The 57,671-nt window shown below is 37.0% G+C and carries 43 protein-coding genes and 1 pseudogene (1 of these 44 running past the window's edge); 37 read left to right on the forward strand and 7 right to left on the reverse strand.

Going from position 1 to position 57,671, the window contains the following annotated elements:
- Positions 1-561: 561 nt before the first annotated feature.
- Both ACI6MV_RS15540 and ACI6MV_RS15545 read left to right on the forward strand, forming a co-directional pair.
- On the forward strand, positions 562-2,109 hold the full coding sequence (locus ACI6MV_RS15540; RefSeq protein WP_407271236.1) for a response regulator: 1,548 nt from the start codon (positions 562-564) through the stop codon (positions 2,107-2,109).
- Between the two features lie 1,117 nt (positions 2,110-3,226).
- Positions 3,227-8,974 (forward strand): DUF6359 domain-containing protein, encoded by a 5,748-nt coding sequence (locus tag ACI6MV_RS15545; protein ID WP_407271237.1) that lies wholly within the window; start codon positions 3,227-3,229, stop codon positions 8,972-8,974.
- Positions 8,975-9,924: 950 nt separating this feature from the next.
- Here the strand turns inward: ACI6MV_RS15545 and ACI6MV_RS15550 are convergent.
- The 3 genes from ACI6MV_RS15550 to ACI6MV_RS15560 all read right to left on the reverse strand — a co-directional run bounded on the left by ACI6MV_RS15550 (position 9,925) and on the right by ACI6MV_RS15560 (position 13,168).
- Positions 9,925-11,436, reverse strand: coding sequence for a glycine betaine uptake BCCT transporter (locus tag ACI6MV_RS15550; RefSeq protein WP_407271238.1), 1,512 nt, complete (start codon positions 11,434-11,436; stop codon positions 9,925-9,927).
- Positions 11,437-11,678: 242 nt separating this feature from the next.
- Complete coding sequence (locus tag ACI6MV_RS15555) at positions 11,679-12,788, reverse strand: DUF1648 domain-containing protein (protein WP_407271239.1); 1,110 nt, start codon at positions 12,786-12,788, stop codon at positions 11,679-11,681.
- A 2-nt stretch (positions 12,789-12,790) separates the two neighbouring features.
- Positions 12,791-13,168, reverse strand: coding sequence for a GntR family transcriptional regulator (locus tag ACI6MV_RS15560; protein WP_407271240.1), 378 nt, complete (start codon positions 13,166-13,168; stop codon positions 12,791-12,793).
- A 270-nt stretch (positions 13,169-13,438) separates the two neighbouring features.
- Between ACI6MV_RS15560 and ACI6MV_RS15565 the strand changes: the two genes are divergently transcribed.
- The 20 genes and pseudogenes from ACI6MV_RS15565 (at position 13,439) to ACI6MV_RS15660 (ending at position 33,114) form a co-directional block, all read left to right on the forward strand.
- The gene (locus tag ACI6MV_RS15565; RefSeq protein ID WP_407271241.1) at positions 13,439-14,671 is read left to right on the forward strand and encodes an MFS transporter; all 1,233 of its coding nucleotides are present in this window, start codon (positions 13,439-13,441) and stop codon (positions 14,669-14,671) included.
- Between the two features lie 269 nt (positions 14,672-14,940).
- Positions 14,941-16,119 (forward strand): S1C family serine protease, encoded by a 1,179-nt coding sequence (locus ACI6MV_RS15570; protein WP_407271242.1) that lies wholly within the window; start codon positions 14,941-14,943, stop codon positions 16,117-16,119.
- A gap of 149 nt (positions 16,120-16,268) precedes the next feature.
- Positions 16,269-17,147 carry a peptidylprolyl isomerase gene (locus ACI6MV_RS15575; protein ID WP_407271243.1) on the forward strand — a complete coding sequence of 293 codons (879 nt, stop codon included), beginning with the start codon at positions 16,269-16,271 and terminating at the stop codon, positions 17,145-17,147.
- A gap of 474 nt (positions 17,148-17,621) precedes the next feature.
- Entirely contained in the window at positions 17,622-18,224 is a 603-nt protein-coding gene (locus ACI6MV_RS15580) for a TerD family protein (RefSeq protein WP_407271244.1), read from the forward strand.
- A gap of 105 nt (positions 18,225-18,329) precedes the next feature.
- Positions 18,330-18,911, forward strand: a complete 582-nt coding sequence (locus ACI6MV_RS15585; RefSeq protein WP_407271245.1) for a TerD family protein — start codon at positions 18,330-18,332, stop codon at positions 18,909-18,911.
- A gap of 77 nt (positions 18,912-18,988) precedes the next feature.
- Complete coding sequence (locus ACI6MV_RS15590; protein WP_407271246.1) at positions 18,989-19,570, forward strand: TerD family protein; 582 nt, start codon at positions 18,989-18,991, stop codon at positions 19,568-19,570.
- Between the two features lie 78 nt (positions 19,571-19,648).
- Positions 19,649-20,374 carry a TerC family protein gene (locus ACI6MV_RS15595; RefSeq protein WP_407271284.1) on the forward strand — a complete coding sequence of 242 codons (726 nt, stop codon included), beginning with the start codon at positions 19,649-19,651 and terminating at the stop codon, positions 20,372-20,374.
- A gap of 61 nt (positions 20,375-20,435) precedes the next feature.
- Positions 20,436-21,629 carry an HpcH/HpaI aldolase/citrate lyase family protein gene (locus tag ACI6MV_RS15600; RefSeq protein WP_407271247.1) on the forward strand — a complete coding sequence of 398 codons (1,194 nt, stop codon included), beginning with the start codon at positions 20,436-20,438 and terminating at the stop codon, positions 21,627-21,629.
- Positions 21,574-22,938 carry a phosphoribosyltransferase family protein gene (locus ACI6MV_RS15605; RefSeq protein ID WP_407271248.1) on the forward strand — a complete coding sequence of 455 codons (1,365 nt, stop codon included), beginning with the start codon at positions 21,574-21,576 and terminating at the stop codon, positions 22,936-22,938. The genes ACI6MV_RS15600 and ACI6MV_RS15605 overlap by 56 nt, the downstream gene beginning before the upstream one ends.
- Positions 22,931-24,034, forward strand: coding sequence for a cysteine protease StiP family protein (locus ACI6MV_RS15610; RefSeq protein ID WP_407271249.1), 1,104 nt, complete (start codon positions 22,931-22,933; stop codon positions 24,032-24,034). Before ACI6MV_RS15605 ends, ACI6MV_RS15610 begins: the two co-directional genes overlap by 8 nt.
- Positions 24,035-24,038: 4 nt before the next feature.
- Complete coding sequence (locus ACI6MV_RS15615; RefSeq protein WP_407271250.1) at positions 24,039-24,839, forward strand: HAD family hydrolase; 801 nt, start codon at positions 24,039-24,041, stop codon at positions 24,837-24,839.
- 254 nt (positions 24,840-25,093) lie between these two features.
- A complete protein-coding gene (locus ACI6MV_RS15620; RefSeq protein ID WP_407271251.1) occupies positions 25,094-25,222 on the forward strand; it encodes a hypothetical protein in 129 nt (42 codons plus the stop codon).
- A gap of 17 nt (positions 25,223-25,239) precedes the next feature.
- Positions 25,240-25,449, forward strand: a pseudogene (locus ACI6MV_RS15625) (helix-turn-helix domain-containing protein); the annotation flags it as partial.
- Positions 25,442-27,058 carry a YceG family protein gene (locus tag ACI6MV_RS15630; protein ID WP_407271252.1) on the forward strand — a complete coding sequence of 539 codons (1,617 nt, stop codon included), beginning with the start codon at positions 25,442-25,444 and terminating at the stop codon, positions 27,056-27,058. The pseudogene ACI6MV_RS15625 and the gene ACI6MV_RS15630, both read left to right, overlap by 8 nt.
- Before the next feature lie 51 nt (positions 27,059-27,109).
- Positions 27,110-28,171 carry a toxic anion resistance protein gene (locus ACI6MV_RS15635; RefSeq protein ID WP_407271285.1) on the forward strand — a complete coding sequence of 354 codons (1,062 nt, stop codon included), beginning with the start codon at positions 27,110-27,112 and terminating at the stop codon, positions 28,169-28,171.
- A 505-nt stretch (positions 28,172-28,676) separates the two neighbouring features.
- Positions 28,677-29,900, forward strand: a complete 1,224-nt coding sequence (locus ACI6MV_RS15640) for an O-antigen ligase family protein (protein WP_407271253.1) — start codon at positions 28,677-28,679, stop codon at positions 29,898-29,900.
- 21 nt (positions 29,901-29,921) lie between these two features.
- Positions 29,922-30,908: an ATP-binding cassette domain-containing protein gene (locus ACI6MV_RS15645; protein ID WP_407271254.1), complete on the forward strand. Its 987-nt coding sequence runs from the start codon at positions 29,922-29,924 to the stop codon at positions 30,906-30,908.
- Entirely contained in the window at positions 30,895-31,713 is an 819-nt protein-coding gene (locus ACI6MV_RS15650) for an ABC transporter permease (RefSeq protein WP_407271255.1), read from the forward strand. Before ACI6MV_RS15645 ends, ACI6MV_RS15650 begins: the two co-directional genes overlap by 14 nt.
- 194 nt (positions 31,714-31,907) lie before the next feature.
- Positions 31,908-32,945, forward strand: coding sequence for a hypothetical protein (locus ACI6MV_RS15655; protein WP_407271256.1), 1,038 nt, complete (start codon positions 31,908-31,910; stop codon positions 32,943-32,945).
- Positions 32,946-32,973: 28 nt separating this feature from the next.
- A complete protein-coding gene (locus ACI6MV_RS15660) occupies positions 32,974-33,114 on the forward strand; it encodes a hypothetical protein (RefSeq protein ID WP_407271257.1) in 141 nt (46 codons plus the stop codon).
- Positions 33,115-33,116: 2 nt separating this feature from the next.
- Here ACI6MV_RS15660 and ACI6MV_RS15665 read toward each other — a convergent pair whose 3' ends face one another.
- From ACI6MV_RS15665 to ACI6MV_RS15680, 4 genes are all read right to left on the reverse strand, one after another.
- Positions 33,117-33,260 (reverse strand): hypothetical protein, encoded by a 144-nt coding sequence (locus ACI6MV_RS15665; RefSeq protein WP_407271258.1) that lies wholly within the window; start codon positions 33,258-33,260, stop codon positions 33,117-33,119.
- A gap of 321 nt (positions 33,261-33,581) precedes the next feature.
- On the reverse strand, positions 33,582-34,001 hold the full coding sequence (locus tag ACI6MV_RS15670; protein WP_407271259.1) for an NUDIX hydrolase: 420 nt from the start codon (positions 33,999-34,001) through the stop codon (positions 33,582-33,584).
- A gap of 368 nt (positions 34,002-34,369) precedes the next feature.
- Positions 34,370-35,815 carry a polysaccharide deacetylase family protein gene (locus ACI6MV_RS15675; protein WP_407271260.1) on the reverse strand — a complete coding sequence of 482 codons (1,446 nt, stop codon included), beginning with the start codon at positions 35,813-35,815 and terminating at the stop codon, positions 34,370-34,372.
- Between the two features lie 196 nt (positions 35,816-36,011).
- Positions 36,012-37,559, reverse strand: coding sequence for a glycosyltransferase family 2 protein (locus tag ACI6MV_RS15680; RefSeq protein ID WP_407271261.1), 1,548 nt, complete (start codon positions 37,557-37,559; stop codon positions 36,012-36,014).
- 500 nt (positions 37,560-38,059) lie between these two features.
- On the opposite strand from ACI6MV_RS15680, the gene ACI6MV_RS15685 reads away from it, so the two are divergent.
- The 15 genes from ACI6MV_RS15685 to mnmH all read left to right on the forward strand — a co-directional run.
- Positions 38,060-39,802, forward strand: a complete 1,743-nt coding sequence (locus tag ACI6MV_RS15685) for a sigma-54-dependent Fis family transcriptional regulator (protein WP_407271262.1) — start codon at positions 38,060-38,062, stop codon at positions 39,800-39,802.
- 390 nt (positions 39,803-40,192) lie between these two features.
- Complete coding sequence (locus ACI6MV_RS15690; protein ID WP_407271263.1) at positions 40,193-41,176, forward strand: 2-keto-3-deoxygluconate permease; 984 nt, start codon at positions 40,193-40,195, stop codon at positions 41,174-41,176.
- A 30-nt stretch (positions 41,177-41,206) separates the two neighbouring features.
- Positions 41,207-42,505 carry a four-carbon acid sugar kinase family protein gene (locus ACI6MV_RS15695; RefSeq protein ID WP_407271264.1) on the forward strand — a complete coding sequence of 433 codons (1,299 nt, stop codon included), beginning with the start codon at positions 41,207-41,209 and terminating at the stop codon, positions 42,503-42,505.
- Entirely contained in the window at positions 42,498-43,493 is a 996-nt protein-coding gene (gene pdxA / locus ACI6MV_RS15700) for a 4-hydroxythreonine-4-phosphate dehydrogenase PdxA (protein WP_407271265.1), read from the forward strand. Before ACI6MV_RS15695 ends, pdxA begins: the two co-directional genes overlap by 8 nt.
- Positions 43,494-44,239: 746 nt before the next feature.
- Positions 44,240-48,553: a glycosyl hydrolase gene (locus ACI6MV_RS15705; RefSeq protein ID WP_407271266.1), complete on the forward strand. Its 4,314-nt coding sequence runs from the start codon at positions 44,240-44,242 to the stop codon at positions 48,551-48,553.
- Positions 48,554-48,744: 191 nt separating this feature from the next.
- Positions 48,745-49,302 carry a glycerol-3-phosphate responsive antiterminator gene (locus ACI6MV_RS15710; protein WP_407271267.1) on the forward strand — a complete coding sequence of 186 codons (558 nt, stop codon included), beginning with the start codon at positions 48,745-48,747 and terminating at the stop codon, positions 49,300-49,302.
- Between the two features lie 246 nt (positions 49,303-49,548).
- A complete protein-coding gene (locus tag ACI6MV_RS15715; RefSeq protein WP_407271268.1) occupies positions 49,549-50,310 on the forward strand; it encodes an MgtC/SapB family protein in 762 nt (253 codons plus the stop codon).
- 15 nt (positions 50,311-50,325) lie between these two features.
- Positions 50,326-51,129: an endonuclease/exonuclease/phosphatase family protein gene (locus tag ACI6MV_RS15720; RefSeq protein ID WP_407271269.1), complete on the forward strand. Its 804-nt coding sequence runs from the start codon at positions 50,326-50,328 to the stop codon at positions 51,127-51,129.
- Positions 51,130-51,148: 19 nt separating this feature from the next.
- Positions 51,149-51,922 (forward strand): HAD-IIA family hydrolase, encoded by a 774-nt coding sequence (locus tag ACI6MV_RS15725; protein ID WP_407271270.1) that lies wholly within the window; start codon positions 51,149-51,151, stop codon positions 51,920-51,922.
- Positions 51,923-51,937: 15 nt separating this feature from the next.
- Entirely contained in the window at positions 51,938-53,251 is a 1,314-nt protein-coding gene (locus tag ACI6MV_RS15730; protein WP_407271271.1) for an ABC transporter substrate-binding protein, read from the forward strand.
- Between the two features lie 124 nt (positions 53,252-53,375).
- Entirely contained in the window at positions 53,376-54,236 is an 861-nt protein-coding gene (locus tag ACI6MV_RS15735) for a carbohydrate ABC transporter permease (RefSeq protein ID WP_407271272.1), read from the forward strand.
- Entirely contained in the window at positions 54,233-55,057 is an 825-nt protein-coding gene (locus tag ACI6MV_RS15740; RefSeq protein ID WP_407271286.1) for a carbohydrate ABC transporter permease, read from the forward strand. Before ACI6MV_RS15735 ends, ACI6MV_RS15740 begins: the two co-directional genes overlap by 4 nt.
- A gap of 91 nt (positions 55,058-55,148) precedes the next feature.
- Complete coding sequence (locus tag ACI6MV_RS15745) at positions 55,149-55,601, forward strand: hypothetical protein (protein WP_407271273.1); 453 nt, start codon at positions 55,149-55,151, stop codon at positions 55,599-55,601.
- Positions 55,602-56,498: 897 nt separating this feature from the next.
- Entirely contained in the window at positions 56,499-57,542 is a 1,044-nt protein-coding gene (selD, locus tag ACI6MV_RS15750; RefSeq protein ID WP_407271274.1) for a selenide, water dikinase SelD, read from the forward strand.
- A 12-nt stretch (positions 57,543-57,554) separates the two neighbouring features.
- Positions 57,555-57,671 carry the 5' end (the start) of a tRNA 2-selenouridine(34) synthase MnmH gene (gene mnmH, locus ACI6MV_RS15755; RefSeq protein WP_407271275.1) on the forward strand. 924 nt of this gene lie beyond the right edge of the window, so 117 of the gene's 1,041 nt are visible here — the first part of the coding sequence; the start codon lies at positions 57,555-57,557; its stop codon lies off the right edge, out of view.

Raw genomic sequence — 57,671 nt, forward strand, 5'->3', positions numbered from 1 at the left:
AGTGTAATAAGTATTGACTGTAGCTTCGTAATGATTTAAAATTTACTAAAAGTAAATGTGCGTGTGTTGGAAAAATGGGGACCTTCACGAAAATCTACTTTGTCTTAAAAGTACGTTTTTAGTGAGGTTTTTTTGTATCTGACAATGAAAACGCTTGTTTTTGGAACACATGGTTGACTTGATATCGAAAAGTACAGTGAGCACTCGACTTGATTTTACAAGTTAATAGCTAGGATGGAGAATGGAGAAATCACAAATGCACTTAAGTTATATAACTTGGGGCTATTTGTGATTTTTTTTATAATAATCCATGACGATTTTATAACTAACTTTACACAGCTATTTGCCGAATATAGTTGACTAATGTATGAAAGAATATAAATGATATCTAAGATGACGTTTCACCTCCAATAGTGGGAGTTGTCACTTTACTTTATGACTGAATACAGGTGTAAGTACTGACAGGATCATAAGGAGGATAAATCCTTTGCAAAATATAGAACAGTCATCTGCGAGAATGTAACAATTATTGGCTTTCATGTATGAGTGAGGAGGAGCGATATGAGTGAACCTTGGAAAGTACTAATCGTTGATGATGAGATGCTCATCAGGCAGGGAGTTATTAACTATATCAACTGGGACGATGAAGGCTTTCAAATTATCGGAGAAGCTGGGAACGGAAATGAAGCACTTCAGTTAATGGAACAGAATCTGCCTCACATAATCCTTACTGATGTCGTAATGCCGGGGATGGATGGTATAGAATTGGTGAAGCGGGTTAAGGAAAAATATCCTGCAATTGAAATCGTGGTGTTGAGTAGTTTCGAAAATTTTGAATATGTTCGTTCGACTTTTCAGAGTGGTGTGGCTGATTATATACTAAAGCCTAAACTTAATGGAGAAGAACTATTAAAAACGTTGCACAGAATCGTACCCTCCGAGCTAGAGGACAGTGGAACAAAACAGAACCCAGATTCCATAGAAGAAATTTTACAAAAGGGAATAAAAGGCTATACGTCAATGAACAATAGCGCACTTGTTGAAGCTTTTCCATTCAGCCAATATAGTATAGTAGCTGTTTGGCGAGAGGACAAAGATAATCAGTTAAGCGATAAAGAAATAATCAATTATTTTCAAGAACATATTGAGAACCTTGAAATCTTTTGGATTCCAATTTATGAAAGTGGTGCCGCGTATATTCTCAATTTTGAGCCCGCTCTATTAAAAACTATTAAACAAGTGGTTGCTACATTGGCAGAGCAATACAATAATGCAGACATGAATACGAGATGGATGATGATCAGACCTTTTCCGTCTATTTCGAAGTTGAAAGAAGTATATGAGGAAGATTTGCTTGTGATGGCAAACTACTACTTTTACTTAAGTGATAGAAAATTACTTTTGTACGATGAATTGCCAAAAATAGAGGATGATCATAAACATTTTGAGTTAAGCCAGTTTATTGATTTTTTTAAACATAAACAATTTACTGTTGCCATTCATTACCTAACAGAGCATGTACAAGCTTTAGGCAGTAACTACACGAAGGATACCTATGAATTTAAATCATGGTTGGAAAATATTGTTTTTAATATTATTGTTTTATTAGGAAATATGAAATATGACTCGGCGGAACTAGAGTCAAAAAAATATGATTATTTTACGGAGATTAATGAAGCAAAAAATGCGAGTTCTGCTCTTTTCTATTTCTTAGATTTTGTATCAGAAGTTAAAAAAATCGTGCTTTCAGATGAAGAGACACTGCCAACGAACATGCAGTTATTATTACAATATATCGAAGAACATTATGCAGAGCCACTTTCTTTAAAAACGTTATCGAACCATTTTCATTTTAATGCATCATATTTATCCAGTTATTTTAGTAGTCATTATCCAGAAGGCTTCAGTGAGTATTTGAATCACGTGAGAATTAATAAAGCAAAGACCATTTTGAAATCAAGCACCGCACAAATAGCGACAGTTAGTGAACAGGTTGGCTACTCCGACCAAAGCTATTTTTCAAAAGTGTTTAAAAGACTGGAAGGAAAATCACCTGGAAATTATCGGAAAGAGGTGCAAATGCCTGTTACTTGCCGAAGTTTGTCATGAGACAAAGGGACGGGGTTCTTTCGTCCCATTTTTGTTAAGATAAGAAACTATTATAGCATCCAGGAACAGCTAGTTGCATTAATATGCTAACCTTGTAAAAAAATATGTAAGCAAATCTTACAAAATTCACACAATCTTTAAAATTATTGCTAAACTAATACATATCGAGACTAAGGGACGGATCTTCCGTCCCACTTTACACTTTGGAAAATGCTTATTAATCAAAAAGTTGCCTCCTATCAATGAATTAAATTTTATGCCAAATGGCTATTCCAAGGAAAGGATGAACGTGTCGTCTTGAGAATCCATAACTTTCAATAACATGTTATTGTTCCATGCATCTTGATAGAATTATGGATCAAGTATTCAGTGAAATTGGAATTTCCTGTGCAGTTGTTAAATGTGAATTTTAATTGTAAAAGGGTGGGAAACTAATTAGGAGCATCTAAAGCATGAAGAAGTGGTATCTAGGTTTATCTGGATCCGCTTTTTTTAGTTGGATAGTAGCCTTGAATAAGGCCATTAGCTATACTGCCTTATCTTATTGTGCCACGGGGATAGAATTGTTATCGTGCTTAGACCATTAGAGTGATTACAATTATGGGAACTTAAAAGCACATCCGTTATTTATGATGAAGGGGCATTAGTACAAAGTGTGATATTACTCGAATGTTTGGTGACTAGATGAAAAAATGTACCGAAATGACGTTAACGTTTTTTTATCCTATGAAAATGCATAATGGAAAACCTTTGTTCTAACTGCTATAACTAGCAAACTTTTGAAGGGGAGTGAGAAGGGCGGCTCTACCGCTTTTTTGTCCACAAAGGTATCTTTAGAACCTTTGGAGTATATTATTGGCGAACTTGAAAAGCAACCAGAATAAACATAATTAGAAGAAAATTCTAACCAAATATTATCTCTAGTCACAGAATTCATAGAAATTTAATCAGAGGTAAAGATAGTGGTACGAGAGAATCGTCCCTTTGTTTCCAAACAAAAAACTTTGTAAATTTTTCTTTTTAAATCTTTAACCTTAATTAACACTAACTAAATATTTAATCTTTATCATTAGGAAGTGGACAGGCTATGTTCAAATTTTTTTGGGGGAGGAAAAGCATGAAACTTAATAAAATTTTAACATCTAGGGTTTTGAACGTATTTTTGATTTTTACGTTGATTTTTACGAACTTTTCAGGGGTTTTATCGGTTCCTGTAAGTGCTAGTACTACTTCAGATGGTTTAATTATTTCCGAATACATTGAGGGTAGTAGTTTCAACAAAGCACTAGAAATTTACAACGGAACAGGAGCAGATGTTGATTTATCTGCATATACACTAGAGGTTTATTTTAATGGAAAAACTACGACAACCCCGATTTCCTTAGAAGGTGTTATTGCCAATAACGACGTATATGTTGTCGCACATACAAGTGCAAATGATGATATTAAGGCAATTGCTGATGAATTAACGGGTTCACTTAGCTTCAACGGAGACGATGCGATCGTTCTTAAACACAACGATACAATCATTGACTCGTTCGGACAAGTTGGGGTTGACCCAGGATCATCTTGGGATGGACTAACTGCTGACAATACGTTAGTTCGTAATGCATCAATTCTATCAGGTGACACCAATTCAACAGATGCATTTGACCCAAACATAGAATGGGACGTTTATGATAAGGACACGGTCACAAATCTAGGTTCTCATACTATAGAAGAATCAGATTATATTTCGGTTGCAGATGCAATTGCAAATAACGCAGGTGAAGCAACTGTTCGAGGTTATATTGTCGGAACTGTAACTTCTAGTTCAAACTTTGACCTAGAAGCTCCTTTTGATAGAGCTACAAATCTTGGGTTAGCAGATTCACCGACTGAAACAGATGTTAGTAAGATGATACCAGTTCAGTTACCATCTGGTAGCGTTCGAAGTGCATTAAATCTAGTAGATAATCCAGGGAATCATGGGGCATTAGTAGAAATTACTGGAGATTTAGAGACTTATTTCTCTATTCCTGGATTAAAAAGTCCTTCAGCATATGAAATTATTGAGGGTGGAACAACTCCAGAGCCGGATCCTACGCCAGAACCTGGCGAAGTAGTAACAATTGAAGAAGCACGTGCTCTAAATAACGGCACTCAAGTAACGGTAGAAGGTGTTGTTACAGCAGATAACACAGCAATCAGTGGAGGGGGCCTTTCCACTTATATTCAAGACGACACAGCAGGTATTAACCTTTATGGTTCTAGTCCAGAAGATTTACAAGAAGGCGACAAGGTAAAAGTTACTGGTAGTCTGGCAGAATATAACGGCTTAAAAGAAATTGAACCTACTAATATTGAAGAGCTTAGTACAAATGAAGCTCTTCCACAACCGAAAGAAATTACGCTAGCTGATTTACAAGACGCTACAATTGCTGAACCATTAGAAGGACAGCTTATAAAAGTAAACGGCTACGTACAAGATGTTCCAAGTTCACCAGCAGGTGGTGGCTATAATGTTTCTTTCGTGGATGCGGAGTACAATAGTACGACGCTTCGTGTAATGGAAGGTACAAATGCGATTAGTGCTTTAGAAGAAGGAAAATGGTTTGAAGTAACGGCTATTTTAAGCCAATATGATACTTATCAAATCTTACCTCGTAAAGCAGCTGATATTACATTAGCATCAGAACAACCAGAAGCTCCAACTTCTGCAGGTGAATATTCTACAGTTGTAGAAAGTGTTACAGATGGAGATACGATTCATATTAAAACACCAGTATTAGGGGCGACGAAGGTAAGATTCCTTAATATGGATACACCGGAAACCTATCACATTGGTGATTATGATATGGATAAGGTGAATTCAGATCCAGATCATGCACAAAAGTACTTTGGTGAGTTAGCAAAAGAACATATCAAAACACTAATTCAACCAGGGGATGAAATTACATTAAAGATTGGTCAAGAACCGACGGATGCATACGGTCGTTTACTTGCGCAAGTTGTACGTAAATCTGATAATGTAAATGTGAATTTACAAATGGTGAAAGATGGATATGCATCTACTTATTTTATCTGGCCAGTTGGAGATGAAGCAACATATAATGAATTTCAAACTGCAGTTGAAAATGCTAAAGACAATAAATTAGGTATTTGGTCAGACACGAATACAGACGCTTTAGAACTACCTTTTGTTTTCCGTGCACGAGAACAAGGTAAAGGGTTGTTGCGTTATGTCGGAAACTCTGACACAAAAGAATATGTAGAACCTCAAGATTGGGAAACAGTTGATGTGGACAAGCGCATTTTCTTTGTCAGTGCTGATGAAGCAGAAGCACAAGGATACGTTCCTGAAGGTGAAACACAACAACCACCTAGTGAAGGAACTGTTGATGTGCAATTGTTAGGATTTAACGATTTACATGGTAAAATCGACCAAGAATACGGATTCGATGAAAATGATGACGAAGTGATTGATTATTACAAAGGTAGAATTGATTATATTGCTTCTTATGTAAAACAAAAAGAAGCAGAAAATCCAAACACACTAGTTGTTCATGCTGGGGATATGATTGGTGGAAGCTCACCGGTATCAGCATTACTTCAGGATGAGCCAACGGTTAATCTTATGGAAAGTATCGGATTTGACGTAGGCGCTGTTGGTAACCACGAATTTGATGAAGGTACTGTTGAACTACTTCGTATGGTAAACGGTGGCGAATATGATCCAGTTGCTACTCCAGGGTATGATGGGATGGATTTCCCGCTATTGTGTGCGAACTGTATTGATGAAAGCACAAATGAATCGATTCTTCCATCTTACACAATTCTTGAAACGGCTGGACAAAAAATTGGATTTGTTGGTCTAACAACATCTAATACAGGTAACATGGTTATCCCAGAAGGTATTAATGGGCTTAAGTTTACCGATGGTGTAACAGAGGCTAACGCAGCAATTGAAGAATTAAAAGCAGAAGGCGTTGAAACAATTGTAGTACTTGCACACATGGCTGTTGAAGAAAATGGCTCTGGTGAAGCTGCAAGTCTAGCTAATGCCATTGATGACGAAGTAGACGTGATTTTTGCTGGTCATAATCACCAAGTGGTTAACACAGAAGTGGACGGCAAATTAATTGTTGAAGCAGGAGAATACGGACAAGAATTTTCTGAAGTAGACTTAGTCATTGATACAACTACAGGTGATGTAGTTTCTAAATTAGGAAATATCGTAGATGTAGATCACCGTAATGCAGAACCGCATCAACCGACAAAAGAACAGCTTGAACACTATCTTGATTTAGTAGGTCCTACACTAAATGAAGTAATGGGACATTCTACTACAGAGATAGTAGGTGGCTATTCTAATACTGGTGATAATGCATTAGGAAACTTACTTGCGGACGGTATGAAATGGGCGATGGACAGTGATTTTGCACTGATGAACGGTGGCGGTATTCGTGATTCACTACCTAAAGGTGCAATTACGTATAGCGACTTATTTAACGTCCAACCATTTAATAACGTATTAGTGAAATTAGAAATTTCTGGTTCAGACTTAAGGGAAATAATGAACGCACAAATTACTTCAGGCTATGGTCCAGATTACAGTATTGCTGGGTTTAAATACACTTGGAACCCTGCAGTAAATAAAGTTGTTGATTTAATGTTACCAGATGGTACACCAATTGATCCAGAAGGTGAATACACAGTAACAACAAATAACTTTATGGCTACAGCAACAGGTTCTAAGTATTTACCAATCGGTGAACTTGGAGAAAACATGATCACTGGACCGGAAGATTTAGAAGCAACAGTTGATTATGTAAAAACTTTACCAAATCCATTTACGTATGAAATAGAAGGTCGTATTACTGGAACAGATGAAATGCCTCCTGCTGAGGAAATCGATACAGTAACAATCGCTGAAGCTCGAGCTGCTTCAATCGGTTCAGAAGTAGTAGTAGAAGGTGTGGTCACTTCTACACCAGGTTCTTACGGCGGTAAAAACTTCTATGTTCAAGATATGACTGGTGGGCTGTATGTTTATACAACTTTAGATGAAGGCCTGAAAATTGGAGATGAAGTTCGTTTATCAGGTACAACAGATGAATACAATGGATTGTTCGAATTGAAACCTACGATTATGGAAAAGACTGGTGCAGGTCCAGTTGTTCCAGCAAAACAACTTACACCAGCACAACTAGGTGAAGCTGTTGAAGGACAATTAGCAGTTGTTAAAGGTGCAACAATCTCTGATTTAGAAGAGAAAAGCTACGGTAGTATCGAATTCACAGCAACAAAAGACGGAGAAACAGTATCCGTTTATGTAGATAACCGTACAGGCTTGAAATTCTTAGATTTTGCATTCGAGAATGGTGATGTAGTTGATATTACAGGTATTATTACTGACTATAAAGGTACCTATGAATTAAATCCCCGTATGGCTGAAGATATAGAAGCAGCTGAAACTGTAAATATGAAAACAGTTGTAGAAGCTCGCGCCGCAGCGGCAGGTGAAGAAGTAACGGTACAAGGTGTGGTAACAGTAAAAGCTGGAGACACAACTTTCATCCAAGATGAAACTGCTGGTATAGCGATCTATGGTTCTGAGATTGCTGCAAGTGTAGGTGACAAAGTTCAAATTACTGGTACTACGAAAGACTATAACGGTCTGCGTGAATTAGTTGACTTTGGAGTAACACTTGTTGAAGCAAGTGTTGGTACACCAGCACCTAAATCGGTAAACTCTACTGAACTTGGTGAAGATCTAGAAGGTCAACTTGTAACTATTGCAGATATTACAGTTGATAGTGATGCAGGTTACGGTGAGTTTAATGCATCAGACGCAACAGGTACTTTTGTAATTGATAACAGTGCGTTTTCTATCGAAAGTGGAACAAGCTATGAATCTATTACAGGTGTACTAACTTATGACTTTGGTAGTTTTAAAGTAATTCCGGTAGCTGCACCAGTTGAAAAATCAACTCCAGATCCGGAGCCGAAGCAAGAAAAAGTAGTAAAACCGGCAACCGAAGTAGACAACAGCAAAAAAGAAATGAAAGCAACCGTAACAACTGCTGATGTTGAAAATATGCAAGATAACGAAGTACTTGTTCTTGAACCAGAAAATGCATTAGAACAATTAGAATTGTCCATTGCATTAAACGCAGATGTAATTCAAGCATTAGTAAACAAAAATGCAGATTTGAAAATTAATAAAGGTGATACGCAAGTTCAAATTCCAACAGCCATCCTAGAACAAATTGCAGCAGCTGGTGGTGACGTTGTAATCACCCTTGAGCAACAAGAAGTAGAAGGTGCTATTGGTCCTGTATACAACTTTACAATCACTGCAGGATCTTCTGAGATTAGCGATTTCAATGGTGAAGCAGTAACATTAACATTCCAAGTAGACGCTGATTCACTTGCTGAAATGGATCCAAATAATATTAAAGCATTCTACTATAATGAAACAACTGGAGAATGGGAAGTTATCGCGGACAGTGTTTATGATCCAAACACTGGTGTTATAACTGCGACAACAACACACTTCAGTACGTTTGGTATTTTCGAAAACAACGGAGATGCAAAAGATGCTCCAGTTGATGCCGAAGTTCCTGACGAAGATACGCAAAACCCTGATACAGGTGACGGTTCTGACAATGGCTCTAATCCTGACGATGGTTCTGATACAGATGACGGTTCTAATGATGGAGATACCGATAATGGTGACTCTGACAAAGGATCTGATGATGAATCTGGTGAAGAACTTCCTGACACAGCAACAAGTACGTTTAACCTATTAGCAATTGGTCTATTCATACTAGTTGGTGGTCTTGGGTTACTATTCGTAATGAATAGAAGAAAACAAGTTTAAATAATATGAGAAGGCCGTCCCATTATGGGGCGGCCTTTCTTGTGGTCTAGGAAATTATAAAAATAGACAGTTGTGGATATCTTGCTGAGTTATTTAGCCACGGCCAGCTTCGAGCGCCAGCGACTAGCGAGACTTCCCTCACCTCATGACACGATAAGTCAACATCGATTCAGGTTTTATAGAAGGTCGACTAAATGCGGACTTGTCGTCCAACGTCGACATACCCCTTATGCAGGGGCATGTTTCCTTTATCTCCTGCGGTTCAGTCCAAATGTTTTCGGTGAGGCGAGTAATCGCACTAAGGAAAGCTACAATGAATATACACCGCAGAAACAAGTGATTTTATTGTTTCGAGTCCCAGTCCGTACGTCGCTAACCGGCGATCTGCGCTTTTGTTCTTGCTATCATTTCCAGAAGAATGGTTGTATTACCTTCATAGACAACAGTCTATTAATTTGTACAATCCCTCTTTTAAAATAGTAGAAGATTACTTCTTCAACATTTGATTCAATCTTCGTCGACCTTCAGCTGTTAAATAAACTTTTTTGTCACCCAACAATTTCTTCGCCATATCCCTAGTCATTTGCTTATTTTCTTTAGAAGTCATAATATACTCTCCTTTCGGTAATTATTATAATTTATTCAAAAATAATAGGATTGCCTGTACTAGTATACTGAGTAGTTTGTGGATTTTGGCGCACTGATACCAGTCATATGGAGATGTTCGTCATCATGTCTCAACTGGTTCCGTGTAGAAATGGGGATACTATCTTAGTATGTGAAAAGTAGAGAAGGGGATAAACGTGTTCCAAATTATGTTAAGCCGCACCCCCTCTTTAAGGGCTGCGGCTTTTTCTGCACTGATTCCACTTGGGCTAAATATCCACCCTTGTAAGATATTTGGTTAGGCTAATATACAAACTGTAATAGCTACATTGTCGCAACCTACATCATGTCTTTCTCTTTTTAATCCGACCTATTCCAAGTACTTTTGCTTCTTGACGTAAAGCCTTCATTAGACTAATTGTCATTAAAGCGATAATAATCGAAAATGGTAAAGCTGCTATAATCATCATATTTTGTAATGCTTGAAGCCCACCTGAGTAGAGAAGTACTAACGCTATTGTAGAGAGCAAAATACCCCATGTAAATTTAACTTTATTACCAGGTGTATGGGATCCATTTGTTGTCATCATACCTAATACATATGTTCCTGAATCAGCAGATGTAATGAAAAATGACCCAATCAGCACGATTGCAGTTATTGACGTTACTAACGGCATTGGATAATTTGAAAATACCCCGAATAAAGATTCTTCTGCAGATAATTTTGATATTTCAGCAATACCATTATGCTCCAGCATAATTGCTGAACCTCCGAAAGCTGAGAACCATAAAAAAACAACAAGCGAAGGTATTAGTAATACAAAAAATATAAATTCCCTAATACTACGACCTTTAGAAACTCGGGCAATAAAAATACCGACAAATGGTGCCCATGCAATCCACCATGCCCAATAAAAAATCGTCCACCCATTAATCCATCCACGAATGTCATCGTTGAACGGTGCAATTCTAAAACTCATTTGTGGTAACGTTTGAATATATGCCCCAACCGTATCCGTAAATAAATTTAAAATAACTAATGTTGGACCGAATATAAACATCAGTAAAAATAGAGCGCCGGCTAAAATCATATTAGCGTTGCTTAATATTTTTATTCCTTTACCTAGTCCAGACCATGCTGATATTAAAAATAAAACTGTTACAACCGCGATAATAACAAATTGTATCCAAATATTTTTGGGTATTTCAAAAAGATATGCCAAACCACCATTGATTTGAACTGCTCCAAATCCGAGCGATGTTGCAACACCAAGAACAGTTGCTAATACAGAAAAGATGTCAATAGCTTTTCCGGTTTTGCCTCTTACCTTATCACCAAAAATTGGTTCTAAGGTTGCACTTATTAAGTTCAACTTTTTATGTCTGAAATGAAAATAAGCTATTGCTAGAGCAACGATCGCATAGATACTCCACGCGTGAATTCCCCAATGAAAAAAAGTAAATCTAAGTGCATCCTTGATTGCTTGCTCCGTACCGATTTCTCCAGTAGGTGAGCTAATCGCATAATGGCTAATTGGTTCTGAAGTACCATAAAAAACAAGCCCGATCCCCATTCCAGCACTAAATAACATTGCAATCCATGTGGGTGTAGAGAATTCCGGTTTTTCATCTTGATTTCCGAGCCTAATTCGACCAATAGGTGAAAAAAGTAAATATAAACAAATAACAAGCACAATCGTGACAATGATGAGATAATACCATCCAAATGCATCAGAGAAGAAAGCTTGAATATTTGCAGTAAAGTCCTCAAATGTATTAGGAATAATAATTCCTGTAATAACGAGCAAAGAAAGGATACCTAATGATATGTAAAATACGATATAACGTTGTTTCATTGTACTACCTCCTACATTAGTTAACGATAAGATATAGTCTTCTCTTTTTTAGTCAAATAATGTAATGAAGAGGTAATATTTTTCTATGGATAGTCACTTCCCGGTTTTATCTTCATTTGCCAGTTAATGTGAAGAAGTATCTTTAAGGATGGACTGACCCAATCGATTGCTTTGCTGCTGAAATTATCATTGGCAATATAAAAGCGGTTAAGCAAATGCTCAACCGCAAGATTAATTATTTTTTAAGATGCCATAAATGACAAGATTAATATTAGAACGACAGGTCCAATTAAGACAAAATAACCAATCGGATTAGCAAAGTTTAATGTCCAGCCAATGCCAAACCGTTTTTCTACAAAAATAGACGGATCATTCGAATTAAAATAAATTAATCCACCTTTCCAGTACTGATCTTCATCTATACCTTCAACTGTTGCGTCTTGGTGTACTAAAGCTTTTCCTTCCAGATCTGAGTCAACACTTCCAACCTTAACGGCCAAGCCAACTGCACCGGCCAAAATTAAAACAAGAAATACAAGTGGAAAAAGCATTATTAACGATTCACTCAAGAGGTTTTCGTACAACAATTGAAGCTGTATAAGTGAAAACAAAATCGTGATTAAAATATTCGTGACAAATAAAAACCAACTTGTATATTTACGCAAGCGCAATTGGCGCAATGTGGAGGATGTTATATTACCAGCATTTATTTTAATTCCTGACCGTTTCGTAAATACGTTTATGCCAAAAAACATTAGTTGCATGACAAGCAAGAGGATTGGAAGGTTGATCACAGACATCCAGCTCTTTTCGGTAAATGCATCTGGTTGCCCATCTGGTCCCCAATGCGTTGGAATTTGACTTGGCAATCGGTCAAACGACAGGATGGTTAAAGCCATTAACGCAACTGTCATGATGATTGGTATCAAGTGCACAAATGAAGCGAGCATTTCATCCCTAGAACGAACTTTTAGGTCTGCATAGTGAACTTGATTAATTGTCCCATACCATTGTTGTGAGCGCTTGAGCTTTGTCATTTTATAATGAAAGTAAAAATAAAGTGATAACCCAATGATCAGGATGATAAACGGAATGATGGTGCCTGCTAGTACGAGTGTTACTTCTTTTACATTGGCGGTTTGGCTCCAAAACCAAAAACTAACCGTAACTATTATTGCTACTATTGTAGTTACAATTGCATACACTTTTTTATATTGCATCACTTTTGGATGTTTTGTTTGGTTATAAGGAATCGTTACGCCGAAAACGACCGTGCGTTTTACAATAAATGGGACAGTAATTTGAAAGAAACTAACAAATAGAATCGTTATTAGCAAGATAATAAAAGCCATGATTAAGCCTCCTTAATATTTTTGATTACAGTTGTAATTAATTCATGCAACTGTTCTTCATTCATCCCGTTGGCCATTGCTTCTACAACGACCGGCTTGAATTCGGTAGATAATGCTGACAGGCGATTATTAGTAATTTGTTTGTCTTTATTAACGGTGATCATAGCGCCTTTTTTGGGAACAATCTCAATAATTCCTTTTGACTCTAGTTCGTGATAGCTTTTATTTACGGTGTGCATGTTCACACTAAGATCTCCTGCGAGTGCACGTACAGACGGGAGCGTATCACCTAGGCTCAAATCACCGCGCACGATTGCTTCCATAATTTGCGTCCGAAGCTGGACATATAAAGGGACGTCCGAATTCGGGTCAATGAACATGTTATGTTTCCTCCACTCTTATTTCTTTCTTGTTATATATATAATATAACAGATTTGTTCTATATTGTATAGAACAAATTATGTTGAATATACGAATTAAAGTGCATTTGATCTAACTGAGAGCCGTAATTTCACGGGGGATGTAGTGATAACTGATACCACTATTTGGCTCAAGTGACATATCCCATCTCCCCTTGAGCTATTCACTATACGAAGCACATCTAACCAAGTACAATATTTAATAACGCTATCACTAGGAGATACACACATATGAACAGAAACTCGAAAACAAACTATTATTTATTGCTATTCGTGATTTTCGGAGGGTTTTTAATCTTTGGTGTTTCAGAAAATATTAAGGGTCCCGCAATACCGGAGATGCAGACAGAACTCGCTTTGAGCGATGGTATGCTTGGTTTGCTTTTAGCAATCAACGCATTTGGCTTTTTACTCGCATGCACTTATACGTCCTGGCTAATTGAAAAAATCGGTGCAAAAACGATTAGTATAGTTACTTTTCTCCTAATGGGAGTATCGGGCATTTTTATTTATTTCTCTAGTAGCTTCCCAACATTAATTGGAGCTTATTTTGTGTTGTACCTAGGAAACGGTATGCTTGAGATTGGACTTGCGATTATTGCTGCCCGGCTTTTTACCAAAAATACGGGAACGATGCTCAATCTGTCTCATTTTTTCTATGGACTAGGTTCCACAGTTGCCCCGATCGTTGCTGCTCATATGATGGGGTGGGAGATTTCATCAACAATCTTAGGCTGGCGCGGCATGTATATGATTATGCTATCGTTATCTCTTTTACCGATCATTCCAGTTGTGTTAAGTCGCTTTCCGAAAGAACAGTCAGAGGAAGAAGATCGCACATCGTATAAAAAGTTAGCTAAGGATCCGATTGCCTGGCTTATCGTTTTCGCGTTATTGATGGGGGTAACGACAGAATTAGGAATTGCTGCTTGGCTAGTAAACTATCTTGTAAAAGTTGACCAATGGACAGTAGAGGCTGCTTCCAACCTTCTGGCAATATTCTTTTTCACATTTATGCTATCGCGCTTATTATTAGGACCTGTGACCGATAGGTTTGGTTATGCTATTTCGATTATTGTCTTTTCTGCGTTTGCAGGTATTATTAGTATTATCCCTGTGTTTGCAGGTGAACATGCTGCCATATTATTTGCGATTGCAGGTTTCGGAGTTGGTCCGATTTATCCTACGATGATGGCCTTGCTTGCCAAAAAGTATACAAAAGGGACAGATACAGCGATTACCTTCACCGTTGTCCTGATCGGCATAGGCGGCGTAATTACTAATTTGATAATCGGCTACTTGATTGAAATTGTTACAAACTTACAATTACGGCCAACCTATGAAGCTAGTAATCAATTAGGCATGCAAGCAGGATATTTGTTTATTGCTAGCACCGCACTATTATGTAGTCTTGCTACGGTGTTTATTTATGTACGGCTTAAGAAAGAGGGGCAGTTGTTGTAGGGTGCCGTTCCCTTGCGACCGTAGGTGTTCCAAAGTGGTGTTTTTGTCATAATGACCGATTCAGGATATTGAGATAGACTTTCACTATATCATAAATTTAATAAGCTATTATACCGACGTTTCTCATAACTCCGAGAAGCGTTTTTTTTATGGTATAAGAAATCTTTTAAGGTTCGCTTAAGGTTCGCAATCCATAATAGCGATAAGGTTAAAACAACGCCTAATCGGAAGTTAAAAAACAATGAAAAATTTGGAAAGAGGTGATTCAAATGAGTAAACCATCAAGGCTACGTAATTTTGCAAATACATTGGGAGCGGGGATTCTAGGGTCCGCTTTAACACTCGGGGTTGTAACACAAACTGGATATTTTGAAACAGACACCACGATTCCTACTAGTGAAGAGGACACGCTAGAGATCGCTAACGATTTGAAAGCAACCGAAACAAGTACGGCTGCTGTCAATGTTCAGCAAGTTTCAGCTACCGATAACTCCGTAGCTGAAATAGTTGAACAAACATCGGAGGCAATTGTAGGCATCGTGAATATTACACAGCAAAGTAATCCGTTCACCCGTTCAAGTGAAGAAGCTGAAAGTGGCACCGGATCAGGGGTTGTTTTTGAAGTCAGTGATGATGCAGCCTATATTGTGACAAACAATCATGTTATCGAAGGTGCAGATGAAATCGAAGTTTCCTTATATAACGAGCAAGTTGCAACTGCTGAATTAGTAGGAACTGATTCGTTAACGGACATAGCTGTCTTAAAAATAGCAGGTAGCTTTGACATTACACCGATCGATTTTGGAGATTCTACTACGCTTCGTGCGGGTGACCAAGTTATCGCCATTGGAAATCCATTAGGACTTAAGTTGTCGAGAACAGTGACACAAGGGATAGCCAGTGCAGTGGACCGTACGATTTCGGTATCTACCTCTGCCGGTGCGTGGGAATTAGATGTTATCCAAACAGACGCAGCAATTAACCCAGGAAATAGCGGAGGAGCGCTGATTAATGGCGCTGGTCAATTAATCGGAATCAATAGTTTGAAAATATCTGAAAGTGGTGTGGAAGGACTTGGATTTGCGATTCCAAGTAATGATGTCAGCACAATCATTAATGAACTTATGGAAAATGGTAAAGTATTACGCCCATATCTCGGTGTCAGCCTCGTAGGATTAAATGAAGTAGCGCCATACTATTTGAGAAATATTGCAGATACGATTACAGATGGTGCCATTATTTCATACGTTGATGAGAACTCAGTAGCAGCAACTGTTGGGCTACAAGTGGAAGATATTATTGTTTCTATAAATGGACAGTCCATCCAAAACGATGATGAATTCCGCAAATACTTATATACTGAATTATCGATTGGTGACACCGTAACGATTGAATTCTACCGTGCTAATCAATTACAAACGGTTGAAGTTACGATGCCAGGCAACTGACTCAACATAATCATAGCATAGCTAAGGTATCCGCATGACGGGTTAATCCGACTGTGTGAATGGCTTAAATCAAGATTATCTAATGAACAACTAAAAAACGTTATGCATCAGCGGTTTTTGCAGATTCGCTTAACAAAAGGAGAAATATGATGAAAAGTTTAAATAAAAGTTCAATATTTTGGATACTCGGGATTGTGTTAGCCGTCCTGCTATTAGTAGCAGTTTTCTTTCAAAAAGACGAAACCAGTGCAGTTGCTACAATTAATGGAGAAGAGATTACGGATGTAGAATTAAATGAAGTTCTCGTAAAGCAATATGGTACTGATACGTTAGATGGACTGATCTCACAGAAAGTAGTTAAAATGGAAATTGAAAATGCAGGCATTGAGGTAACAGAAGAGGAAATAGACCTTGAACTTGAAGAATATATAGCCTATTACGGTGGTGAAGAAGCTTTTCATACTGATTTAGATTCGAGTGGTGTGACTGTGGAGGATATAGAGGAAGACATTGAGATTTATATTGCCACAAATAAAATTTTAGCGGACCGTTTTACAATAACAGATGATGAGATGCTAACCTATTTTGAAGAGAACCAAGATTCATTTGCCCAAGCTGAACAAGTGCAAGCGAGCCATATCTTAGTTGAGGATGAGGCAACAGCGAATGAGGTAATTGAAAAACTAAATGCTGGAGAAGATTTTGCAGAATTAGCGCTCGAATATTCAACAGATACAACCACGAGTGAAACAGGTGGGGACCTTGGTCTGTTTGGAGCTGGTGAAATGGTACAAGCATTTGAAGATGCTGTTTTTGCCATGGAAATTGGTGAGATCAGTGAGCCGGTAGAAACAGAATATGGATTTCATGTGATTAAACTTGTTGATAAAGTGGAGGCTACAGAAGCTAATTTTGATGACGTAAAAGCTGAAATAGAAACAACCCTATTTGATACAAAAGCAGATGAGGAATACGCCGTTTGGCTTGATGAAATAATGGCTGAATATGATATTGAATATTTGTTGTAGGGGTGAGTGGGGACAACTAGTTTGTCCCCATAAATCTTTTGGTGTTATCGAAGAGCCTGTGTTCGAACGATTTGCCCCCATCCAGCTTATCTATTTTTACGGTGATGTCTATCATAATAAAAATAGATGCACTGGATCCAAAAATAATGCTAGCAAAACGAACTTAAATGAAAGTGTATTCATACTTGACTCGAATGAAAAACAATTAGTAAAAATTTCTATACGGAATTCATAGTAAAATTTATGGAAGTAATTTATAATGTAAATATACCTATTTTTTACAAAATTCAGCAAAAAGCTACAATAGGTATTACAAATAATAATCTTTTGAAACCTTTTTTTGCTTCGTTCCGTACATAATATTGTAATAAAGTTAAAGGAGCTCGTTCATAAATAATTAGAATTGAGTGTGAAATGATGCAATCTTAAATCACGTTTGCGTGATTTAAATATAATAATGAAGGAGTGAATGGTTTGTCTATTTCTTTGCAAAAAGGACAACGTATCGACTTAACAAAAGGAAATGCTGGTCTTTCGAAGATTATGGTTGGTTTAGGCTGGGATCCAATTGAAACTAAACGTGGTGGAATCTTAGGCGGCTTATTAGGAGCTGGAGCACCTGATATTGATTGTGATGCTTCTGTTCTAATGCTCGAAGATGATAAATTTATGAACAAGAAAAACCTGATTTATTTTGGTAATTTGAATAGTTCATGCCGAAGCATTAAGCATACAGGGGACAATCTAACTGGTGAGGGTGATGGAGATGATGAACAAATTTTAATTGATCTTCAAAGCGTGCCTTCAAATATCAATAAACTAGTTTTTGTTGTTAATATTTATGATTGTGTAAGACGTAAACAAGATTTTGGGATGATAGAAAATGCGTTTATTCGTGTAGTCAATAATTCGAATAACCAAGAAATTGTAAAATTTAATTTAACAGATAATTTTTCTGGAAAAACAACCTTAATAGTTTCAGATATTTATCGCCATGGCAGTGAGTGGAAGTTTGCTGCAATTGGAAATGCTACAAACGATAGTGGATTGGAAGATATCGTTCGTTGCTATACGTAATACTAGATTTAGTCTATTAAATTGAGTCAATTAGTTACCTTAAATCAGAACTATGAAATTGACTAACCTAAATCAGATTTTGAAAATAGAAAGGAAGATTTAATAATGGCAGTTTCATTATCAAAAGGACAAAAGGTAGATTTAACAAAAACAAACCCTGGTTTATCGAAAGTTATCATTGGATTAGGATGGGATGTTAATAAATACGATGGTGGTAGTGATTTTGACCTGGATGCAAGTGTATTTCTTCTAGATGCCAATGGTAAGTGTTCTTCAGACGCGGATTTTATTTTCTATAACCAACTTGAGGGTGGAAATGGTTCTGTGGTACATACTGGAGATAACCTTACGGGTGAAGGTGAAGGGGATGATGAGCAAGTAAAAGTAAATCTATCTTCTGTACCGGCTAGTATTGAAAAGATTTCATTTGTTATTACGATTCACGAAGGTGAAACACGCAACCAAAACTTTGGACAAGTATCTAATTCCTTCGTACGTGTTGTGAGTGAAGATACCAATGAAGAATTAATTCGTTATGATTTAGGAGAAGATTTCTCCATTGAAACAGCAATTAATGTTGGTGAATTGTATCGTCATAATGGTGAATGGAAATTCGCTGCTGTAGGTTCTGGCTACCAAGGTGGATTAGGACGTATTGCAACCGATTTTGGATTGCAAATTGGTTAACACTTATTAGACAAGAAGGATGTCCAATCCTTCTTGTCCTTCTTTTCTAGCTGTAAAATAAATAAGGAGGCCATAAAATGGGAGTTCAGTTATCAAAAGGTCAACGAATTGATTTAACAAAAACAAATCCTGGGTTAACTAGGGCGATCATTGGATTAGGATGGGATATTAACCAATTTCATGGCGGAGTTGACTTTGACTTAGATGCTTCTGCTTTTTTAGTTGATGAAAACAACAAATGTGTTAACGATCAAGATTTTGTATTTTATAACAATCTTGAGCATCCTAGCCAGAGTGTAATACATACTGGAGATAATCGTACTGGAGTGGGAGATGGTGATGATGAGCAAATCGTCGTAGATTTTACAAAGATTCCAAATCATATACAAAAAATAGGAATCGCGGTTACTATACATGATGCAGAAGAACGTAATCAAAATTTTGGACAAGTTTCCAATGCGTTTGTACGTCTAGTAGATGACTCCACTAACCAAGAATTATTGCGCTTTGATTTAGGAGAAGATTTCTCTATTGAGACAGCGGTTGTTGTTTGTGAATTATACCGACACGATCGTAATTGGAAGTTTAATGCCATTGGGAGCGGCTTCTCAGGCGGTCTGGCTTCACTTTGTAGTAATTATGGTTTGCAAGTTAATTAGTGGTTAATTAAGGAGGAATTATTTTTGGATATTATAAACCAAGTTTTGTCGACATATGCCTCATTCTTTGATTGGGAAATGTGGGGAGAAGTTCTAACAGACCCAGTTGCATGGGGATATATAGGAACACTTGTCATCTTAGAAGGGCTTTTATCAGCGGATAATGCCTTAGTACTAGCGGTAATGGTCAAGCACTTACCGGAGAAGAAACGTAAAAAGGCATTAACATATGGATTATTCGGTGCATACTTTTTTAGGTTCCTATTTATTGGTTTAGGTGTATTCTTAATTAAGTTCTGGTGGATAAAAGTATTTGGTGCAGCCTACTTAATGTGGCTTGTCATTAAATATTTCTGGAAAGGTGAAGACGATGAAGATGCTGAAGGTGTGAAGAAAAGTGGATGGTTAGTACGTACTTTTGGTTTATTCTGGGGAACAGTTATTGCAGTAGAATTAATGGACATTGCTTTTTCAGTCGATAGTATTTTAGCTGCATTTGCCGTTTCAGAACAAGTATGGGTTCTATTTATTGGTGGAGCATTAGGAATTATTATGATGAGAACTGTGGCAGGGGTTTTCCTGAAATTAATTGAAAAGATACCAGAGTTAGAGACTACAGCGTTCGTTTTAATCGGTATTATTGCTTTAAAGATGGGTGCAAGTGTAATAGGTATACACATCCATCATTTACTGTTTTTCGGAATTTTAATTATTGCTTTTTTAATCACTTTCATTATCCATTACTACAACAAATCAGAGTCGAGAATTGCAAGAAAAGAGATTGCTTCATCAAAAGAAAAATAATTAACTGTCTTCAATGGAAGGGGAAAAATTTTCGCTCCTTCCTTTTTGAATAAAAAGAGGTGTGAAATTGAGATACTTCAACTATTTGTCTCCATTACAAGAAGAAGGAATATTCTTTAAACAATCGAATGTAATTACAAAATATGCTGAAAAAGAACTCCTTCAATATGCTTTAGGGGGAACATTGTACATGCCTGCAATACGCGAAAATATTGCAGATATGGTAATATCAAAAAAATATCCTGAACTTGGATCTATGGTCATTTGCTTAGAAGATGCAGTAGGCGATAAACAGTTAGAAGATGCAGTGAGCAACTTAGTGAGACACGTGAAAGACATATATGATGCATTTTCTAATGGTCAAATTACGATCGAGGAGCTCCCGCTAATATTTATTCGTGTCAGAAACCCTCATCAGATGATCGCATTGGCTAATCGGTTACATGAATGGTTACATGTACTTACTGGGTTTGTGTTTCCCAAATTAGCCGTTAATAATGCTGAAGAATACTTTCGTACACTAATACAAATAGTTGAATCTCATGACGTTATCTTATATGGAATGCCTATATTAGAAACAGAAGAGTTAATTAATTTAGAAACTAGATATGACACAATACTAGCATTAAAGCAAATCTTTGATAAATATAAGGATAGGATATTAAATATTCGAATTGGAGCAACAGATCTTTGTGGCTTATACGGAATTAGAAGGAACTATCATACTACAGTATATGACATTACTATTATTAGAGATTTAATCTCAAATGTAATGAATTACTTTGGTCGAGAATTTGTTATTTCAGGCCCAGTATGGGAATACTTTGAAAATAATTCTAGAATCTTAAAACCAGAATTAAGACAAACACCGTTTAAAACGGTTTATGGTAAAGAAGGGCTAGAGGTTCGAACCCAATTATTAAATACTTACGAGGATGGTTTAATTAAAGAGACATTGTTAGATTTAGCTAATGGAATCACAGGAAAGACGGTAATTCATCCATCACATTTAAAAATAGTTCAAGGTTTAAATGTCATTACGAAAGAGGAATACTTGGACGCACTTAGCATCATAGATCAATCTAAAATTGATACTGGTGTAGTAAAAAGTTCGTTTTCCAATAAAATGAATGAAATTAAACCACATTTAAACTGGGCAGAGAAGATACTTTATAAGTCAAGAATATATGGGGTGTATCATGAGAACAGCAGCTACGTCGACATACTCGCAAACCAAAACCAGATTAATAATTAGTGAACAGATGGAAGTGGAGTTAATGTTTAAAAATAATCCACTTAAACTTCCTATAGAACATTTGTTTCAAATGGCATCTAGAGTGAATAAAAAAAGAGGTTTTCTTTTTGTCAGTAAAGTTCTTGGTAAGCATATACCCGTACATCCATTAGTTCCTTTAATCATATCCGGTTTATTATCGATCATGTATTTTGAAAAAAAGACTAAATTAACAGTTGAAAATAAGGGGAAAATTGTTGAATTGTTGATGACAAATAAAGCTCAACACTTGAAACAAGCCTATAAATTATTAAGGGAAGAGCTGCTACCACTTGATGATAATCCCATCATAATTGGCTTTGCTGAAACAGCAACTGCTCTAGGGCATGGAGTATATGAATGCTTACACAACTCAGCTTACATTCATACAACTAGAGAAGTGTTAGATGGCAAACAAACTAAGATCACTTTCGAAGAAGAGCATTCACATGCAGTTGACCAGAGATGTTACGATGATAAGGATTTATTACAATCAAAACAGCCAGTGATTTTAGTTGATGATGAAATTACAACAGGTAAAACGGCTTTAAATATAATCAAAGATATCCACTCGAAGTTTCCACGGGAAGAATATGTTATCCTATCTATTCTTGACTGGCGCTTAGAAGAACATGAAGAACAGTTTAGAAAAGTGGAAAAAGAATTAAATATAACGATTTCAACGGTTTCGATATTATCAGGAAATATTACTTTTACAGGTAAAACATTAGATGAATCATTGTATGATTATCAAACACCGGAATATCAGCAAACAGTTATGGTTGAGCATATTGATTTGTCGGACATATTCACAGCTATTGATCCGGATTATTCGTTTGTACATGAGACCGGTAGATTTGGATTAACGTTAAGTGATCGTATACCTGTTCAGGAAGCATGTGAAATTGCTGCTAAACGATTAACAGCTTATAAAACAGAAGAGGATTGTCTCTGTCTTGGTACTGGAGAATTTATGTTTTTACCTATGAAAATTGCTAGTTTTATGGGTGACGGGATTCTTTATCAATCTACGACGAGAAGTCCAATCCATCCAATGGACAAAGATGGGTATGCAGTAAGAAACGGATATCGGTTCAAGAATCCTGAGGACCAATCTGTGAACAACTATATATATAATTTGCCTAAAAATAAATATAAGCAACTCTTTTTATTTCTTGAACAGCCTGTACCACAAGCATACCTACGTCCAATTCTATCAATTTGTGAAAACATAGGTATACCAGAGGTAAAGGTAGTTACCATTTCAAACGGAGTTGAGCGTAATGAATGAAGTCAACACAACAATGGGAAGTTATCATGAAAAAGATGTAACGTTTCTCCTAAAAGATCTTTCAGCAATATCTATGGAAAGAACGACAGAAGCAAGGGAGAAAGCGATACAAAGCGGAGTGCATTATTCAGAAATGCTCCCGATTGAATACAAACCAACGAACGAATATTTACAACTATTTCATGAATCACTAAAGTCTTATAAACAAAAGGTTGCCATTGCAGTTGCTGTAGTTGCAGAACAAATTTTGGAAGCTAGAGGTTTTAATACGGTACTTTGTAGTTTAGCGCGAGCAGGCACCCCAATTGGTGTGCTTATAAAGAGGTATGTTCAATTCAAGTATAATAAGGAGCTTCCACATTATAGTATTTCTATCATTCGTGATAAAGGTATCGATGTGAACGCGATTAATTATATATTAAAGAATCATCCTAAAAAAAACTTGACCTTCGTTGATGGATGGACAGGAAAGGGCGCTATTACAAAACAACTACAAACGTCTATCAACCTTTTTAATGAACAAAATGGAACAAATTTATCGCCTGAAATAGCTGTGTTAGCAGACCCAGGGTACTGTGCAACCTTATATGGAACTAGAGACGATTTTCTAATTCCAAGTGCGTGTCTAAATTCTACAGTGTCAGGATTAGTCAGTAGAACGGTACTTAATGAAAAATGGATTGGTGTTAATGATTTTCATGGTGCCAAATATTATTCAGAATTAATTAGTGAAGATGTATCGAATCATTATATTGATACAATTGCGAATCAATTTCCTAAAATAAGCGAACAAATCAATGTTAATCTAAAAAAAATCAAACAGAATTACCAGGAACCAACTTGGAAAGGACTAGAATCAATTAAGAAAATCCAAGCTGATTTCGGTATTAATAATACACACTTAATTAAACCAGGTGTTGGTGAGACTACTAGAGTTTTGTTACGTAGAATTCCTTGGAAAATATTAATTAAACCAAATAGTCAGCATCTGTTACAACACATTCTATTATTAGCTAAAGATCGCGGTGTTCAAGTCTATGAGTACGACCAAATGTCCTATAACTGTTGTGGGCTTATAAATCCAATGGAGAAGTGATGTTATGAAGGCTTTTGCAAGTGACCTGGACCGAACACTAATTTATTCACAAAGAATGATAAATAGTTTTCCATTTGATAAGGATTTTCATTTAATTGAAACATTAGATGGTAGAGAGATAAGTTTTATATCATCAGATACGAAGGAAAATATTAAACGTATCACTAAAAGCGCTTATTTTATACCAGTGACGACTCGTACAATCGAGCAATATCATCGAATTACACTGTTCCAAGACGAAATTAAACCAGAATATGCTGTAACTCACAATGGGGCACTAATTATAAAAGATGGAAAGCCTTTAGAAGAATGGACGTTACTTGTAAAAGAAAAGCTCCAAAGTTATATGTCAATCGATGATATGCTAAAACAGGTTCAAAAGTTAAATGTCCAAAAACTTGTTAAACGAATTAGAAAAGCTGACCAATTCTTTTTTTACTTTATTCTAAATAAAGATGGTATTAATCAGCTTGACTTTCTAGCATTAAAGGATTGGCTGAAAAACTATGGGTGGCAGACTTCTTTACAAGGTCGAAAGTTGTATTTTATACCTAACCCAATCAATAAATGGAGCGCTATTGACTTTCTTCGTGAAAAATTAAGCTTAAACGAGGTGTATGCGGCTGGTGATTCTTTGTTAGACTGCGATTTAATCGCTAAAGCTAATTACGGTTTATCACCTAAACATGGAGAAGTTTTAGAACACTTTCCAACTATCGAATCAACTACAAGTGTTGGAATGAAAGCATCGGAAGAAATTACAGAAGTTATACTAAAAAAGTTAATAAACCATCCTGTGAACTGAAGTTAATATTATGTATAAATCGATTGTTAGCAGGTGTTGCTGTTGGTGCGGCAAAAGTTAGAATTATTTACATTTCATCACTAAGATCAGCCCTGAAGTAGAGGTTGGTAATGGAAATGTAGAACAACAAATTATTACAGTACTTAGTACTTTTACAGATTTTCCGAACGAGAAAGCCCACTCCTTTAGGTGTGGGATGATAGCCAAGCACTTGGAAGTCAACATCCAGAATGATCGTAAAGCAAGAAGTCTAGGTGGATTCCTTTATAGAATCACTTGACCCAGACGAATCTTTTTATCGATTAGCTATTAATATTGACAATATAACAAATTTAACGAATGTTCTGGCTGAGTTAATCGAGGAAAAACTTATAGGTGTATAATGATGAGTGAAAAATTAATTAACTTGGAAAATCAAGAAATATTAAGTTCAAGTGAAGCATGCCAAGAATGGGGCATTGATTCCTCGACATTACGGAAAAGGATTCCCGACTTTTCAAAGGGTACGATTAGAAAGTTTGGAACTACTTATGTTGTTACAAGAAAGGGAATGACAGAAGTATTTGGTCAACCTAAATGTAAGAGGATCGAAGGGGGAAACCATGAATAATTATCACGGGATAACAATTCATAAATCTCAAATTGAAAGTGATAAATGGAAACATACTCTTTTTAAAAAACTTCCTGATAGAGATTTGTATAAGATAGGCACAAGTTTGGAGATAAGCGGTCTCGCAGGAAGGGTTTTAGGTTCTACTTATGATGAAACAGATTACTTTATCTATTTATATGAACTGTACAAGGCTGAAAATGTACATATACTTAGTGAAGGGTTAGACAAAACAATCGCTTCGGAAAAATTTCAGGCTGTTCAAAGAGTATGGATGATTAACCAAAAAGAAAAAGGATTATCTACGAATCGATTTGTTGCCTTTTTAGATGGAGAAAGGTTAATACCTAAGCATCCGAATCCAGCTATGAACCGACATCTAAGGAAATCGTTGATTACGGTGTTGGACACATTTAAGCAATCACATTCACAAAGTTTAGACCATCCAGATTTCAGAAGAGTAATCGTAGACATAATAAAATGGTCATCGAATCACCTTGATCCGTGGCTACAAGCAACTAATATAGAAGAGGAAATGCCACACGTTATTTGGTATGGAGATGCAACCAAAAGTCAGTTATATTTCTTATATTATTTAATACTAGTCGGATGCGATGTAATTATTCTTCATCCTGGAGGGAATGATCAATTTGCTGAGATTGATCCAAATAACGATATTTCTTTAGTCGAGAAGTACCCAGACACGACTGATATACAACCATTCCCGACAGTAAAGCCTGAACGTCAGTCAACAGTGGCATATCGATCATCAAAAGAAATTGACAACGTATTGCATCATGAAGGTTCACATTTATATAAACCATGGCAATTTAGAAATCATTTTCCACATTCTATAACACTTAAGACAACTTATGATGAATTGTTCTTGATTGCAAAAGAACGAGCATTTATTCGACCCAATTTTAAAGCTACAAAGGATATCGTAGAAATACCTAATATATTTGCTAAAATTATGGGTGTATCTAAGAATACCAAAGAATATTGGGATCGCTTACGCTTGCTAACGGAGTTTAAGGAATCAGAAACAATAAGGAATTTCCCTTTCTCTGAAGAAATTAATTCGAATTATCAATTTCATTTCCAAGATTCATTGAATAGAAATGGTGAAATTGAACCTGAGAAGTTAATGAATATTAATTTATGGCAGTATAATCATCTTCCAAATGGAACGCAAAAAGCAATCGCTCATTCAATATCTAATTTATGTAAGATCCCTAAGCTACTTCCTAAAAATAAGGAAACTGTAGAAGATGTTCGCCTCTATTTATTTGCGCAGGCAACTAACATTGAAACTAGATTTTTGAATTTAATGCAAACATTTGATTTTTCTCAAGTTGTACCCAAGTTAATTCTCTATAACACCGAGAACAATGGTACGTTATCTCGATCAGATGCAGCAACCTTATTACTACTCAATGAGTTTGGATTTGATATAGTAATCTACAATCCGCCGGGGCACAATTGTATTGAAAACTATATAGATGAAAAGCTATTTGATACACATTTTCTAGATGAAATGAGTTTTGGACAAGAGTTTAAAGAACCAACATTTATACGTAAATTCATAAAATCAATAAAATTCAATTAAAAAGGGAGAGGGAAAATGATGAATAACACAAATAATGTGGAAATAACAAAAATGGATCAAAGTGACCAAATTTCAGTAGATAGTGCAGAAGATATACGTTCTAAGCTAAGAAGAGAACCTGAGGTAACCGAACTTTCTAAAAAGATTGATTTTAAAAATCAAGTTCAATTATTAGAATTTGGTAAAGAGCCTGCAATTCATATTTCCCAGTTTTCGGATCGGATTCTTGCTATGATGAGTACAAACAGTGTTACCGATTCAGGAAAAATGCTAGATCAACTTGGAAAGGTCATGGATCGATTTGATAAGAAGGATTTCGATGAACCAAAAGGTATCTTATCTAAAATTTTCAAAAGTAAAAACAACCTAATTGAAAAAATATTTGGTAAATACCAAACACTAGGTGGAGAGATTGAAAAGATTCATGTGGAGATTTCTAAATATAAAGATGAAATGACAAAAACAACGCTTACTTTAGATGAAATGTACGAAAATAATATTAATTATTACATGGAACTTGAAAAATATGTAGTTGCTGGTCAGATGAAAGTTGAAGAATTGACTGCGTTAGTGCCCCAATATGAACAAAGAGCTGCTAATGGCGATCAAATGGCACAAATGGAACTAGATACACTCAAGAACGGAATTCAAGCATTAGAGGAGCGTGTGTATGACTTAGACATGGCTCGGATGGTTGCCTTGCAAACAGCACCACAAATTCGTCTACTACAACGAGGTAATACGAAGTTAGTTGGGAAAATTAACTCTGCATTTATCATTACGATACCAATCTTTAAGAACGGTATTATTCAAGCAGTTACCGCAAAACGTCAAAAACTAGTTGCAGATTCCATGAGTGAACTAGATAGAAGAACGAATGAGATGTTAAAACGCAACTCCGAAAATATAGCCAATCAAAGTGCAGAAATAGCACGGTTGTCTGGTAGACCAAGTATAGACATTGAAACTATCGAAGAATCTTGGAATACAATTGTAACTGGTATGCAGGAAACAAAATCTATTGAAGAAGAAAATAAACGTCTTCGCGAAGACGGTACACGAAGAATTATGGAACTACAAAAAAATATGAAACAAATAGAACAGCAACGATAAAAGTAATTGTGCTAATTGAAGAGATAATATATGGGGAATGTCATAAAACAATTCTACACTACCGTAATATACGTAGAGGTGTAAGTGTAAACTAACAGTCTATTTGGTCTGTTATTGAAGAGGTTCCCAGTCCATATATTTATACTAGTCTAGGAACTTAGAATGAGAAGTCTGAAGATACACTAATACAGATTTTATCCATGGCCTAAACGAACCTATTTTCTATCTGATTTAGATAATCCTCTATGTAGAAAAAGACTGCCACTCCGATGTTTTTCGGGGTGGCTACTTAGATAATCATCGCAGATATAAGGGTCAGTCTTGTCAGCGTCTCTTAGGAATCATCAGAACATTTGAAATTTATTTTTTTATAATTTATCGATCATATTTAACATTTTTGTACAAGAATACCAGCACATAAACATGTATAATATAGAAAAAGCCGCTTCCTGCCAATCGTTCGAAGCGGCTTTTAAATAGAGAAAAATACATAACGGGGGAAATTATGAACTGGATTACTTTTGCATGTTTAAGTGTGGTGTTGATTGTAACGCCTTTTCAAGGGGGGCTTTATTATGAAAGTGATATGCGTATTTGGGAGCTTGTTATCATCCCACTTTTTATCATCCATCTACTCTGGTTTAGCTTCAAGCACGCTACTATTCTAATCAGGAATAAAAATTACTTCTTAGTGTTTCTTCTACCTCTCATGTATGTACTTACGATTCCTTTTGCAATAAATCCATCCGGCAATATGGATACGATTCTACGCTTCATTACATATGCATGCTTTTTCCTAATGATTTTTTGGATCAAAGAATCTACGACGATTAGTAAACTCTTACCCTATGTATTTCATTTACTAGGAATCGAGCTGTTGATTTTTACCTTTGCGGAGTTGTTTGACGTAATGCCGATGCAAGAGTCAATGGTAGGGTGTGGAGGGGAGCGTGCTTGCGGACCGTTCCGCTATCCGAATACGTTTGCCGCTATTATTGGTGCGTATTGGTTTTATACGATGGCCATTGTTGTGCACCGAAAAAGGTTTGATTGGGCGGGAGTGCTGCTGGCCGGTGTGATGATCGGTTACGGTGTTATCTTGCTACATACATACTCTCGTGGCAGCTACCTATTTTTTGGTGTTACATTTGTGTTAGCCTTGCTTTTATTGTGGAAACGATGGAAGCGGTTTGTAATTATTTCGATCGTGTCTATGATGCTATCATTCGGACTGTTCAGTTTGATGAGCATCGAACCGGATCAACCTGCTGAAGTTGTTCCGAATAGCTTTAAAGAACGAGTGACCGATATGAGCCCTAGTACAAACACGGCAGTAGCACGATTTGATTTTTACAAACAAGCACTTGCTATGAGCAAAGACGCTCCGTGGACTGGGTTCGGTGGTGAAAGTTGGTATATGTATTATCCTGAGCATGAAAAGGCAGGCGGACTTAACCAGACCCATAACGGATATTTGGATCTATTGATTGAAATTGGCTGGGTGGGGGTACTCGTTTATGCAGCTGTGTTTGCTTGGTTAATTTATCAGGTGATAAAGGTGAGAGCCTATGCTGTTGATCAGACACACGGGACGGGAGTGATTTTGGCACTAATGATGGTTTTTGGACATTCACTGGTGGATTATGATTTTTCCTATGGTAGGATCTGGTTACTGGTATTTTGGTTGTTTGGGATTGGGGTTAAAAGAGTAGAGGCACGTCATATTTAGATAGGAAAAGGGGTTGGAGTTATGGTAGAAAGTAGGATTACATATGCAGTTGAAGCGAATAATCTTGTCAAAACGTTTAGCAAAGAACGTGCTGTCGATGATATTAGTCTGAAGGTACCTAAAGGGATTGTTTATGGTTTTCTTGGTCCGAATGGTGCAGGGAAAACAACGATGATTCGAATGCTTGCAACACTGCTGAAGCCTAACGGAGGAGAAGCTAAAGTGATGGGGTATGACCTCGTTCAGGAAGCTGATTCTGTAAGACAATCGATTAGCCTAACCGGTCAATTTGCTTCGGTTGATGAGGAGCTTTCAGGAAGAGAGAACTTAATTTTCATTGGGCGCCTTGTTGGCTATTCGATAAAAGATGCTAAAAAAAGAGCTGATCAATTGTTAAAGGCGTTCAACCTAGAAGAAGCAAGTAAACGTCAGGTTAAAAAATATTCAGGTGGGATGCGGCGACGAATTGATATCGCAGCAAGTATCGTCACGAGCCCAGACTTACTTTTCTTAGATGAACCAACAACGGGATTAGATCCTAGAAGTCGAAACCAGGTTTGGGATATTGTTCGGGCCTTAGTAAAAAACGGAACAACCGTCTTTTTAACAACACAATACTTAGAAGAGGCTGATCAACTCGCTGATTTGATCGGTGTAATTGATCAAGGAAAGTTAATTGCAGAGGGCACGAGTAAAGAATTAAAAGCTTCGATTGGAGCTGGCAGCTTGACGGTGCATTTTGATGATCTGGCAGAGTTAGAAAAAGCTAAGCAAATTTTCGTGAGTCAATTACAACAATCTCCTGAAGAAAACGTGCAGGAGATATCGTTAACCGTTCCGATTAAAGAGCATGCGAAGGCTGCCAAAGCGATCGGGGAGTTAGCGAATGCTCAGGTGCAAATTAAGGACTTTTCCATGAGTCAGCCGAGCTTGGATGAAGTTTTCTTAACTTTAACAGGGAAAATACGTGAGAGCGAAGGAGGGGAAGTAGCCGATGGAAACGCATGAACAACACAGATTTGAAGATGCAATTACTTCAATCGAACGCCCGAAAAAGCCAAGTGCACTCAGTGCTTCCACTACATTTGCTTGGCGCGCGTTACTACGGATCCGATACGTTCCGGAACAATTATTTGATGTAACGGTGTTCCCGATTATTTTTTTACTCATGTTTACGTATTTGTTTGGTGGGGCGATCTCCGGTTCAACTGGTGAATACCTGGAATTTGTGCTGCCGGGCATTCTAGTCATGACGGTTGCGATGATTACGATGTATACCGGACTGGATTTGAACAAAGATATCGAAAAAGGGGTGTTTGACCGGTTTCGATCGCTACCGATTTGGCGACCTGCCGTACTAGTTGGGGCGCTTGTCGTTGATGCTGTTCGATATCTGATTGCGTCGACAATTATGATTACATTAGGCTATATTTTAGGATTTAGACCAGAGGCAGGCTTTATTGGGGTAGTACTCGGTGTGTTGTTATTATTATTATTTGCCTTTAGTTTGTCATGGATCTGGACGATGCTCGGTATTATTGTACGAACGGAAAAAGCATTAATGGCGATAAGTATGATGCTCTTATTTCCATTAACGTTTCTAAGCAGTGTATTTGTCGATCCAAGCACCATGCCAAACTGGTTACAAAAATTTGTCGATATTAACCCGATAACCTTCGTCGTCAATGCAGTGCGAAGCCTAGTTCATGGAACAGATGGTTTACAAGATGTGATGATGGTCATCTATATATCAATCGGATTGATTGTTGTGTTTGGACCGTTAACGATGTACTTTTTTCGGAATAAGAGTTAGGGGTTCTAGTGTAGCGATTCTGATGAGAAAATTGTAAATAGTGACTCCGATGATCTGTTCGCCATAGATATGTCGGGGTCTTTTTCTAGTGCATTTTCCCTTAGCTATAGTTTACTTTCTTCAGATGTTATATAATGGAATTGTATATAACAACGAAGATCTACCCTGAATTAAACCTAAAGGAGTTATTACCCTTGGAGTTTGATACATTTTTTGAAGAAATGTGTGAAGGTGGAGATGATCCATTAATTAGGCCATTGCGTGCAAACAAAGATAAAGTAGGGTCACAAAAATATTATATTGCTATGTTTTTTTATCCATTTAAGCAGCTCAAAACATTTAAGAATATTTTAAATGACCCAAAAAACATATCATATGTTCAAGTTTTCTTGGCGCCATTAACTGTGCTTACAGGTTGGAATTTAGATTTTTTCTTACATACTTTGGAAAAATTAACCCTCATTCAATCCTTCTTATTTTCATTTTCATTGTGGTATATTATTAATTTTTTCATCACATTAGGACAAATGAAGAATCCAGACTATTTGAATACAGTTTTCCATTACGATGCCTTCAGACGTTTAAATAAGCGTATGTACAACTTTTATGATCCTTTAGTGAGTGATTCTTCATTTACATTTAATGGTATGAGAGAATGGTTCAAAAGAAATAATTCCTCTAAGACGATAGAAGAGATAACAACTTTCTATAGGAAGCAAATACAAGAGATCGAGCGTGAAAAGGAGCTACTGTTTGACGAGAAAGCAAAAGCGATAGAAGAGTTTTCAGGAATATTTAAAACCCTAGAAAAGAACTTCAGTCGTATTCAGAACAATGTATTGGAATTTGAAGATCTCGATTTTTTGAATTGCCCTCTTACAGTTTATCAATTAGTGGACAATCGAATGACTAACCTGAAACAATACAAAACAAAAGAATTCTATCCTGACTTTGATTTAGATGATCCGAGCTACAGTCAACTTGATTGTAGATGCGCCATAGAACAAGAACATAATCCATGGTTTGATAGTTTCAATTCTATTAGTTACAAATTTGATATGGATGAAGAAAAACTATGGATAGTGACCTATTACTTTGATACTGAAGAGGGTGCGGTTGAATTTCACCATGGTTATAGTATAATGAAGATAGATGCAATATTCTCCATGATTAAGACACATTGTGATTTCCTTTACTCGAGAGAAAACTGGGATAGTATTAAGGAGAGCTAGAAAATGCTGCTAAAAAGGAGAATGTAAAGTGCAGAAGACAAGGGCTAAGAAAACGACGATGAGTGCAAAAGAACTTAATAATAAACAGAAACATTATTTACTAGAAGAACGTAGAATTCGTGAAGAAAAGATACGACAATTTGAAGAGAGTATTAAAAAGCAGGCGTGAAATTAATCACGCCTGCTTTTTTCAAAGTATTCTAGCCTTTTTTCTCTTTCAACACGTTTGCGAGAGAGTTCTTCTCTTTGCTTTTGCAAAAATGTGCCGACACTTTCTGTTTTTGGCGTACCAAGTATTTTAATGCTTTTTCTCATCCTGTGCACCTCTAAACTCTAGATTTGTACATTATATGCTCGAATTATAAAAGGTTGCCCAGTATTATATTTTCTATTCGGATGATTGGGTGTGTTTCATCACAAAATTAAAGCACTCTCGAATCTGATCGACTCTCTTTCTAAAGAGAAAAACTTGCTTATGAGGAATTTGCAAACAATTAAAGTAGGAGTTGAAACCCTAATACGGGCAGTATGCGAAGGATTAAAAGAAGACTGGAATAACGGGACGATGCTTATAACGAGCTATTATAATCAAGACATCGACAAGGCATGCTATAATATTGAAAATTACTGTAATAATTACTCCTTACTAAACAAGCTCTCAAAAATAAACCGATGAGCAGAGAAAATCTTCTCCGGCAAATCATCCACATCAAAAAACTGCAGCGTATGACTTTCCTGATCAATTTGAATAACTCCCTCATAATCACTTGTCCGATAAACAATACACAAACCGTACGTCTGATCACCATTCGGATATTCAAAAAACAACTCTTCTCCAGCAAACACATCGACTAATTCAAGTGTGTGGGCAGTTAATCCAGTTTCTTCATAAAGCTCTCTTTTTGCACATGCGATAGGCGTTTCACCTAAATCAATCTGTCCGCCAGGTAATCCCCAATCATTCGTATCCGAATGTAACTGGAGAAGCAGTTGATCCTCGGAATTGTAGACCGTGATTAAGCATGCGGGAACGAAAAGTGGGGCGTTTCCTATCAATTTTCTTAGTTTTTTTGTGTAGGACATGGTATTTTCCTAGTTTTCGATTAAATTAGATTACTTTAGCGCTATTTTGAATATCAGTAAGCTGCTGTATACCAAAATTCGCTACTCGATTCAGTGTTAAAAAATGTGCTCAGAGTGTGTAGGGCCAATACCGCGCTATCACGCCAGCCTATTTTTTCTTTGATACTCAAACTCCCTTACACCGCTATGCACTAATAACAGTACACCTGAAACTATAGCATATAACATTTCAAGAGCAAGGAGCCAAACAAGCGTAGGTGATAATGGTGATAGTGAAAGAAAACGCCTTGATGCAAATAAACATCAAGGCAAAATCGCATCATATTCATATCTACAGTAAACTATATATCCCCAAGTTTCACGATATTATAACCACGGTTACGCAACTCTGTAATAATCATTGGAAGTGCGTCTACTGTGTTAAGATTATCTTGCAAGTGCAAGAGAATAATGCTTCCCTCTTGTACATCTTCTAGTACATTTGTAACAATCTCGTACGTTGTTGCTTGTTCCCAATCCTTACTATCGACGTCATGCAAGGCGATGTTTTTAATCCCTGTAGTTGCGACGATTTGAGATGATTCTTTATCTATAATTCCGTAATCTGGTCGAAAATACATGGCGGTCTGCTTTTGAATGGCCATTGTTAATACTTGAAATCCTTTAATTAATTCTTCTTGTAGTACTTGTTTACTCACTTGGGTGATGTCTATTGGAGAATAGGTGCGGATGCCGATATCGTTCCCGTTTTCTACAATTGTTCTTGCCAAATTAGGATTATTTTCGGCAGCCACGGGATCAATAAAGAATGTACCGGTAACTTGGCTATCTTTTAAAATATCGAGAATGTTTGTTATCGTTTGTTCTGACCCCCAATTGTTAAAAGTAAGAGCAACCTGTTTCTTATCCGTATCCATACGTTCTATCTCGTTATAAAAAGTGTCATACGAATTTTTCCTTACCACATTATATCCAGGTATATCTTCTAATTTATTTCTTTCATAGCTACTTTCCATTAATTGATTCAATGGTACGAACTCGTATCCGCTATTGGCTATTACTTCTGCTACGATCGGAATTGCAGTGAAAATGTCTGGGTTTTCCACATTTGCAGTTAAAATACTGCCGCGTTTAGCTCCCGATGCGATAAACTCTTTGAAAGATGACGAGGATTTCATATCCCAATCATGGAGATTTACACCATCAGTTACGGCTGCTGTTAAACCGACGTGTGCTGTAGCAATTAGAATATCTTCATTTTCGGTGACAGTAGTCACTCGGATATATTTTGGGATCGTGCCAGTTTGTTCTTCGATGATTGTATTTGATTCAAGGATAGCATTATAAATTTCCTCGTAGGATAAGTTGGTTAGGTCCTGTTGTTCTAACGAGTTATTTTCAATTTCATGTCCTCGAGAGATGATTTCCTCAGCAATCTCAGGAAATTCTTCTACTTTGTTTGCAGATACAAAGAAGGTTGCCTTTATCTTGTGAAAATCAAGCGTTTCTAAGATTTCTTCCATTGTACTAGCGTCACTCATACCATTAAATGTAAGAGAGAGTTGTTTTTTTGTCGTATAAACGAAAGATACATGGTCGCTTTTCATATCGATAGGTTTGATTATTGGTTCCTGAATTGTTGCGATTTCTTCGTCCGTATTAATCTTTTCATCTTTTGGTTCCTCACCATTTGCTGTTTTAAAACTTACGAAGCCTAAATTCGAGCAGCCTGATAGAAATAAAATAATGAGTACGCAGAAAAAGTACTTTTTATTAAAAAAAGTCATCTTGTTTCTCCTTTGAGTCAATTTCAAAATTACCATAGCTATTCAGTATTATGAAATTGATTACTTAATTGAATGGGTTATTTTCATCTTTGTTTACAATTATTTGAGTCAATTTCATAATATTGATTTCGAATCCGCATATGGTAGTATAAGGTAATTATGAAATGGACTGATTACAAAAAGATAGAGCATAAACCTATGCTCTATGCTTTCCTCTTAATGTCCAAATCTGAAATAGCATGGCAAATGATTGGAAAATAGTAAGATAGGTTAATAAAACCCATCCATTAACTAAATATGGTCTAAGAGCGCTTTGAACAGATGCGCTCGTTAGAGAATCCCGGAAGTAGGCGCAACATAATACAATGATAACAATGCATAAAAACACAATAAGCAACCCTGTTTTTAACTTGCTTTGCGTTCGGCCACGTTCAGCATCATATTGGGTTGCCCAGCCATCTTTTTTATGAGATTTCAGTTTATCCAACCACACCTGGCAAAACGTTATTAAGTTTGACCATAAATATATTTCTGGACTGATCAGTAAACCTGCTAAAACAACATCAATCGGTCTATGCATCGGTGTTTTCAAGGCGAGCGTTATATTTAAAAGAGATGCTAGCACTACTGGTATAATCCAAATCCACATCCATGTGTATTGATTGGTTGCGATCGAAATGGCCAGCAAGGAAAAAAACATGACCCGGACCATTAGATCTGAAAACATTTTTAATTGGTCACGCCACATTCTGCTCGTATGTCTTGTACGAATACCGATATCTCGGTTCGTTAATAAATCAAGCGCTCCACCTTGCCACTTATTTCGTTGCTGGCGGAAAGAATGATAGTTTCTCATCGCATCCACATAACATCGTGCTTCGGGGCTAATTAAGGTTTTCCACCCTGCATTTTGTAATTGCCAGGTTAGCAACATGTCTTCTACATCACTTTCGTTTTGCCATGGTCCGTCTAATTTACTCGTTTCAACGACATGAAGTAATGCCTCTGGACGGAATAATGAAGCCTGCCCACCAAGTACATACGTACTACCTCCGCCGTATTGCAGTTTCAATAACCAACTGGCCATATCCTGCTTTTGTTGATGCGTCCACCATCTAGCGATTGGACCTCCATATTCCCCGCTCCTTAGTTTAGCTTCATAGTTAGGATCATCGAAACTTAACAGCTTTTTCTTCTTCGGCATCCGCATCGTATACTTTGCCATGACACCACCGATATTTCTCGAACTCATTAAGCCTTCCCAAAGGTGCTGAATAGCATTTGGTGCGAGCCTACTATCGGCATCCATTCCTAATATAGCTTTAATGGAATCGCGATATAGTATCTGTTGCTCTGATAGTTCTGTATAAAAAATATCTAAGGCATCTCCATAAATACTTTTCCAAGCACTGTTCAATGCGCCAACCTTTCGTTGCTTATTTCCTTTTGTTACATAAACATTTAATATGAGACCGAAGTCTTCTCCTGCTGCCTTTGCAATCGCCTCTGTTTGATCTGTACAATTGTCTGCAATAACTACAACGTCCAATTCCACATCCTTTGGCATCGTTTGATCACGTAATCCTTCTAAACAATCGCGAATCGAGTATTCTTCATTATGCGCGGGTATTAAAGCGATGATTCTTGGCTTTATGTGAGGTTGCTTTTGAATCGGTTTTTCCTCTGGAATTGTTACCGCATTAAAAACTTGAATACTCCTTTGTCTTTCTACACTAATTTCCAACTTCTCGTATCCCTCCAATATCTTTCTTTTATATAATTTTTAAAATGGTACATGGGCCATTCGCGAATTAATAGTATTGCTGTTAAAGAATGATAGAATTTTAATGAAATATAATGGGTGCTAAACATAAGAAGGAGAGTAAGGTAGTGATTAGAATATAAAATCTATCAATTTGTCCTTTCTAAATATTTGATCATGCTATGTGGGAATTGAGTGACAATTTCACTTGAAGTAAAGTGTATAATCAACAGTCTCATAATCTACACATAAGGTAATATATTATTGGAGAAAAAAAATATGACATAAACTTTTACAAGATATAATATTAATGGAATCTATTTTTATAATGTAGCGCAGTAGCTTTAGGAGTGAATCAGAATAAAAATGTATCATCAGGCTGTTGCATTTCACGGTAGCACAAGGATCTACCACATGATGACATCCCAAAAAATATATGCCATAATAGTTGTGTTGAATTATGCAACAAAAGAGGTGTGCGTATGATTAAAGCATTATTAATCGCTCCGTATTCAGGGTTAGCTGAGACGGCGAGAAAAATGAAACAACCGGATGATATTAAATTAGATATCGTAATTGGAAATCTTGAAGAAGGCTTAGAAATAGCGCGGTCGGCTGAAAAGCAAGGATATCAGTTAATTATTAGCCGCGGTGGGACGGCAACGATGATTCAAGAGGCAGTTTCTATCCCTGTTGTTCATATAGATATAACCGGCTATGATATGCTTCGCGTTTTTACGTTGTTACGAGGTATGGAAAGTGGGGTGGCACTCGTAGGTTATGCCAATATTTCTGAGGGTGCTAATACGCTATGCAACATACTTGAATTCGATGTAAAAATGATAACTATTCGTTCAAGTAGTGAGGTGCGAGCGCATTTAGAACAATTAAAAGAAGACAATTATTCTGTAGTAATCGGTGATGTTATTACGGTTCAGGTTGCAGAAGAAGTTGGGCTAAGAGGGGTCTTGATTACTTCTGGAAAAGAAGCGTTAATGGATGCATTTGAAGAAGGAAGACGGATATATGGATATTTTCGTAAACTAAATTATCAATTTGATAATATTCGTAATGCTTACGTTCAGACTCCGTTACCAATTGTCTTGATTAATAAAGATCAACAAATAATAGAAAAAAATATAAAGTTCGAAAATGAAGTAAAAAACGAAGAACTTTTGAAGTTGCCTATAGTAAACCAACTCGTACATAAAGTTTTAGCCAAAGAGGAGATCCAATGGGTCGAAATAGAAGATGAAGACCATAGCTATGAAATACAAGGATTTTTAGTGAACAAACGTGAACATATCGTAGGTCTTATCATCCATTCTTCTTTGATTCATACAAAATCGACAGCAATCAGTCTGATTGATAATGTGAATCATGTTCCGTTGATTGGCGAAAGCGATTTTGCTTATCGTTTAAGAGAAAACATTAACCAATATGTGCATGCAGATGAACCAATCTGTATTGTTGGCGAAACTGGGACGGGCAAACGAACGCTTAGTAAGCAAATTCATTTTCAACGATACGGTCATGATGCACCTTTAGTTATCGTAGAAGGTAAACAAGTAACAGAATCCGATGTGGAAACAATAGCTCGTAAATTAAAGCGGATGGATAAAGGAAGCGTGATTTTAACAAATGTTCAGTCGCTTTCAGAGACGATGCAAATTTCTTTTAATCAATTAATTTATACGAATAGTCATATAAAGGTTATCGTATTAAGCAATCGCTCATTAGAAAACATGGTGAATCAAAACACTTTTTCGGAAGAGCTTTATCAAAAAGTAAACCAATTTCCACTGCACATCCCTCCACTAAGAGAAAGAAAACAAGATATGAAACCATTTGTTGAATATTTTATCGCAGAGATTCATGCTAGTGAGGGAAATGAAACATTAGGTATAAAGCAAGAAGCCGTTGACTATATGCTTGCGTGTATGTGGGAAGCGAATTTCAGCCAATTAAAACAGGTTGTCAGAGAATTGACACTGCTGACTAATCGTAACTATATTGAATTATCAGATGTGAAAGCCATACTAGATCAATATAGAAATGAAGATATGGATCAGAAAGCAAATAGCTTTTCATTGCAAGGAACACTAGAAGAAATGGAAAAACAAATTATTCACATGGTTTTACAAGAAGAAGGTCATAATCAATCAAAAGCAGCAAGTAGATTAGGGATTAATCGTTCAACATTATGGCGGAAGCTTAAATCATAAGTAAGTAAAAGGGGAGCTGGATGTATATCAGTTCCTCTTTTCGTGTGTCTAGCTCCGAGCGCCAGAAACTTGGCGACTTCACGAATCGCTCTATGTCATCAAGGATTAAAGGCGGACTTGTCGTCCAACGTCGATATACCCGCTTATTCGAGGGCATGATTCCTTTATCTTAGTAGATAGACTACAGTTGCTACATTTCAATTAGGTTGTGTTGTGCTTATTTTGTTGCAAAATTAAACATTATTGAAATTTATATAAATTTTAAAGAGAAAATTTAATGAAAACCGTTGCATTTTATATCGTTAAGTTTTATAATCTTATTTGTAAGCGGTTAACAATAAATTGGTTGTTTTAAAATGAAACATAACTTTCGGTAAGGGGGAAACAACAATGCAAATTAAAGCGACTTTAGACAGAATTCCAGGGGGTATGATGGTAGTTCCGTTATTAATTGCTGCAATATTGAACACATTCGTACCTGATTTATTAAGAATAGGCAACTTTACTCAAGCGCTTTTTGTTGACGGTGCTGGTACGTTAATTGCACTATTCTTACTATGTACAGGTGCTCAAATTAACGTAAAAAGTGTAGGGGTTAGTCTTGGTAAAGGTGCTACATTATTAGCAACAAAATGGGTTGTTGGTGCGGCAATTGGACTAATAGCATATATGTTTGCGGGAGACAATGGATTATGGTTAGGTCTTGCGCCGATTGCGATTATCGCAGCAATGACGAACAGTAACGGTGGTTTATATGTAGCATTGGTTGGCCAATATGGTGACAAAACCGACCGAGCAGCATATTCACTTCTAGCTTTAAATGATGGACCGTTCTTTACAATGGTAGCTTTAGCAATATTTGGTGCAATGGGATTTGTTGATGGTTTATTTTCTTTCGTATCATTTATTTCCGTTCTATTGCCAATTATTGTTGGTATGGTATTAGGTAATTTAGATGAAGAAATGAGAACGTTTTTAGACAAAGGAAGCTCAATGTTAATTCCGTTTTTCGCTTTTGCTTTAGGTATGGGAATTGATTTTGCAAGTATCATTGAAGGTGGATTATCTGGTATTATTCTTGGTTTATTAACTGTATTTGTTACTGGTACTGCAGGTTACTTTGTGTTTAAAGCGATGAAATGGAACCCGATTACAGGTGCTGCTGAAGGTTCTACAGCAGGTAATGCAGTAGCGACACCTGCAGCGATCGCAGCTGCTAGTGCAAGTTTTGCTACTCATGTTGACATTGCAACCGTTCAAGTTGCAGCATCAACGGTCACTACAGCGATTTTATTACCTTTATATATTGCCTTTTTAGTAAAACGATTAGAGAAAAAAGGCGTCCGATTACCCGAAGATTATACACGGAATTAATAGTAAAATTCGATAGGATGAGGGATCAACATGAATAAACTAATTGGAATCATTGCAGATGATTTAACAGGAGCTAATGACAGTGGTGTGCAGCTTACGGAAAAAGGGATTAATACTTCTGTTCTGTTTGATATTCCTGAGCATACGACGAACTTAGATGATGGATTAGTGATCGATACCAATTCCCGAGCTTTATCGAATCAAGCAGCAAAATCGATAACTACAAAAGCCTCTCTATTTCTTAAAGAGGCTGGTTATCGTTTTGTTTATAAAAAAATGGATTCGACATTGCGAGGGCATATTGGTACAGAGCTACAAGCGCTTTATGAAGTCTTCTCACCTGAGTTTGTGATTATTGCACCTGCATTTCCTGCGCTTGGAAGAACAACGATAAATGGAATTCACTTTGTTAATGGGATAGACATCGCAGATACAGAAATCTCTAAAGACCCGAAGCATCCGGTTACGGAGTCCTATATTCCTAAATTGATAGAAAACGAGATTCATGAATCAGTAGGTTTATTAACGAAACAAGAACTTGCAGTAGAGTCTGTTCTACGTCAAAAGCTAGAAGCGTACAAACGAGAAAATGTTCATTATATTGTATGTGATGCGGATGCACAAGAAGATTTAAAAAGAATGGCACAGCATATATCTGGAATTTCGAATCAAATCGTTTGGGCTGGGTCAGCTGGTTTAGCGGAAGTACTTCCAGAAGTATTAGATTTGGAACAACCAGTTGAAGAACGTTCTTATAATGATGCACTAAAGGTTATGACGGTTTGCGGAAGTCTTTCACAAGTAACGCAACAGCAAGTGAAGTATGCAGCAGAGCAACAAGATGTCACTGCTGTACAATTAGATCCGCTCGACATGTTTGGAGAAAACTGGAACGCAAAAAAGGCCAATTATATTCAGTGTTGTGTGGATGGACTGGAAACTGGCAATGATATTGTTATCTATGTTCCATCAAACGACCAAGTCCGTGAACAAGTAAAACAAACTGGAAACGAACTAAATTTGACAGGATATGAAATTGGAGAACGCATTTCTCGAGCAATCGGTGAAATTGTGGCTAACGTAACAGAGCACAACCGAGAATTAACTGGTTTAGTTTTGACTGGTGGAGATACAGCGAAGGATACTGCACGTCAATTAGGTGGCATTGGCTTTCGTTTAATAAAGCAAATTGAGGCAGGAATACCACTTGGAACGCTTATCGGTACAGACAAAGAATATAAAGTAGTAACAAAAGCTGGTGCATTTGGTAAACAAGATTCAATCTATCGTGCCATGCAAGTATTGAAAGGAGCTAAACAAGATGACTAAAAAACCGATTATTGGAATTACGATGGGAGACGCAGCAGGAGTAGGCCCGGAGGTTATAATTAAAAGTCTTCTGAATAAAGAGGTATATGATAAAGCAGAACCAATTGTCATTGGAGATGCGAAAATGCTTGAACGTGCTGCAGAAATCTTACGTGCAAATGTAACGATAAAGGCTGTTGATCGTGATGCTACGTTCACAACAAGTTTTGGAGAAATTATTTGTGTGGATTTAGATTTACTTCCTATCGATCTTCCATTTGGTCAAGTTTCTGCCGAGGCCGGAAATGCTGCATTTCAATATTTAAAAACAGCAATTGAACTAGCAAATGATGCGAAAATTGATGCGATTTGTACTGCGCCTTTAAACAAAGAAGCGTTGCATAAAGGTGGACATATCTATCCTGGTCATACAGAAATTTTAGCAGAGTTAACAAATACGAAAGATTTCTCGATGATGTTATCCTCGCCAAAGCTAAAAGTTATTCATGTAACAACACATATGGGACTAATCGATGCGATTAACCGTATCGAACCTGAACGCGTATATAAAGTTATTCGTTTAGCACACGATACGCTTTCCAAATCAGGAATAAAACAGCCGAAAATTGGCGTGTGTGGTATTAATCCGCATGCAGGTGAAAATGGTTTATTCGGTAATGGAGAAGAAGCAGAGAAAATTGATCCTGCAATTAAACGAGCCACTGAAGAAGGAATTGATGTAGAAGGGGCACTGCCAGCCGATACGCTTTTCTTCCGTGCACAGCGCGGAGATTTCGATATTGTTGTCGCAATGTATCACGACCAAGGGCATGGTCCGATCAAAGTGCTTGGCCTAGAAGCGGGTGTTAACATTACAGTTGGACTACCAATCATCCGAACAAGTGTCGACCACGGCACAGCATTTGATATTGCTGGGAAAGGCATCGTTGATGACGGCAGTATGATCGAAGCGCTTCGTCAAGCGATTGAACTGGCTCCGGAAAAGTAAAAAGATAGAGAATTGATTTATTAGTGTAAAACCTCAAACATGGTACTTAACAAACAGGCGAGAATTCCTCTTCAAAATCTCGAATTTAGTGGAGGGTGGATCGCCTCTTCTTTTTAAATTTTAGAAGGAACGTACGAACTAATTTGCGGTAGTTTTATGGTAATAGCCACCAAAGGACAGGGATGCAAGGTGCTAATGAATTATAAATATGCCATTTATCCAAACAGTGAACAAGCAAACAAATAGAAACGCTGGATTAATATCTGTGGCATGCAGTATAATTCTGCCCTCCTCGATAAGTTTTTGAACAAAGTTATTTGATTAATGTTGAATGACTTTACTATGAAAACAATTTGTATCATAGCATTGCTATTTTGGAAAGGTAGGTATATAATTTTATGAAAGCGTTACCATTAGTTGTGTATATCATTAAAAGAAAGGAGTTCTATGAGGAATTTCCACTATTTACTGATGCTAAACAAATCGATTTCGATAAGCATGTAATTTATGAAGTAGTTACCTGCGCAAACTTCAGGCTTTTTAGAAACCGGTTTCGATTCTATCAACTTTGTTTCAAATAGTGTTTTATTTATGGTTGCAGAAAAGGTTAAGTACTTTAGAGGTTGGTTAAAAGTGGGGTTTCGTGATTACCTATTGGTAATGTTTTTAGCATAGCATAGAAGTTCATCAAAGAATTACATAAAGCATGTAATAGATTTTCAATTGAACTGGAGGTTATGTAAAAAATGCTTAAACGACCACTATTTTTGCTAATGATTTTAACGTTACTTTTTCCTATACTACCAACTGAGATAAGCGTTCAAGCTGCTACGAATGTGACTTCGGTTGGTAATGGAAGTTACTCTACTGTTTTTCCGAATATTGATTATGATAGCTTTGAGGATGAGGGTTATGCTGGGCAGCAGGGCCAGCCTCCTAGTACGATTTATCGGACTGATAATGTAACGGGTCCGATGCAAACGAATACGTGGTGGGGGTCTTTGGCCGCAGATCCGTTTTCCATGACTCAATTCCCACTTCCATTTAGTGTGAAGCATGGGCCGGAAGGGTTGAATGTTTTTTACAACTCTGAAACGCAATCTGTCGTCCATGGTGATGCTGGCTCTGGCTTATGGCATATTGTTGGGGCGATGGGAACTGATTTTAAAATTGGGCATTCGGCAACAAATTCTTTTCAACAAGCGCTTGTCGATGATTACAATGACTGGTATGTCAGAGGTGTACTCGAGGATGGCTCGAAAAAAATGTACACCACCTATGGCGTAGGTTCTCCGTATATTTTTGTTGAATATGAAGGCGGCAGTGCCGAGCTAAACTTCGCTGTTAATCCAAAGATTTGGGAGAATCGTGGTAATGTTCTGGGTTTTTCTACACACGATAATAAGCACTATGCTGCATTTGCACCAGACGGCTATGACTGGTCTGGGGTTGATTCTACTAATTTAACAAACAGTTCTAGCGTCGTTACGATAGCAAAATTACCTAATGCAAATGCTAGTACTTTGGATAAATTTGAAGAATATGCATTCTCCATTGTGAGAGATGCGGAGGCTAATTATTCATTTAATGAAGAAACAAGTAAGGTTACAACAACGTTCGAAGTAACAACGGAAGCTGTAGTAGATGGTGCACCAGATGGAACGATATTTGCACTGCTACCACACCAGTATCGAAATTTGGCAGAAGCATCGAAGGACCAGTTATTAGATGGTTATGAATTCTTTGTACTTCAAGGTGACATGTTGGCATTAGAAGGCAAGAGTTTTCAAACAGAGCTAACATATACAGGCGTGCTTCCTAGTATGCCGGATGCAGGAGATTATGACAAAGAAACATTAAAAGCGTATCTCCAAGACGCGAAGGAGCATACACCTACTGGACGGGACACGTATGAACTAGGAAAGTATTTAGGGAAGATAGCTACATTAGCACCAATAGCTGATCAGATGGAAGAATCTGAGTTAGCAGATGAGTTTAGAAGTGAATTAAAACGAATTTTAGAAGAATGGTTAGTAGCAACAGATGATCAAGGAAATATAAAATCGGAAAACGTCTTGTATTACAATGATAATTGGGGAACTATGCTTGGCTATCATGCTGCACATGGGTCAGCAACAAGAATTAGTGACCACCATTTTCATTATGGATATTTCGTGAAGGCGGCTGCTGAAATAGCTCGAGTCGATCCTGATTGGGCAAGTGAATCTGAATGGGGTGGAATGATCGATTTACTGATTCGTGATTTTGCCGCGGGTCGTGACGACGATATGTTCCCTTATATTAGAATGTTTGACGCCTATTCTGGACATTCATGGGCAGATGGATTGGCAACTTTTGATGCTGGAAATAATCAAGAGTCCTCTTCAGAGGCGATGCATGCTTGGTCGAATATGATTTTGTGGGCAGAAGCGACAGGTGACAAAGAAGTTCGTGATCGCGCCATTTATCTATATACAACAGAAATGAGCGCAATCAATGAATATTTCTTTGATGTACATGAAGAAAATTTCCCAGAAGCGTTCACACCTGAAATGGTAACGATCAATTGGGGTGGAAAAATGGACCATGCAACATGGTGGAATTCTGGAATGGTAGAAAAATACGGTATTAACTGGTTACCTTTTCATGGTGGTTCATTGTATCTTGGCCATTATCCGGAGTATGTTGAAAGGGCATATGCAGAGTTAAAAAACCGAAATGGATCAACAGACTGGAACTTATGGTCAAATATGGTTTGGATGTACAGGGCATTGACGAATCCAGAAGATGCGATTAATCAAATGGATCTGACCATTAATAATTATACGGAATTCGACCCTGGTGATGAAAAAATTATAGAACGAGGAAGTACAAAAGCGCAGACGTATCATTGGGTTCATAACTTAAATGTACTAGGACGAGTAAATCCTAATGTAACAGCAGATCATCCTACTTACGCTGTTTTTGATAAGGATGGGCTAAGAAGTTATGTTGTATACAACTTCACTGCTGCACCAATCGAGGTCAAATTTTCTGATGAAAAAACAATGACTGCTGCACCTAATGATTTTAGTATCGCTTATGGTGAAGGCATTGATTATCCTGATGATCCAGTTGATCCTGGTGACGGCGATGACGATGGTGATCCTGGTGACGGCGACGATAACGATGATAATCCTGGATCCGGAGACCATCATGTGCACGATGACTATGAAGCAGGAGCAAAAATGGTCAACGATAACGAAGCGCAAATTTGGATCACGCCAGAAACTGACGCTGCTTACGTGGATGTGCACTATGCTGTTAACGGTGCAGGTAGAGCAGGTTACAGAATGACCAAAGCAGATGGAACGTGGACACAACAAATAAGTGGGCTAAGTGAAGGAGATATCATAAACTATAACTTCGTTTATGAGAAAAATGGATTGCAGTACGAATCAGAAAACTATCAGTATACCTTTACTGAGGATGTACCTGAACCAACAGTACTTGCCGCTCCTGAAAACGTAAGTGTAACAGGCACAACGACTACAACTGTGTCACTTTCGTGGGATAGGGTTGAAAGTGCTGATGAATATGAGGTTATTAGAGACGGGCAAGTCATCGACTCAACGTCCTCAACTTCATTTACTGATGAGGGGCTTGAGGAAGATACAACTTACCTTTATGCCGTTCGTGCTAAAAATGCAACCGAAACATCCGAAGAAAGTGCTGAAGTAGCAGCAACTACGAAGAAATCTGATGGAGCTGTTGATGATGATAGACATGTGCATGAAGACTATGAAGCTGGTATAACAAACGGAGGTGAAGGCGAAGCATTACTTGATTTTATCCCTAGTAAAGAGTCCGCTTATGTAATTGCTTACTATTCAATTAATTCTGGAACTGTAGCAGGCTATAACATGACCGTGAATAATAATGCTTGGGAAAAATTAATCAGTGGACTAAGTGATGGGGATACGATAGATTACTATTTCGTTTATGAGAAAAATGGTCCTCAATATCAATCAGATAGCTATCAGTACACGTTTACGGCAGAAACGGATGAACCGACAGAACCACAAGCTCCAGATGCACCAACAGGGCTTTCAGTTACAAATAAGACGACATCATCTGTAACACTAGAATGGGATGCTGTAGCAGGTGTTGATGGATATAAAATTGTTCGAGACGGTGTAGAAATAGACACAACAACATCCACATCATATACAGACAATGGCCTTGATAATGAGACAAGTTATCAGTATATAGTAAGATCGTACAATGAAGCGGGAACATCAGAGGATAGCAGTTCTGTAACTGTTGCGACTGAGAAAGTAGAACCGACGGATCCGATAGACCCCGAGGAGCCAACAGATCCCAAAGAAGAAGATGAACAAGGTGAAAAGCCAGGAGACGGTGAGCAATCTGAATTAGATGTTATAAGTGATGAAACAGACCTGGTAAAAAACACAACGAACAAGGTTTATACCTATAACAAGACAGCTGACTCCGTTGTTATCAAGAAAGAGATTCTTGTGAATTTGGAAGATGATTTTACGATTGAATTTTCTAATGGAAAAGTAAAGGTAAGGTTACCAATTTCACTATTGCCAAAGGATAAAGACGTTACATTTAACTTTGGAAATGTATCCCTAAACGTATTAAATAAAAATAAGGGTGCCTTAAGTGAGTTATACAACTTTACAATCATCGCTGGTGGGGAAGAAATAACCGATTTCGGTGATTATGTTGTAAGATTAACCTTTACTGTAGATGCTAGCCGAGTGAATAATTGGGATAATGTAAGAGTTATCTATATTGATGAAAATGGAGAACAACGAGAAGAAATAGTACCGACGTCAATTAATGAAATTACTGGTGAGGTTGTTGTAGATGTGTCTCACTTTAGTATTTACGGAGTATTTGAGGTTGCTGGAGATACTGTTGAAGACTCCGAAGAAGATAATGAATTACCTGACACAGCAACATCTACCTTTAACTTACTAGCTGCAGGCGTTGCTATAATACTTGCTGGAATGATTATGGTATTTGTGAGTCGTAGAAGAAATAGAGTGTAATAGGTTTTCCATGCAGATGGCCTTATTCCTTAGTGGGATAGGGCTGTTTGTGGTTGGAGGAAGGGTTTATGAACTGTTCTTTTAGTCGTTTTTTGTCGTTTTATGTCTACCACCTCTTTTGTTTTTTGTACTACCCGTGTATATTAGTTAATAATAAGAATTTTTAAAAATATTTTCATGGGAGGAAAAGCATGGATTTTGATGGTCAGAAGATAATTCCGTCATTTAGGGACATGAAACAGTTTGAAAAACTATTAGAAAGCGAGTTTAATTATATCGTTTTAATTGATAGTCATATAAATCAATTGGAAATGATTATGAATATGGCCAAAGCAAAAGAAAAAAAGGTAATTATACATGCCGATTTTGTTAACGGTTTATCTAATGATCTTTATGGGGCGGAATATTTGAGCCAACGAATTAAACCAACTGGCGTGATATCGACAAAACCTAACTTTATATCATCAGTAAAAAAGAATGGTGTTCTTGCTATCCAACGAATGTTTTTGATCGATTCAATCGCAATTAAGAAAAGCTACCGACAAATTGAAAAATCAAACCCTGATTATGTTGAGGTATTGCCAGGCATTGTGCCCGAAATTCTCACTGAAGTCAAACAGGCCTTGCCTTGTCCAATTATAGCAGGAGGGTTAATAAGATCAGTTGTGGATGTAGAAAATGCTTTACATGCAGGAGCTGTTGCTATTTCAACAACAGATCAAGAGATCTGGAAAAAGTTCGAAAGATAAAAGTACTCCATAGTTATGGGGAGGTGTAAGGTCAGAAGATTAATTGTTATTTAATTAAATGTTGACACCGTTTTCATAATGAGGTAAAGTGGTAGTAAGTTAATAAAACGGATCGGGTATAGGAGATCCACACAATAATCCTCTATGGGGGAGTTGTGTGGATCTTTTTATATTTTATTAGCTTATTCGATCACAAAAAATAAAGGGGTGAAATGTAAGGGGATAATAACAAAGGAGAAATGATTCATGTTTTATTGGACAACGGCATTCTTACATCAGGATTTTATAATCATGGCGTTTCGGTTAATATTTGCTTCCATATTATGTGGGGTAATAGGAATGGAAAGAGAATTAAAGAGCCATCCAGCAGGTTTCAGAACACATATGCTCGTTGGAATAGGATCATGTTTGATGATGTTGTTATCGCTATACGGATTTGATTCATTTATCAAAACATATTCAGATATTGTCAACATTGATCCAGCAAGAATTCCTTCATATGTTATCAGTGGTATCGGTTTTCTAGGTGCTGGGACGATTATTTTTCATGGCAACACAGTTAAAGGTCTCACAACGGCAGCCTCTATATGGGTGGTGGCTGGAATTGGTTTGATCTCAGGAATTGGTATGTATGGGCTGGCAGTTTTAGCCACTGTATTGGTCACAGTATCGTTAAATTTAAGTCAATTAGAAAATTTCATCCAGAAAAAGAATACAACGAAACAAATAGTGGTGATTTCAAGCAAGTTTAGGGACTTGCCGAGCATCATTAAAACTTTGCAATCGTGTGACGTAAATATTCATGGTTGTTCTATCAGTAAAATGAAGAACCATGAAGAATATAACGAAAAAATCATGTTTATATTTAAGTGCAAAAAACTTGAAACAAGTACACTCTTAAATCTATATGAAAATCTCTATGAAGTATCTGGGGTTATAAAAGTAGACGATCATCTATTAAACAATCATATCAATTATTCGCAAAAAGATAAAACATTTGATCTTTAAAGGGAGGAATTTTAGATGGAATTCAACGTAATGACATTTAACCTTAGACTTGATACCCCAGAAGATAATGGGAATTCATGGATATATCGATCAGATAAGGTAACCGAACTAATACGTCGTTATAACCCTATTGTATTTGGTACACAAGAAGCGTTACCTAATATGATTAATGATCTGGAAAGAGGGTTAGAAGACTATGAATGGTTAGGTGAGAGTAGGCGGGAGAATGATGAATATAGTGCGATTTTTTATAAAAAATCTGTGCTAAAGCCAATTGAGCAAGGTACATTCTGGCTATCAGAATCCCCTGATGTACCAGAAAGTAAAAGTTGGAATTCCCATTTACCACGAATATGTACATGGTGTTTATTTGAATCTATTAAAGATCCCAAGAAACAGTTTTATGTTTATAATACTCACTTAGATCATATTAGCGAACAAGCTCGAAATGAAGGGATACGACTAATAATAAAAAGGATTAGTACATCCAAAAGACTACCTTCAATTTTAATGGGTGATTTTAATGCCAGTACTGATTCATTCATTATTCAATATTTAAGAAATGTAAGTGAGAGGGAAACTACTAAATTAAAGGATTGTTTTTCAGTCATCAAAAATCCAGTTGGAACTGAAATAGGTTGTACATTTCATGATTTTCAAGGAGATGTTGACGGTAGCCCAATCGATTTTATTTTCACAACAACTGAATTTGAACCTGTTGCGACAGAAATAATTAGGGAAAAAATACATGGTGGTTATCCTTCTGATCATTATCCTATTTTAACATCACTTCGTTTCGCAAAATCGGCTGGAGCATAAAGGAAAAGCGGAGGGGAACATGAAAGGATTTATTTTTGATCTTGACGGAACATTATATAGAGGTAATAAAGTAATAGAAGGAGCACCAGAGACATTAAGTTTGATTAGAAATAGAGGCGATCGAGTAGTGTTTTTAACGAATAAGCCTATCGTCTCTCGTGAACAGTACGTCGAAAAGTTGAAAAAAATGGGGATTATGGCAAACCTAAATGAGATTATCAATTCTAATTTAATTACAGTAAAATATTTAAAAAAACACATGACAATTAAAGATAAAGTCTTGGTTATTAGTGAGCAGCCACTTTTAGATGAACTGAAAGAGAATTATATTGCGATAACAGATAATCCAGCGGAAGCGACTTATGTCATTCTTTCATGGGATCGAGAATTCACCTACAAGAAATTAGATAACGCATTTCAGGCATGGCGGAATGGTGCCAGGGTTCTAGCAACAAATCCAGATCGAACTTGCCCAGTTGAACATGGTTTTGTGCCAGATTGTGGAGCAATAATTGGAGCGCTGGAAGGAGCTACAGGAGAAGCGGTTGAGCTCATAATGGGTAAACCGTCTCATTTAATGGCTGAGGAAGCCAAAAGTGTATTGAACCTTGATTATTCGGATTGCTTTATGGTGGGTGATCGATTAGAAACGGACATAAAAATGGCAAACGACATTGGTTTTCATTCTATACTCGTTTTAACCGGATCTACATCACTTGCTGACGTGGAGCTTTCAACAAATAAGCCATCTTATACATTAAACAGTGTTAAAGAAATTGTGAGCATTAAATAAAGGAGGAAATGTACGATGCGTATATTGAAAAATAGATTACTAGTTTTAGTTGGATTATTATTATTAGTGATGGTAATTGCTGGTTGTGGTGACGACAGTGGAACTGACTCTGCCGAAAATAATAACGGAGATACGAATAATACCGAAAATACGGAAAATGATGAAGGTAGCTCAGATGAGGTAGTGGAACTTGAATTATTCTCTACGAAAACAGAAAATCCAGAAACATATCAACGTTTAGTAGATAAATTTGAAGCAGACAATCCGAATATTAAAGTAGAAGTAATTTCACAGCCAGATTCCACTACGGTATTAAAAACAAGACTTACAAAAAATGATTTACCTGACATAATTGCAATTGGTGGTAACTCGACGTATGGCGAACTGGCTCGTGAAGGCGTGTTAAAAGATTTCACAGATTCACCACTGGTTGAAGATATCAATGAAGGTTTCTTATATCAAGTAAAAGACCTAGTAGAATACGGAGAAGAGAAAGTTTATGGTATTCCTTATGCAGGTAATGCGGTTGGTGTGCTTTATAACAAAGCTAAATTTGAAGAATTAGACTTAGAGATACCGACGACTTGGGACGAGTTTATCGCAGTAGCTGATAAGATTGAAGCAGCAGGAGAAATGCCGTTCTACCATACTTGGAAAGATGCGTGGACAATCACTTGTCCGTGGAACGACTTAGTCATTAACATCGCTGGTGATGATTTTGCACAAAGTAAAAATGCAGGCGAAGTAACGTTCGTCGATCGCTATGACGAAGTAGCAGAAAAAATGCTAACACTTCGTGACTACAGCCATGATGATGTATTCGGTAAAGCCTATGCAGATGGTAACCAGGCTTTTGCTAACGGAGAAAGCGTCATGTATTTACAAGGAAACTTCGCGGTACCATTGATTAAAGAATACAACCCTGACATCGAACTTGGTATGTTTACACTACCTGCAGTAAACGATGCTGAAGAAAATATGTTCGTTGCGAGTGTTGACGTATTATTCACGATGCCAGCGGATGCCGAACACCCAGATGAAACGATGAAATTCATTGAATTCATGTATGAAGAAGAAAATGCTACACAGTACATGGAAGAACAATTTGCGATCTCTGCGATTAACAGTGTGACGTACATTGATCCAATCATGGAACCATTAAAAGATAAACTAGCAGAAGGTATGATCCGTGAAGCACCAACACACTATTACCCGACAGGCTTCCCGGCGGCGCAATCAATTCAAGAATTCTTAATTGATGGAGATAAAGATGCATTTTTAAAGAAAATGGATGAAGACTGGGATAACGCAATAGCAAACCAAAACTAATATCTTAACAAGTTGAAAAGGGTCATGCTCCCTTAACCTACAGTTACCCCTAAAATAATAATTGTAGTTAAAACTGAGGGAGCATACCCTTATATTCATCTAAGTATTGAAGGAGTTATTTGAAATGGCAAAAAAACGTGCTTTTTATATCATGACTATACCTGCCATGTTATTATTCTTTTTATTTCAAACGTATCCAACATTACAGGGCATCTTTTATAGTTTTACAAATTGGAAGGGTTATGGAGATTGGAATTTTGTAGGCTTCGATAACTTTTTGCGATTTTTTCGAGATGATCGAACACAACATGCTTACTTATTTACTTTTGGCTATTCTATTCTTTCTACGATTCTTGTAAATATTATTAGTTTAGTTGTTGCTTTAGGCTTAAATGCCAAAGTTAAATTTCAGAAAACATTACGAGGTATTTATTTTCTACCAAATATATTAAGTGTGTTAATTATTGGGTTTATTTTCGGATTCATTTTTTCTTATGTACTACCAGAGATTGGTGCTAGCTTGAACATTGGAATCTTGCAGAAAAATATTTTAGGAAATCCAGATTTAGCGTGGATTGGTATTGTTGTTGTAGCTGTCTGGCAGGCAGTGGCGTTTAATACAATTTTATATTTAGCAGGATTACAAACGATTCCTACTGAGTTATATGAAGCAGCAAAAATTGACGGAGCTTCTTCATGGAAAGAATTTTGGAAAATAACCTTTCCTCTAATATCACCATTTTTTACAATTAACGTGGTTGTCGCAATGAGAGAATTTCTTATGGCGTTTGATCATATTGTTGCCCTTACCAATGGTGGTCCGGGAACAACAACGGAATCTATCTCGTTATTAATTTACCGGGGTGCATTCCAGGATGGAGATTTTGCCTATCAATCAGCCAATGCGGTTATTTACCTAATTGCGATTGTATTTATTTCAGTCGTGCAGATTTACTTTCTGCAGAAAAGGGAGGTTGAGCTATAGTGAATTCAAAAAAAACCAATTGGACACTAACACTGTTACTGTGTTTAGGCGCACTTACCATTATCTTTCCACTATACTTAACGATAACCATTGCAGTAAAGTCACCTGTTGAAATGGCTCAATCAATCTGGTCAATACCAACTACCATTCACTGGGAAAACTTTACGAAAGCAATTGAAATGACCAATTTTTTTAACGCATTTAAAAATAGTGCAACCGTGACGGTTTTCGCTGTGTCATTAACGATTTTGACAAATTCTATGGTAGCATATGCAATTGCTCGAAACATGCACTTGCGATTTTTTAAATTTTTATATTACTACTTTGTAAGTGCATTATTCATTCCGTTTCCAATTCTTATGTTGCCATTAGTTAAGCAAATGAGTAGCTGGGGACTAGATAATATTGTTGGTCTAATCTTCTTATATGTCGTATTTGGCTTAGCATTTAACGTTTTCTTATACGTTGGTTATATTAAATCAATTCCAAGAGAATTGGAAGAAGCGGCAATAATGGACGGAGCGGGCACATGGAAGATTTTTTGGAAGGTGATTTTCCCACTTCTTTCGCCAATGAATGCAACAATAGCTATTCTTACTTGTTTAAAAGCATGGAACGATTTCCTGTTGCCATTAATCATTTTGGTCGATAAGGATGACGCGACCTTACCATTAGTGCAATACGTTTTCCAATCAGAGTTTAGCGCAAATTTTAATTTAGCATTTGCTTCCTATTTATTAGCGCTATTACCGATGGTTATTGTTTATTTATTTGCGCAAAATTGGATAATTGGTGGTTTAACGCGTGGTGCCGTTAAATAAAGATATAAAATTAGGAAAAAGATGATACGATAACTAAAGCATATCTGGGGGATAAGGGGAAAAGGCTATAACAATAGTAATCAAACAATCCGTGGGACATATTGGAGAAAAATTGCATGCTTTTCCTGAAACACAACAAATGGTAATAAATGTGATTGATAGCCAATCAATTCATATTGTAATAGATGATCAACCATTCTCATTGTTTGAAGGGGAATTAATCAACTTTGAAAGATATCTTCACCTTGACAAAGGTTTTCCGAGGGAATTATCCACTGGAGATTACCAAACGGTAAAGAAACTAAGCTTCATTATAAACGGGTGGTTTCGTTTGTGCTTAAAGTTGTTTGCTGTTGATGTTGCGATTACTCCAGTTAGTGATATTAGACTAATTAAAATAGTTTCTAAAGTAAATGGCGATGTAGCTAATTTAGCGGATAGAGATGATCCTAAAGTCGCTTCGGAAAAATTGTCATTGTTACGTGTAGCTGAAATCGCTAATCAAAATGGCTACAGAATTGTTAAAAATTGTACCCGCAACTAATCTAGAGGTAGCGTGCATTTCTTCAACCTTTGTTAGTGCAAATAGTTATTGTTATGCGCATAAAATTGATGATACTGTTGTAACTGATATTTACTTTTATGATGGAGCAAAACCTGTGCATTTTACAAAATATAATATATACGCAGATATGTTAAGGCATGGTAGTGAAATTGTAAAATGTGGACTAAACATGCAGAAGCAAATAACAGAATGAACTTTTGAGAATTTACTCATTTCTCAGAAGGAAGGCTGCTGAGTGTTCAGATGGGTAGGCATACTGTCACATAGTGGAGAAGGCTAAGCAATAAGAAACAGTGATGAATTGATTTATGTAGAAGAGGGTAAAAAGTAGGTTGTTCCTGGTAAAGGTTGGGGAAGTGAGCGTGGCCACTTCCCGATGATTTAAAATAGATGCTAATATTGTGAAAGTAATCTGAAATCATTATTATAGGGGGTTAGTTAACTAATTCAAAACAAATTGTGATGAAGGTGACGATTTTGATGGTGAAGAAACATAGTATAAATGCAAAAGTCGAAGAAATATAAATGAACTATTCTATAGTTGGTGCACTTAGCAATTGGAATTCCAGTGCGACCACATTTTATGAAAATCTATCGTTTAAATATTTATGCGGCCACTAGGGGCCGTATTTGTTTTAGAAGTTCTATTTTACATAATATAAGGTCCCCTGTGTCTAAAGTTCTGTTATTAAGGATAAAGATCATCTGTTTCCAGCTTACAACTTAAAAACTCTTGGCAGTTAGCGATGAGAAATTACAGCTACTCAAAAAACTTCCTTATAATAATGTGTTTCAAATCCCGTATTTCTCTGTGTCTCCATAATTATGGTAAAATCAACCTATACCCTCAAACCGAATGGAGATGCTCATTTACATATGTCAAATTCAATTAAATTAACGTCATTATCTTCAAAAGGTGGATGCGGTTGTAAAATAGGTCCAGCTGATTTAACAGAAGTGCTGCGTTCCCTTCCAACTCCTGTCGCCAATCCAAACTTGCTTGTTGGCCATGATACTAGTGATGATGCAGGTGTTTATAAGTTGAATGATACAACCGCAATTGTGCAGACTGTTGATTTTTTCACTCCAATTGTTGATGACCCTTATAACTTTGGGCAAATTGCTGCGGCGAATGCCATCAGTGATGTGTATGCGATGGGTGGAAAGCCGATCACGGCACTTAATATTGTCGCTTTTCCTATCACAACCTTGGAGAAGGCGATCCTGGCAGACATTTTACGTGGTGCTGGGGACAAACTTGCAGAAGCTGGTGTCACACTGGTTGGTGGGCATTCAATTGATGACAAAGAGCCGAAGTTTGGGCTCGCGGTTACCGGAACTGTCCATCCCGATAAAATCAGAACAAACGCAGGAGCACAGCCTGGTGATAAACTTATTTTGACGAAGCCGATTGGTGTCGGAATTTTAACAACATCGATCAAAAAGGAATTGCTTGATGAAGCAGAAATTACAAGGGTAACAAACGTGATGGCAACCTTGAATAAAATAGCGGCTGAAACAATGGAAACCTACGATATTCATGCATGTACGGATGTTACTGGATTTGGGTTGCTTGGTCATGCTACAGAGATGGCTAAAGGAAGCAGTGTCGGTATAACGATTAACTATAGTAAAGTGCCAGTTTTACCACGTGTGAAGGAGCTTGCGGAATCCGGGTCTGTACCTGGTGGAACGAAAAATAACTTCGCACATGTAAAGGATTCTGTGACATTTGCTGCGAGCATGGATCAAATGGATCAGTGGATCTTATGTGATGCGGTTACTTCTGGTGGACTGTTGATTGCTGTTGCTGAACAGGAGGCAGATGCACTTGTGAAGGAAATGCAAGCAAATGGCGTCGATGCTAAAATGATTGGTGTGGTAACCGAACAAAATCGAGGACAAATCATCGTAAAATAGGAAGTGAAGCTTATGTTCCAAGATATAGCCCTACAAACACTGTTTCAGCTAAAAAAAGAAGAAGACCATACATTAATTGATGTACGTTCTCCAAAAGAATTTATGGAAACAACAATTCCGGGGAGTATC

Origin of the sequence: Radiobacillus sp. PE A8.2, from assembly GCF_045635475.1 — a bacterium.
Lineage (GTDB): Bacteria > Bacillota > Bacilli > Bacillales > Amphibacillaceae > JBJGXI01.

Excerpts from the sequence above, each read along its gene's own strand:
- ACI6MV_RS15690 (WP_407271263.1), top strand. The coding sequence starts at position 40,193 with ATGCAAATTAAAGCGACTTTAGACAGAATTCCAGGGGGTATGATGGTA.
- pdxA (WP_407271265.1), top strand. The coding sequence starts at position 42,498 with ATGACTAAAAAACCGATTATTGGAATTACGATGGGAGACGCAGCAGGA.
- ACI6MV_RS15720 (WP_407271269.1), top strand. The coding sequence starts at position 50,326 with ATGGAATTCAACGTAATGACATTTAACCTTAGACTTGATACCCCAGAA.
- ACI6MV_RS15695 (WP_407271264.1), top strand. The coding sequence starts at position 41,207 with ATGAATAAACTAATTGGAATCATTGCAGATGATTTAACAGGAGCTAAT.
- ACI6MV_RS15715 (WP_407271268.1), top strand. The coding sequence starts at position 49,549 with ATGTTTTATTGGACAACGGCATTCTTACATCAGGATTTTATAATCATG.
- selD (WP_407271274.1), top strand. The coding sequence starts at position 56,499 with ATGTCAAATTCAATTAAATTAACGTCATTATCTTCAAAAGGTGGATGC.
- ACI6MV_RS15560 (WP_407271240.1), bottom strand. The coding sequence starts at position 13,168 with ATGTTCATTGACCCGAATTCGGACGTCCCTTTATATGTCCAGCTTCGG.
- ACI6MV_RS15615 (WP_407271250.1), top strand. The coding sequence starts at position 24,039 with ATGAAGGCTTTTGCAAGTGACCTGGACCGAACACTAATTTATTCACAA.
- ACI6MV_RS15645 (WP_407271254.1), top strand. The coding sequence starts at position 29,922 with ATGGTAGAAAGTAGGATTACATATGCAGTTGAAGCGAATAATCTTGTC.
- ACI6MV_RS15735 (WP_407271272.1), top strand. The coding sequence starts at position 53,376 with ATGGCAAAAAAACGTGCTTTTTATATCATGACTATACCTGCCATGTTA.
- ACI6MV_RS15585 (WP_407271245.1), top strand. The coding sequence starts at position 18,330 with ATGGCAGTTTCATTATCAAAAGGACAAAAGGTAGATTTAACAAAAACA.
- ACI6MV_RS15610 (WP_407271249.1), top strand. The coding sequence starts at position 22,931 with ATGAATGAAGTCAACACAACAATGGGAAGTTATCATGAAAAAGATGTA.
- ACI6MV_RS15550 (WP_407271238.1), bottom strand. The coding sequence starts at position 11,436 with ATGAAACAACGTTATATCGTATTTTACATATCATTAGGTATCCTTTCT.
- ACI6MV_RS15730 (WP_407271271.1), top strand. The coding sequence starts at position 51,938 with ATGCGTATATTGAAAAATAGATTACTAGTTTTAGTTGGATTATTATTA.
- ACI6MV_RS15575 (WP_407271243.1), top strand. The coding sequence starts at position 16,269 with ATGAAAAGTTTAAATAAAAGTTCAATATTTTGGATACTCGGGATTGTG.
- ACI6MV_RS15630 (WP_407271252.1), top strand. The coding sequence starts at position 25,442 with ATGAATAATTATCACGGGATAACAATTCATAAATCTCAAATTGAAAGT.
- ACI6MV_RS15570 (WP_407271242.1), top strand. The coding sequence starts at position 14,941 with ATGAGTAAACCATCAAGGCTACGTAATTTTGCAAATACATTGGGAGCG.
- ACI6MV_RS15705 (WP_407271266.1), top strand. The coding sequence starts at position 44,240 with ATGCTTAAACGACCACTATTTTTGCTAATGATTTTAACGTTACTTTTT.
- ACI6MV_RS15725 (WP_407271270.1), top strand. The coding sequence starts at position 51,149 with ATGAAAGGATTTATTTTTGATCTTGACGGAACATTATATAGAGGTAAT.
- ACI6MV_RS15540 (WP_407271236.1), top strand. The coding sequence starts at position 562 with ATGAGTGAACCTTGGAAAGTACTAATCGTTGATGATGAGATGCTCATC.
- ACI6MV_RS15595 (WP_407271284.1), top strand. The coding sequence starts at position 19,649 with ATGTGGGGAGAAGTTCTAACAGACCCAGTTGCATGGGGATATATAGGA.
- ACI6MV_RS15605 (WP_407271248.1), top strand. The coding sequence starts at position 21,574 with ATGAGAACAGCAGCTACGTCGACATACTCGCAAACCAAAACCAGATTA.
- ACI6MV_RS15545 (WP_407271237.1), top strand. The coding sequence starts at position 3,227 with ATGAAACTTAATAAAATTTTAACATCTAGGGTTTTGAACGTATTTTTG.
- ACI6MV_RS15640 (WP_407271253.1), top strand. The coding sequence starts at position 28,677 with ATGAACTGGATTACTTTTGCATGTTTAAGTGTGGTGTTGATTGTAACG.
- ACI6MV_RS15685 (WP_407271262.1), top strand. The coding sequence starts at position 38,060 with ATGATTAAAGCATTATTAATCGCTCCGTATTCAGGGTTAGCTGAGACG.
- ACI6MV_RS15565 (WP_407271241.1), top strand. The coding sequence starts at position 13,439 with ATGAACAGAAACTCGAAAACAAACTATTATTTATTGCTATTCGTGATT.
- ACI6MV_RS15650 (WP_407271255.1), top strand. The coding sequence starts at position 30,895 with ATGGAAACGCATGAACAACACAGATTTGAAGATGCAATTACTTCAATC.
- ACI6MV_RS15665 (WP_407271258.1), bottom strand. The coding sequence starts at position 33,260 with ATGAGAAAAAGCATTAAAATACTTGGTACGCCAAAAACAGAAAGTGTC.
- ACI6MV_RS15590 (WP_407271246.1), top strand. The coding sequence starts at position 18,989 with ATGGGAGTTCAGTTATCAAAAGGTCAACGAATTGATTTAACAAAAACA.
- ACI6MV_RS15675 (WP_407271260.1), bottom strand. The coding sequence starts at position 35,815 with ATGACTTTTTTTAATAAAAAGTACTTTTTCTGCGTACTCATTATTTTA.
- ACI6MV_RS15710 (WP_407271267.1), top strand. The coding sequence starts at position 48,745 with ATGGATTTTGATGGTCAGAAGATAATTCCGTCATTTAGGGACATGAAA.
- ACI6MV_RS15635 (WP_407271285.1), top strand. The coding sequence starts at position 27,110 with ATGGATCAAAGTGACCAAATTTCAGTAGATAGTGCAGAAGATATACGT.
- ACI6MV_RS15555 (WP_407271239.1), bottom strand. The coding sequence starts at position 12,788 with ATGGCTTTTATTATCTTGCTAATAACGATTCTATTTGTTAGTTTCTTT.